Raw genomic sequence first — 57,671 nt, 5'->3', positions numbered from 1 at the left:
GTCCTCGACCCCGAGACCAGCGGCATCGGCATCCTGACCGAGCGCGACATCCTCAACTCCCTGGGCGCGGGGCACGACCCCGACCGCGAGACCGTCTCCGCCCACACGACCAACAACGTCGTCTTCTGCACCCCGGACGCCACCCTCCAGGAGGCCGCCGAGGCCATGGTGCACGGGGGCTTCCGGCACCTGATCGTCCTGGAGGACGGCGGCGCGGTGGGCATCGTGTCCGTCCGCGACGTCATCCGCTGCTGGGTCCCGGCCCGGCGTACGGTCCCCGCGTAGGGGCGGGCACGACGGCGGGCCGGCACCCCCTGGAGGGTGCCGGCCCGCCGTTCGCAGCGGCGAGCGGCCGCGTCAGCCGCGCAGGGCCTCGACGGCGGCCTGCAGCCGCTTGCCGAAGTCACCGTCCGCCTTGCGGAAGTTCTCGATCGCCCGCTCGGCGATGTCGTCGCGGGAGACCTTGGCGATGAAGCCGGACAGGTTCTCGATCAGCCGGCCCTTATCGTCCTCGGACATCAGCCGGTAGAGGTTGCCGGCCTGCACGAAGTCGTCGTCCTCGGCGTGCAGCGGCGCCGCGTGGTCACCGGTGACGCCGGTGACCGGCGTGCCCGCCCACAGCGGCCGGTCGGTCTGGTGCGGACCGCCGAAGGAGTTGGGCTCGTAGTTCTTCGCGCCCCCGTGGCGGCCGTCGTAGAGGAGGCCGTCGCGGGAGTGGGTGCGCGCCTGGGTGGCGTGCGGGCGGTTCACCGGCAGGTGGTCGGCGTTGATGCCGACCCGGTAGCGGTGCGCGTCGCCGTACGCGAAGAGCCGGCCCTGGAGCATCTTGTCCGGCGAGGGGCCGATGCCGGGCACGAAGTGCGCGGGGCTGAAGATGCTCTGCTCGACCTCGGCGAAGATGTTCTCCGGGTTGCGGTTGAGCTCCAGCTTGCCGATTTCGACCGGCGGGTAGTCCTCGTGCGGCCAGACCTTGGTCAGGTCGAACGGGTTGAAGCGGTACGTCGCCGCGTCCGCCGCGGGCATGATCTGTACCTGCACGGTCCAGGTCGGGAAGTCGCCGCGCTCGATGGACTCGCGCAGGTCGCGCTGGTGCGAGTCGGGGTCCTCGCCGGCGAGCCGGTTGGCCTCGGCCTGGGTGAGGTTCCTGATGCCCTGGTCGGTCTTGAAGTGGTACTTGACCCAGAAGACCTCGCCGGCCTCGTTGTTCCACTGGAAGGTGTGCGACCCGTAGCCGTTCATGTGACGGTACGAGGCCGGGATGCCGCGGTCGCCGAACAGCCAGGTCACCTGGTGGGTGGACTCGGGCGAGAGGCCCCAGAAGTCCCAGACGTTGTCCGCCTCCTGGGAACCCGTGTACGGGTCGCGCTTCTGGGTGTGGATGAAGTCGGGGAACTTGATGGCGTCCCGGATGAAGAAGACCGGCGTGTTGTTGCCGACGAGGTCGTAGTTGCCCTCTTCGGTGTAGAACTTCAGCGCCCAGCCGCGCGGGTCGCGGCGCGCGTCGGCGCCGCCGAGGCTGTCGGCCACCGTCGAGAAGCGCAGGAACGTCTCCGTCTGCTTGCCGACCTCGGACAGGAACTTCGCCCGGGTGTAGCGCGTGACGTCGGCCGTCACGGTGAAGGTGCCGTACGCGCCGGCGCCGCGGGCGTGCACGACGCGCTCCGGGATCCGCTCGCGGTTGAAGTGGGCGAGCTTCTCCAGCAGCAGCTGGTCCTGGACCAGCACCGGACCACCGACGCCGGCCGTCTCGCTGTTCTGATTGTCGGCGACCGGGGCACCGGCCTCCGTGGTGAGCGGTCCCTGCGTCACGTGCGCCTCCTGCGTCATGTCCTGACTCGTCCTGTCCTCGACTACGTCGGAATTGATCCTACGATAGACATTGTCCAAGTCAAGCAAGGATCCAAGTCCACACTGATTCGGGATCAAGGCCGCCTCGCTGTTAGGCTGGCGCTCATGAGTGACCTGCTCGAACGACTTCGCGGACGCGGCTGGCGCATGACGGCCCAGCGGCGCGTCGTGGCCGAGGTCCTGGACGGCGACCACGTCCACCTCACGGCCGACGAGGTCCACGCACGCGCAGTGGTCAAACTGCCCGAAATCTCCCGCGCGACCGTGTACAACACGCTGGGCGAGCTCGTCTCGCTCGGCGAGGTGCTGGAGGTCTCGACCGACCGGCGCGCCAAGCGGTACGACCCGAACGCCCACCGGCCGCACCAGCACCTGGTCTGCGCCCGCTGCGGCGCCATCCGCGACGTGCACCCCGCCGGCAACCCGCTGGCCGACCTCCCCGACTCGGAGCGCTTCGGCTTCGTGGTCTCCGACGTGGAGGTCACCTACCGCGGCCTCTGCCCCGGCTGCGCATCGGCCTGATCGGTCCCTCCGACGCCAGCATGCCCCCCGGTGATCCACCGGGGGGCATGCTCGTAGGCGGGTATGTCAGGTCACGAGGGCCGGGAGCGGGCGCCGGAACGGCACACCGCGAAGGACCGGCACACGACGCATGGCCGGGAACACGACGAAGGCCCGGATCCTGAGGATGCGGGCCTTCGTGCTAGTAGCGGGGACAGGATTTGAACCTGCGACCTCTGGGTTATGAGCCCAGCGAGCTACCGAGCTGCTCCACCCCGCGTCGGTGAACCCCACACTACGTCACGGTCGCCGAGCAGGGCAAATCCTTACGCGGTGAGCTCCTCGTCGAGGGCCTCGCGCAGCCGCTCGGCGCGCGCGGCCACCTCGGAGGGGCCGAGTTCCATGGCCCGGGCGCACCACTTGCGCCCCTCGTTCAGATCGCCGTGCCGGGCCGCCAGGAGCGCGAGACGGAGCGCGGCACGGCCGTGCCCGGCCACCGCGGCGCGGGTCCACCACAGGGCCGCCTCCGGCTCGCTGCCCTCGCGGGCCAGCAGCAGCCCCAGGTTGAACGCGCCGTTGCGGCTGCCCGCCTCGGCGGCCTCGCGGTACCAGCGGGCGGCGGCGCCCAGCTCGCCCCGGCCCGCGGCCAGCATGCCGACCCGGACCTGGGCGCGTCGGTGCCCCTGCTCGGCGGCGCGCTCGTACCACTCCTCGCTCTCGGTCTTCGCGGGCGGGCCCGCGCCCAGCCCGGGAGGCTCCGGGGGCGGCTGGAGGGACTCCAGCAGCGAGGCCAGGCGGAAGGCGGCCTCGGCGCTGCCGCCCCCCGCCGCACAGCGCAGGTGGCGCTCGGCGGCCCGCTCTTCGCCGTCCCTGACCAGTGCGATGCCGACCTGGAGGGCCGCGTCGGTGTGGCCCGCGGCCGCGGCCCGCTCGTACCACTTCAGGGCGGAGCGGTCCTCGTCGCGGCTGGCGAAGAGGATGCCGAGGTTGAACGCGGCGTCCACGCTGCCCGCCTCGGCGGCCTTGGAGAACCAGGGCTCGGCCCCGGCCGCGTCCCCGGCCTGGAGCAGCAGGATCGCCAGCGCGTTCGCGGCCTCGCGGTGGCCGGCGTACGCGGCCCGGCGGTACCACTGCTCGGCCTGCGGCACCCGGTCCTGTGCGGCGCAGAGCAGCCCGAGGTTGTACGCGCCGTTGTGGTCGCCCGCGTCCATGGCCGCGCGGTACCACCGCTCGGCCGTCTGGGTCTCCCCGCGGGCGGCGTGCAGGGCGCCCAGGGCGTTCGCCGCGTTCCCGTCGCCGTCCTCGGCGGCCCGCAGCCACCAGGTGGCCGCGCCCTCCTCGTCCCCGGCGTCGCGCAGCAGGAAGCCCAGGGCGCAGGCCGCCCGGGCCTCGCCCTGCTTGGCGGAGGACAGGTACCAGCGCCCGGCCTCCTTCAGCTCGCCCCGGGCCTCCAGCAGGCTGCCCAGGTGCAGGGCGGCCCGGCGGTGCCCGCGGGCCGCGGCCTGCCGGAACCACTGCTCGGCCTCGCCCGGGTGCTGCCCGGCGCTCTTGGCCGCACCCTTGGCGGGCTTCGCCCGCAGCCGCCTGGCCAGCCGGTACGCCGCCTCGCGGTGGCCCTGTTCGGCGGCGGCCCGCAGCCACTTCTCGGCGCCCTCGTCCCCGCGGTGCTCCAGCAGGTCGGCGAGCGCGTACGCGCCCAGGGCGTGCCCGGACTCGGCGGCCTGCCGCAGCCAGTACTCGGCCGCGGGCTCGTCACCGCGCTCGCGGTAGTGGCGACCCAGCGCGTGGGCGGCGGGGGCGGAGCCGGCGACAGCAGCCACGCGCCACCAGCCGGCGGCCTCGTCGGGGTAGCCGCGCTGGAGCAGCAGGACACCCAGGTTGTTGGCCGCGGCCCGGTCGCCCTCTGCGGTGGCACCACGGAGGTAGCGCTCGGCGCCGTCGAGGTCGCCGCGGCGCAGCAGCAGCGCGCCGAGCACGCTCATGGCGCCGGGGTCGCCGGCGTCGGCGGCGGGGCGGTAGCGGGCCTCCAGCTCCACGTCCTCGACCGCCTCGTTGACGGCGTCGGCCAGCGCGGAGTCGGGCCCGGCCGGCGCAGGGTCGGCCGGGGCGGGCGCGGGCGCGCCGGCGACCGCGCGCGCGGTGCCGTCGGCGGCGTCAGCCGCCGCGTCGGCGTCGGGCCGGTGGTCCGCCGTCCCCGTCACCTTCGCTTCGTCGGAATCCGCCCGCACAAACCGCCCTGTCTCCAGCAGAGTTGACCTGTCCCCCATAAATCCCATCGTCGCATCACCTGCAACCCGCGTACACCTGGTATGTCGCAGCCAGTGAGGTCACTACAGCGTTTTGTCGACATGCCCACAGAGAGATAAGTCAAACACGGACCCGCCCCAACTCCCCCCGCATGGGGGACACATACCGAAACCGGCATATGACGAAGGCCACTCGGTCCGCCGGCGGGCACGCTCGGAGGTACGACGAAGGCCCGGATCCTGAGGATCCGGGCCTTCGCGCTAGTAGCGGGGACAGGATTTGAACCTGCGACCTCTGGGTTATGAGCCCAGCGAGCTACCGAGCTGCTCCACCCCGCGTCGGTGAAACCACAGTATCACGACGCGGGACGGAGCCTTCCCGATCAACGGGGCGGCACGGCTACTGCTTGGGCTGGGGCGCCTTGGCCTCGGCCTCGGTCGCCCGCTTCAGCGCCGCCTCCAGCTCGTCCTGGGCCTTGCCGTACGCCGCCCAGTCGCCCGCCTTCAGCGCCTTGTCGGCGTCTTCGAGCGCCTTGCTCGCGTCGGCCAGGGCCTGCTTCACCGTCGGGTTCTGCGGGACCGTCGGCGGCTGGACCGTGCCGTCGGCCGGCGGCTTCGTGGTCGGGGGCTCCGCCCCGAAGACCACGTTCAGCGCCTTCTCCAGGGTGTCCTCGAAGGCCGTCTGCTCGCCGTAGGTCACCAGGACCTTCTTCAGCAGCGGGTACTTCAGCCCGCCGCCTCGGACGTACACCGGCTCGACGAAGAGCATCCCGCCGTCGAGCGGCACGGTGAGCAGGTTGCCGTACTCCACCTGCGAGTCGCCCCGGCTCAGGATGTTGATCTCCTGGGCGATCTCCGGCTTGGAGTTGAACCGCGACTGCACCAGCTTGGGTCCGTCGACCGGGTTGGCCGTGGGCAGCTTCAGCACCCTGATGCTGCCGTAGTCGGTCGTCGCCGGATCGGCGTTGACCGCCATGAACGCGGCCAGGTTGTCACGGCCGTTGGGCGTGAACGTGGTGGTGAGCGAGAAGTCCTGCGCGTTGCGGCCCGGCATCTTCATGGAGAGGTAGTACGGCGGGACCGCCGTGCCCTCCTTGGTGGTCGGGTCCTTCGGCACCGCCCACACCTCGCTGCCGCTGAGGAAGGTCTGCGGGTCCTTCACGTGGTAGCGGGTGAGCAGCTCGCGCTGGACCTTGAAGAGGTCCTGGGGGTAGCGCAGGTGCTGCATCAGGCTCTGCGGGATCTCCTTGCGGGCCTCGACCGTGCCGGGGAACGCCTTCATCCAGGTCTTGAGGACCGGGTCCTGCGTGTCCCACTGGTAGAGCTTGACCGTGCCGTCGTACGCGTCGACGGTGGCCTTCACCGAGTTGCGGATGTAGTTGACCCGGTTCTCCTGCGCGACGACCGCGCGCTGGGAGTTGGTCAGGGAGTCCGCGGTGGTGTCGCCGAGGGTGGTGCGGGAGGCGTACGGGTAGCCGTTGGTGGTGGTGTACGCGTCCACGATCCACTGGATGCGGCCGTCGATCACCGCCGGGTAGGCGGCGCCGTCGATCGTCAGCCAGGGGGCGACCGCCTCGACGCGCTCCTTGGGCGTGCGGTGGTACAGGATCCGCGAGCCCTCGCCGATGGCGCCCGAGTAGAGGATCTGCGGCTCGCTGAAGGTCAGCGCGTACGCGGCGCGGTTGAGCGGGTTGTCGAGGTTGACACCGCTCTTGCCCTCGTACCGGGTCTCGACCTCGCGCTTGTCGTCGGAGTAGTCGAGCTCCAGCTGCGGGCCGCCGACGATGGAGTACTGCTTGGTCTCCTCGCCGTAGTAGATCCGCTGCTCGTACGTGCCCAGCTCGCCCTTCGAGGGCAGGCCGGCCTCCGTGAAGACGGGCTTGCCGTCTGGGGTGACCTCGGTGCCCTTGGCCGCGACCGCGCCGTAGCCGTGGGTGTACCGGAAGTGGTCGTTGATCCAGTTGTTCTTCGGGATGCCCTGGAGGTTCAGCTCGCGCAGGCCGATCACGGTGTCCTGGCCCTTGTACCGGTCGACGGCGAGGGTGGACGGGAAGCCGTAGTAGCCCTTGTTCTGCTGGAGCTGCTGGAAGGCCGGCGAGACGATGTTCGGGTCGAGCAGGCGGATGCTGGCCGTGGTGTCGGCGTCCTGCCTGAGCTTGTTCTTGTCCGTGGTGTTCGCCGTGCCCGGGTACTCGGTGACCTGCGTCTGCTCGATCCCGTAGGCCTCCTGGGTGGCCTTGATGTTCTTCTGGACGTACGGCGATTCCTTGGCCTGCTCGTTCGGCTGGACCTGGAACTTCTGGACGATCGCCGGGTAGAGGCCGCCGATCAGGATGGCGGAGAGCACCATCAGCCCGAAGCCGATCACCGGCAGCTGCCAGGTGCGGCGCCACAGCGTCGCGAAGAACAGCGCGGCGCAGATCGCGGCGATGCAGAAGAGGATGGTCTTGGCCGGCAGGTAGGCGTTGGCGTCGACGTACCGGAGGCCGGTCCAGTTGTCGGCCGCCTTGAAGTCGCTGGACTTCACCGCGAGGCCGTACCGGTCGAGCCAGTACGCGACCGCCTTGAGCGAGACGAAGAGGCCGAGCAGCACCGACAGGTGGCCGGTGGCGGCGGCGGTGGCCCGGGCGCCGGGGCTGGTCAGACGCAGCCCGCCGTACAGGTAGTGCACCACGACGGCGGCGATCAGCGACAGCACGATGGCGGCGAAGCCGAAGCCGAGCAGGAAGCGGTACCAGGGCAGGTCGAACGCGTAGAAGGACACGTCGAGACCGAACTGCGGGTCCTTCTTCCCGAAGGGGACGCCGTTGACGTACATCAGCCAGGTGCGCCACTGGCCGGCGGCGGACGCGCCCGCGATCAGCCCGACGAGCGCGGCGATCCCGGTCAGCAGCCACTTCTTGTACGGGGCGATGCCCATGCGGTAGCGGTCGAGGCTCTGCTGCTCCAGCGACATCGCGCTCAGCGGCGGCCGCAGCCGGTGCGCCAGCCAGATGTTGAACCCGACGGCACCGGCCATCAGCAGGCCGAAGACGGCGAAGAGCCCGGTCTTCGTCCACAGGGTGGTGGTGAAGACGGAGGAGTAGTGCACGGACCTGAACCACAGCCAGTCGGTCCAGAAGCCCGCGAACATGATGAACGCCATGGCCAGGACGGCCAGGACGCCCAAGGTCATCAGCAGGGTCCGGGCACGCCGGGACGGGCGGCCGACTCTGATCCGTGGCCCGGACGGGCCTCCGCCGCGGTCCGGCATCTGGAAAGCCAAGGTGCGCACCTCGAAGTCGCTGTGTGTCTGTAGAGCGGGCACCCGATCGTAGAGCCCACTCGTGCAACTTACTGAGGCTTCGGTCAGTTCCCGGTATCGGGCGGAAAGGAGGCAGGATGTTGCCCATGTCCAACGTTTCCCCCTCCGGCACCCCGATGGCGGCCAGCCCGCTCACCCGTGCCGTCCTCGAAATCGACGAGTACGCGGCCGGCCTCGGCTGGGACCAGCCGACCCGGCTGTTCGCCCTCGTCGACACCGCGAAGCTGCGCGCCCAGGAACCGCAGCTGGCCGAGCAGCTCGGTCTCGACCGGACCGACAGCGGCGCCGCCACCCTGACCCCGGTCCTGCAGGACGAGCTGCCGGCCGGAACCGCCCTGGACGAGTTCCTGGGCACCATCGCCTGGCCGGACGCCGTCACGGGCTGCGCGCTGACGGTGGAGCGGCTGATGCTGCCGCCGTCCGCGGAGGCCGCCGTGCCGAAGGACCTGGACGAGAAGCGGCTGGCCGAGTGGGTGGCCCGGCATCCGGAGCGGCAGGAGGTCCGGATGACCGTGGCCGTGCTGCGCGACGGCGCCCGCGAGTCGGCCTTGCGGCTGCGCGAGAAGGACTCCGCCGGCGAGGTGCTGACCGGCGCGGACCTGGTGCCGGGCCTGGCCGAGGCGCTGGCCTCGACCTTCGAGGCGTAAGGCCCTCAGCGGGCGCGGGACGCGGTCAGGGCGTGCACTGCGGCAGCCCGGCCGTGTCCCCCTTGCCGATCTTCTTCAGGGCCTGCACCGCGTCGCCGATCGTGCCGACCTTGACCAGGGTCAGGCCGTCCGGGGTGTTCTTCGCGGCGGAGGAGCAGTTGTCCGCGGGCGTGAGGAAGTACCGCGCGCCCGCCTCGCGCGCGCCGATCGTCTTCATCTGGATGCCGCCGATCGGGCCGACCTTGCCGTCGTCGTCGATGGTGCCGGTGCCCGCGACGAAGTTGCCGCCCGTGAGGTTCTCCGGGGTGAGCTTGTCGACGATGCCCAGGGCGAACATCAGCCCCGCGCTCGGGCCGCCGACGTCGGCGAGCTTGATGTCGACGGTGAACGGGAAGGTGTGGTCGGTCCCGGCCCGGATGCCGACGATCGCGTGACCGTCGTCGGGGGCCTTCCCGGCGGTGATCACGACCTTCTCGCCGCCCTTGGGCTCGCGGTGGGCCTTCTCGGCGGCCGCGGCCTCCTTGGCGGGGATGACGTCGAAGACGACCTTCTCGCCCGGCTTGTGCCTGGTGACGAGGTCGGCGACGTCACCGGGGGCCTTCACCGGGGTGCCGTCGACGGACTTGACCACGTCGCCGGCGTGCAGCCTGCCCTCCGAGGGGCTGCCCTTCACCACGGAGGCCACCACGACGCGGGCGCCGACCGGGATGCCCAGCTCCTTGAGCGCGGCCACCTTGGCGCTCTCCTGGGACTGGCTGAACTCCTCGGCGTTCTCCTGCGTCGACTCCTCTTCCGTCTTGCCGTCGGGGTAGAGGTTCTCGTGCGGGACGACGATGTTGCCGCCGGAGAGCCAGCCGTACACGGCCTCGACCAGGTTCATGTCGTAGTCGGCGCCGGTGACGCGGACCGTCGTCATGTTGAGGTGCCCCGTGGTCGGGTACGTCTTGCGGCCGGAGATCTGCAGGACGGCCTCGCCGTGGGACTCGCCGAGCGTGTTCACCGTGGGGCCGGGGCTCATCTCCGAGTACGGGACCTTGATGAAGATCCCCGCACAGAGGAACGCGAACAGCACGAGGGTCGAGGCGAGCATCGTCGCGGTGCGGCGTGGCATGGAACGACAGTACGGGACGTGTCAGAAGGCGTCCGAACCGGAGTGCGCCTTGTCGGCCCGGTCCATCGCCTCGCGGAACCGGGCGTACCCCGCCAGCTCCGATATGTCGCCGGAGGTGCGGTCCCGGGCGGCCCAGCTCGCCCATATCGCAGCTCCGACGGCGGCGAACAGCGGAATCAGCAACCAGGCCAGCGACGCCATTCCGGGCCTCCCTCCCATGGACCGACACGCGGTGTGTGTTGTGGAATCCAACGCTGGTCCTCGGGGCGGGGTTACGCAAATCGACGGGGCGTCAGCAGGCGCCGACCCACTCCTCGGTGCCGTCGGAGAAGCGCTGGTGCTTCCAGATCGGGACCTCGTGCTTGAGGTCGTCGATCAGCTTCCGGCACGCCTCGAAGGCCTCGCCGCGGTGCGGGCAGGACACGGCGACGATCACCGCGAGATCGCCCACGGTCAGATCGCCCACCCGGTGGACGGCGGCCAGGGCCCGGACCGGGTACTCGGCCACGACGCGCTCGGCGATGCGGCGCATCTCCGCCTGAGCGCTCGGATGGCTGGAGTAGCCGAGGGAGTCGACGTCGGCCCCGCCGTCGTGGTTGCGCACCGTGCCGACGAAGAGGGTCGTGCCGCCCGTGGCGTCGTCGCCGACGGCCTTGAAGACCTCGTCGAGCGAGAGCGGGGTCTCACGGATCTCGAGCAGCCGGATCGGGTCCGCTGCGGCCTGCTCGCCGGGGTGGTCGAAGTGCGGTGCCATACCGTCCATCGTGCCCTACGGCCGGGAGATCGCCCAAGGGGCGATTCGACCGGTGCGCGGGGCCCGGGATATGGAGCCTCCTACAGGCCGGAGGACCGGCTCGGAAGCCGGGTCGGGCCAGGCCGGAGCCCGAGCCGGCGGCCGGGTCGGACCCGGTTCGCAGGCGCGGCGGCAGGCCGCCCGGCCGGGGCGGGAAGCCGCTGCCCGGGCCGGGCCGGGTGCGGGCGGTCAGATCCCGCGGCGCTTGCGGGCCCTGCGTACGACGGCGGCCGCGCCCAGCAGCGCGACGGTCGCGCCCGCGGCGCCCGCGGCGGTGGCGTCCTTGCGGCCGAGCCGGCGGCCGGCGACGGTGTGGCGCCCCGACACCTCCTGGAGCAGCTCGGCGAGGACCTCCTCGTTGGTCCACCGGGGGCGCCAGCCCGCGTCGTGCAGCCGGCTCACGCTCACCACCCAGGGGTGCATCGTGTACGCGAGGTCCCCGGCCGGGGACGGGGTGAGGCCGATGCGGTGCAGCCGGGCGGCGGCGCCCAGGGCCACGGCGGAGGGCAGCTCCATCCGGCGGATGCCGCTGAGCTCCTCGACCTCCTCCTGCTCCAGCCAGCCCTCGCAGCCCACCGCCAGCTCGCCCTCGACCTTCTCCAGGGCCGCGTACTCCAGGGCGCTGACCAGGTCCTCGACGTGGCAGAACTGCCAGGTGGGCCGGGATCCGGCGACCACCAGGAGCCGTGGGGACTCGAAGTAGCGGGTGAGTGCCGTGTCCGTGCCGCCGACCAGCACCGCGGGGCGGACCACCGAGACGTTCAGGCCCGGGTGGGCACGCGGGGCGCGGCGGCCCAGGCGCTCGATCTCCAGCAGGTCGCCGACGCCGGTGGCCTCCGCTGTGGCGCGCAGCTCGGCGTCCTCGGAGAGCGGGATGTCGTTGTCGGGCAGCGCGCCGTAGACCATCGCGGAGGTGCACAGCACGACCCGGCGCACCCCGGCCGCGGCGGAGGCGGTGAGCACGGTCTGGGTGCCGCGCACGTTGTACGCCGTACGGGCGGCCGGGTCGGTCTCCAGGTCGAGGTCCAGCGCGAGGTGGACGACGACGTCGGCGCCGCGGAGCTTGTCGGCGATGGCCGGGTCGCGGACGTCGAGGACGTGCCACTGGGCGGCGGCGCAGTCGCCCCGCCGCTCGTCGATCGCGACCACCTGCCTGACCTCGTCTGACTCGGCGAGGCGGCGCACGAGCGCGGCGCCCACGCCCGAGGCGGCGCCGGTCACGGCCACCACGGGACCGCGTGCGCCGCCGTTTCGCCTTGGGCGAACCTCGTCGTCGTGCGCTGCTCGGAGCTGTGGATCTGGGGAACTCACCGGGCGTCTCCAGCGGTTGTCTTCAGTACGGGCGCGTCGTGACGCGTACGTACCAGGTGATGTCCATCCTGCCGCAGCCCCGGAGCCGGCGGAGCACCGAGCCCGGAACCGGGTGTGGTGTCTACGCTGGTGGTGTTGTCGGACCATTGTTGTCGGACCATTGCCGTCGGTTCCCGCCGGCGGCCTGACGAGCCGAGGAAACCCGTGAGTGACACCCCATTCGGATTCGGCCTTCCGCCGGAGGAGCCGGAGAACGGCGACGAGGGCAAGAAGAAGGGCGGCCAGGGCGGCCCGAATCCGTTCGGGTTCGGCGGGGCCGGGCTGCCGGGCGGTGCGGACAACCCGTTCGCCGCGATGTTCGGGTCGGTGAACCCGGCCGATCTGGGGGCGGCCTTCCAGCAGCTCGGCCAGATGCTGAGCTACGAGGGCGGTCCCGTGAACTGGGACATGGCCAAGGACATCGCGCGCCAGACCGTCGCCCAGGGCACCTCGGACGGCGTGAAGGATTCCAGCGTGGGCCCCGCCGAGCGGGCGGCCGTCGAGGAGGCCGTGCGGCTGGCGGACCTGTGGCTGGACGGCGTGACCTCGCTGCCCTCGGGCGCGGGCACGGCCGTGGCCTGGAGCCGCGCCGAGTGGGTCGAGGCGACCCTGCCGGTGTGGAAGGAGCTCGTCGACCCGGTGGCCGAGCGCGTCGGCGCGGCCATGGGCAGCGTCCTGCCGGAGGAGATGCAGGCCATGGCGGGCCCGCTGCTCGGCATGATGCGTTCCATGGGCGGGGCCATGTTCGGCCAGCAGATCGGCCAGGCGGTGGGCACGCTGGCGGGCGAGGTCGTCGGTTCCACCGACATCGGGCTGCCGCTGGGCCCGGCCGGGCGGGCCGCGCTGCTGCCGCTCAACATCGGGACCTTCGGCAAGGACCTCGGGGTGCCGTCGGACGAGGTCCGGCTGTACCTGGCGCTGCGCGAGGCCGCCCACCAGCGCCTGTTCGCGCACGTGCCGTGGCTGCGCTCGCACCTGTTCGGCGCGGTCGAGGGGTACGCGCGCGGGATCAAGGTCGACACCTCGAAGCTGGAGGACGTGGTCGGCCAGCTCGACCCGGGCAACCCCGAGCAGCTGCAGGAGGCGCTCCAGGGCGGCATGTTCCAGCCGCAGGACACCCCCGAGCAGAAGGCCGCGCTGGCCCGCCTGGAGACGGCGCTCGCGCTGGTCGAGGGCTGGGTGGACGCCGTGGTCCACGAGGCGGCCAAGCCCCGCCTGACCTCGGCGGACGCGCTGCGCGAGACGCTGCGCCGGCGCCGCGCCTCGGGCGGTCCCGCGGAGCAGACCTTCGCCACCCTGATCGGTCTGGAGCTGCGCCCGCGGCGGCTGCGCGACGCGTCCCGCCTGTGGGCCTCCCTCACCGACGCGCGCGGGGTGGACGGCCGGGACGGGCTGTGGGAGCACCCGGACATGCTGCCGACCGCGACCGACCTGGACGACCCGGACGGCTTCGTCCACCGCGAGCAGCTGGACTTCTCCGAGATCGACAAGATGCTCGGCGAGGCCGCCGAGCGGCGCGGGGAGCAGGACGGCAAGGGCGAGGACGAGGGCGACGACGAGAAGTGAGCCTGCACGACGACGCGGTCCTCGTCCTGAAGGGGTACGAGGGCCAGCCCGAGCTGCGTGACGTCTACCTGGAGCACCTCGCGGCGCACCCGGACGGGGTCTACAAACCCTGCACCGCCGGTCACGTCACCGGCAGCGCCCTGGTGATCGACCCGGCCGGCGGCCGGGTGCTGCTGACCCTGCACAGGAAGCTGGGCATGTGGCTCCAGATGGGCGGCCACTGCGAGCCCGGGGACGCCACGCTGGCGGACGCGGCACTGCGCGAGGCCCGGGAGGAGTCCGGCATCGCGCACGGCCTGGCCCTGCTGCCGGGCGGCCCGGTGCGGCTGGACCGGCACCCGATCCCGGCGCCGTGCCACTGGCACCTGGACGTCCAGTACGCGGCGCTGGCGCCGGCCGAGGCGGTGGCGGAGATCAGCGACGAGTCGCTGGACCTGCGCTGGTTCCGGTACGACGAGGTGGCCGGGGTGGCCGACGAGTCGGTCGTACGGCTGCTGGAGGCGACGCGGGCCCGGCTCTGACGGCGCCCGTACCCGGTGCCCGTACGACGGGGGCGGTCCCACACCGTGGGTCCGCCCCCGTCGCGTACCGGCGGGTGCCGGCAGGGCGTGTCAGGCGCGGCTGCCGCCCATGGAGTTGCCGCGCAGGCCGAAGCCGAAGGCGCCGCCGCGCAGGTGCAGCGGGGGCATCAGCTCGCTGGGCTGGACCAGGACGTGCCCGTGGCCCTGGAACTGCATCTCCCAGCCCTCGCCCGTGGCGCCGCGGCGGCGCCAGACCGAGGAGGTGGAGGTGGGGGCCTGCATCTGGGTGCGCAGGGTGGTCGACCAGGCGATGACGGCGTCCGCGTCCGCGCAGATGTTGCTGTTCGGCGTGACCTCCAGGACCAGCGGCTCGCCCGAGGTGAGCAGGGCGACCTGGCCGCTGCCGGTGAGCTCCAGGTTGTAGGCGCCGGCCGAGGCCACGCCGACCGCGCTGTCGACGGCGACGATGCCCACGCCGAGGGTGGAGTCGAAGGCGAGGACCGAAGCGCTGTCGACGGTGATGCCGCCGCCGACGTCCATGACGTGGATGTGCTGGGCGAAGTTGGCCAGGTAGACCTGTCCGTTGCCCTTGCACTTCATCAGTTCCAGGCGCTCCTGCGTCATCCGCTCGACGTTGCGCCAGCTGCGGTTCCTGTACTGGCTCTGGAAGTCCACCTGGCCCTCGAAGGCGACCATGGCGCCCTGGCGGGCGAGGACGGATCCGGGGCCCTGGCCGATCTCGACCTTGAGCAGCTGGGAGTTCTGCAGGGTGTAGCGCCCGGTCGACTGGACCGGGACGTGTGCGAAGAGTGTGCTGTGCATGATGGCTCGGTGCTCCTCTCAGCCCCGGATCTTGAAACGGTCGCCGGTGTCCTCGCTGGGCTGGACGACCACGAAGCCCTGGCCCTTGAAGCCGATCTGGAGGGCCTCGCCGCTGCCCCGGCCGATCAGGGCGCTCGCCTTGACGGTGCGCTTGGCCTTGAGGTCGAGGCCGGTGGTCCAGGCGACGAGCGCGTCCGGGTCGACGTACGTCTCCCGCTCGGCGCAGTCGAGGACGGTGGGGATGCCGCGGCTGACGAGCGCGACCCAGCCGGTGCCGCGGACGACCAGGTTGGTCAGGCCGGAGCCGGAGAGCTTGGCGATGCCCTTGACCGGCTCGATGGCGAGCTGGAGGGAGGCGTCGCAGGCCAGGAGGGTGGCGCCGTTGACTGACAGGGCCTCGTTGTTGAGGTGCAGGACGACGACGTCCGCGCCGTAGTCGGCGAGGTAGAGGTCGCCGTCGCCGCGGCAGAGCATCAGCCGGCCGCCCTCTCCGGTGACCATCTCCTCGGCGGAGCGGCGCAGCGTCGCGGGGGCGGCGTCGAACTGGACGTAGCCGTTGTACGCGATCATCGAGCCGGCCTTGGCGATGAGGTCCTGGCCGGTGACCATCGTGACCTTGAGGGTCTTCGCGCTGTGGACGGCCATCCGGACCCCGGTGGGCACGGCGCTGTGGGCGTTGAGTGTGTACGTATCCATGGCCTGCCTCACGCCTCGAAGGGCTGGACGACGACGAAGTTGCCGGGGGCGCCCCGGAACTGGAGGTTGACCGCCTCCGACTGGGCGCTGGCGTAGCCGGAGCGGCGCAGGCGCAGCGCGGTGGTGGTGACGGCCTGGGCGCCCGCGGACCAGGCGATCACCGCGTTGCCGTCGACGTACGTGGCCTGGCCGACGGGGAGGACCACCGGGGTGCCGCGGGTCTTGACGACGACGGCGCCGGTGCCGGAGAAGGCCATGGCGAAGAAGCCGCCGCCGGGCAGGCCGGCGCCCTCGATGCGGCGCACCTCGGTGTCGAGGCTCTCGTCGAAGGCGAGGACGCCGTGGGCGCTGGTGTAGATCTGCTCGTTCTCCAGGCGGATCACGAAGACGCGGCTGGCCTCGTCGGCGAGGAAGACCTCGCCCTCGCCGGAACAGCGCATGAGGGACATGCCCTGGCCCGTGAGCTGTCCGGTGAGCTTGCCGAGCAGGCCCGAACCCTTGTGGGCGAAGTCGATGTCGCCCTGGTAGGCGACCATGCTGCCCTGCTTGGCGAGGATGGCGTGGCCCTTGGCGAGCGTGGCGCGGACCTGCTGGGGGTTCTGCTCGGTCCAGCGGTCCCCCGCAGCCGCCTCGGCGTACTTGGTGAGGACGACGCGCAGGCCGGCCTCCGGGGGTACGGGCGCCAGCTGCTGGCCGCCGCCGAAGGGCTGCTGGCCGGGGATGCCGGGCGGGGTGGTGCCGGGGAAGCCGGGCGGGGTGGTGCCGGGGAAGCCGGGCGGGGTGGTGCCGGGGTAGCCGGGCGGGGTGGTGGCTGCCGGTGCCGCGGGGGCCGCCGGGGCGAAGGGGGCCGGTACCGCGGCGGGGGGCGCGGGCGGCGCGCCGAAGGGGGCGGCCGGTGCGGCGGGCGCGGGCGGTGCCGCGGGGGTGAACGGGGCCGTGGGGGCCGGGGGCGCGGGCGGCGCGCCGAAGCCGGCCGTCTGCGGAGTGGGGGTGCCGAAGGCCGGGGCGGGGGCGGGGGCCGGGGCGGGTGCCGCCGGGGCGGGGGCCGGGGCGGGTGCCGCCGGGGCAGCGGGAGCCGGCGGCGGGGCGAAGCCGGGGGCGGGCGCGGGCGCCGCCGGCTGCGCCTCGGGCTCCTCGGCGACCTCGCCGCCGAAGTTCTGCAGCAGGGCCGCGAGGCCGCCGTCGAAGCCCTGGCCGACCGCCGCGAAGCGCCAGACGTCCTTGAGGTAGAAGTCGCCCAGCATGACGGCGCGCTCGGTGCTGAACTCCGCTCCCGTGAATGCGTACCTGACGACCTCTTCGCCGCCCGCGACGACCCGGATGTATCCGGGGCCGACCTGCGACATCTGTCCGGCGCCGTCGATGGTGGCGGTGAAGCTCAGTTTGTGGATCGAGGCGGGGATCCGGTCCAGCGTGACGCGGAATGACTCCGTGTCGCCGGACTGGGGGCCCAGCTGCTGGATGGCCTCCTCCGGGGACTTCGGCTGGTTGAAGAAGACGAAGTACCGGTCGTCCGACAGCCGCTCGTCGGCGTCGAGTCCGAAGCAGCTGATGTCGAACGTCAGCCCGGGGCCCGAGATCTGCACCCCGACATAGAGGTCCGTCCCCGCCGTGAGGTCACTGATCTTGGCCTTGTGGCCGCGTTGGAATTCCCTGGCCATGCGTACGACCGTCCCCCATCCCGAAATGTGAATGCGTTCAGCGAGTCAGGCTAACGGCAATCTTCGAGATCCAGCCAAGCCGGTACGCAGCCGGTACATTTCACGGCCCGTCACCGGGGGCGCGGGCCGGGCCACGGGGGCCGGGTGCCGGCTCAGGTCTCGCGGGGGGCCGGGAGATGCGGGAGGCGGTCGGCGGCGACCACGCCCTCCAGGTAGCCGCGGGCCCGCTCGGTACGGGGGTATGCCTCCAGCAGCCGCCAGAAGCGGGGGCCGTGGCCCGGGACCAGCAGGTGGGCCAGCTCGTGCAGCAGCACGTAGTCGACCACGTACTCGGGCATGCCCTGGAGGCGGTGGGACAGGCGGATGCTGCCCTCGGCGGGGGTGCAGGAGCCCCAGCGCGTGTTCTGGTTGGTGACCCAGCGGACCGAGGCGGGGCGGGCGCGGCCTTCGTAGTACTGCTCGGACAGGCGCGCGGCCCGCTCGGTCAGCTCTGCGTCGCCGAGCGTCCGCTTGCTCTCCTGTGCGGCCAGTTTGTCGAGCATCAGGCCGACCCAGCGCTGCTCCTCGGCCTCGGACATCCGGGCAGGGATGAGGACGACCGTGCGGTCGCCTTCCCGGTAGGCGGAGACGGTCCTGCGGCGGCGCGCGCTCCGGCGGACTTCGACGGCGCTGTGCGGTGGATCGGCGGACACGCCCAAGACCGTACCGGGTGGCCGTGGCCGAAGTCCTCCCCCTGCCGGGTTTGAACGATTAATAGCCTTAATTCCTGCTGCCTGTGGACAACTCCCGGCAGGGGGTTCCGGGGATGGGCATTCTCGCTGGTGTGCGGGACGGTCCCGGCATCCGCGGAAGTGAGGCATGTGATGTATCCGAAGGTGAAACCTGCATTGGCGCGCGCCTGGCGCGATCTTCAGACGGTGCAATTCGGAGTGACGCCCGCGCACGCGGTGGCGTTCGGTCCGCTGGACAACGCCGCGGGCGGGTTCCTGGACCTGCTCGACGGCACGCGGACGCTGCCGGCGCTCCGCGAGGGGGCCGCGGCGCTCGGGCTGCCCGAGGGCCACGCCGACCTGCTGGTGCGGCGCCTCGCCGGGGCGGGGCTGCTGGACGACTCGACCGCCGGCGGCCCACCCGCGCAGGCGATGCGGCACCGGATGGACATGGTCGAGCGGTTACGGCCGGACCTGGGCTCCCTGTCACTGGTGCGCCGGGAGCCGGGCGGCGCGCTGCGCGGGCTCGCGGCCCGGCGGGCCGTGCGGGTGCAGGTGCGGGGGCTGGGCCGGGTGGGCGCGCTGGTCGCGGCGGTGCTCGCGGGTGCCGGGGTGGGCCGGGTCGAGGGGGTGGACGGGGGCGTGGTGGAGCCGGGTGACGTGGCGCCCGGCGGTCTGCCGCCCGACTCGGTGGGGATGCGGCGGGACGACGCGGTGCGGCAGCTGGTGCGGGCCGCGGCTCCGGCGCCGCCGCCGAGGAGCGGGCCGGCGGGGAGTGCCGGGGGTGCGGAGCCGGGGCTGTCCCTGGTGGTGGTCGCGCCGCGGCAGGGGCTCGCCGTGTACGCGCCGGACCCGGCGGAGACGGCCGACTGGATCGGTTCCGGCACCCCGCACCTGTTCGCGGGGGTGCTGGAGGGGACGGGGGTGGTGGGGCCGCTGGTGCTGCCCGGGGAGACCGCCTGCTCGGGGTGCCTGGAGCGGGACCGGGTGGCGCGCGACCCGGCGTGGCCGCGGCTGGTGACGCAGTGGCGTTCGGGGCGGGGACGGGCGGGTCCCTCGTGCGACGTGGGGGTGGCCACCGCGGTGGCCGGGCTGGCCGCGGCCCACGCCCTGGCGTTCCTCGACGGCAGGCTGCCCGCGTCCGCCGGAGCGCGCTGGGAGGTCGCGGTGCCCGAGCTGGACTGGCGGCGGGATCCCGTGCCCGCGCACTCCGACTGCCCGTGCGGGGCGGCCCGGAGCGGAGAGGGGGAGCGCACCAGCGTCGGGCGAGAGCCGCAGGACACAATGGCCCGGTAACCGCCGTCCGCGGCGCGGCTGTGTGGGAACTGGAGGGGCGCATGTCTGATCTTCCCCGGAAGGCGGTCACCCGTACCGTCAAGCTGGCCGCGCTGCCCTTGGGCATCGCGGGGCGGGCCACCTGGGGCCTGGGCAAACGGCTCGGCGGGAAGTCCGCGGAGATCGTGGCGCGTGAGCTGCAACAGCGCACCGCCGAGCAGCTGTTCCGCGTTCTCGGGGAGCTGAAGGGCGGCGCGATGAAGTTCGGGCAGGCCCTGTCCGTCTTCGAGTCCGCGCTGCCGGAGGAGGTGGCCGGCCCGTACCGCGCGGCGCTGACCAAGCTCCAGGAGGCGGCCCCGCCGCTGCCGGCCGGGACGGTGCACCAGGTGCTGGCCGAGCGGCTGGGCGACAACTGGCGGGATCTGTTCTTGGAGTTCGAGGACAAGCCGTCCGCGGCGGCGTCGATCGGGCAGGTGCACCGGGCCGTGTGGCACGACGGGCGGGAGGTCGCGGTCAAGGTCCAGTACCCGGGCGCAGGCGAGGCCCTGCTGTCGGACCTCACGCAACTGGGCCGGTTCGCCCGGCTGCTGGGGCCGCTGATCCCCGGCATGGACCTCAAGCCGCTGATCACCGAGATGCGGGACCGGATCGAGGAGGAGCTGGACTACGAACTGGAGGCGGAAGCACAGCGGTCGCACGCCGACGTCTTCGCCGGTGACCCGGACGTGGTGGTGCCGGACGTGGTGCACCAGGGCGAACAGGTGCTGGTGACCGAGTGGATGGAGGGGATACCCCTCTCGGAGGTGATCTCCGACGGCACGCAGGAACAGCGGGACGCGGCCGGTCAGCTGCTGGCGCGCTTCCTGTTCTCGGGCCCGGCGCGGACGGGGCTGCTGCACGCCGATCCGCATCCGGGGAACTTCCGGCTGCTGGAGGGAGCCGACGGCGGCCTGCGGCTGGGCGTGCTGGACTTCGGCACCGTGGACCGGCTGCCGGGCGGACTGCCGGCGACCATCGGCCGCTCGCTGCGGATGGCGTTGGAGGGCGATGCCGAGGCGGTCTACGAGGAGTTGTGCGCCGAGGGGTTCGTGCGGAGTTCGATCGAGCTGGATCCGGACGCGGTGCTGGAGTACCTGGGCCCCATCATCGAGCCCGCGGAGGTGGACGAGTTCACCTTCACCCGGGGCTGGATACGCGGGCAGGCGGCGAGGATCGCCGATCCCCGCTCCCCCGCACACCAGTTGGGCAAGCAGCTCAACCTGCCGCCTGCCTACCTGCTGATCCACCGGGTGACGCTGAGCACCATCGGGGTGCTGTGCCAGCTGGGCGCGACGGTGCGGCTGCGGGAGGAACTGCAGGCCTGGCTGCCGGGATTCCTCGCGGAGGAACCGGCTCTCGGGGACTGAGCCGCCGACCCGGGCACCGCCCGGTCCGGGTCACCACCAGGAGGAGTCGAGTCTCCCCTCGATGGCCCGGATGTTGGCCCGGGCGCAGTCGTCGCAGAAGAACTGTCTGCTGCCGTTCTCCACGGAGCAGGTCCAGGTGACCGGGGGCCCCTCGGGGGCCTGTTTGCCACAGCGCGCGCACACGACGGCCCCGTTTGCGGGACCCGGCGGTGGGGGGTGGGGAGTGTGCTGGTCCACCTCCAGACGATATCGCCGGGACGTGTTGACGGGGCCCGCAACGCACCGTGGGGACCGGTCCGTTCGGACCGGTCCCCACGGGAGGCGGATCGAGCTGGGTCAGCCTTCGGGCCGCTGGGTCAGTGCATGACCGCCATGGCCAGCGCGCGGCGGGCGCGCATGGAGACGCGCTCGGCGCGCCGCTGCATGCGGCGGGCGGCGATCAGGCGCACGGCCTGACGTTCCGCCTCGACCTCACGCAGGCGTTCGTGCATATGGGCACGGGCCAGGGCTTCTGGGATGAGTTGCATTTCGCGGGTCCTGTTCTGGCGCGAGATGTGCGCGCCGGGGGTGTTGAAGTCGGTGGTGGCGGAGCCGGACGGCTGCTCGGAGGTGTGGGGGGTCATCGGGGCCTGCTTCGGGGGTTCGTGCGTGAGGGGACGGTCGATGGTGCCGATGCCGGTCATGCCGCGACCGGGTTCTTGCGCGGGCGGCCACGGGGCCGCTTGCGGGCGACGACCACACCCTGGACGAAGAGCTCTCCGCCCCAGACGCCCCAGGGCTCCCGGCGCTCCTTCGCGCCGGCGAGGCAGGCCTCGACCAGCGGGCAGGTGCGGCAGAGCGACTTGGCGTACTCGACGTCGGCCGGGGACTCGGCGAAGAAGACCTCCGGGTCGTAGGTACGGCACGGAACGGGCACGCCGAGGTTCTCGATGGCGTCGTCGAGCGCGGTGAGCGCGGTGAGCGGAGTCAAGGCGGAGTCCTCCGGGACTGCGGGCGGGGAGATCATCTGGGAGGGCGGTACGGACGGGGCGTGCGCTTCGAGTTGCACGGTGGTTTCGTTCCTCGTCTGTTGTGTTCGGCCTGTTGGCCGGGGTTCGGCTGGTACCGGGTGTTGCCAGTCCCGAGGCCCCTTCGCTCCGTCGTCCCCGTTCGGGGACAAACAGAAGGGCCGCGGATCCCGGGTGGGGTTCCGCGGCCCTGAAGGCGCCTGCCTGATCAGGAGATCAGGCTGGATCACTCCAGGGTTCGAGCCCACGGAAGGCCCACATCGTGTGGTGCTGCGTCGTCTTCAGGGATCCGGCACCGGCGGCCGCAAAGGCATAGGCATCTGCCTGCGCCACTGCTACTGCTGCCGGTGCCTGGGTCGGTCGCTCGCTCCGCTCATTGCGCTCACGGACCGGAAGGGTCGCGAGGGCGGCGGGACCGCCGACGAAGGCAGCGGACAGACCGGTGCCCTGAGCGGCGGGAATGAACGAGACGAGCTGGGTGGAGCCGAGCAGGCAGGAAGCGGCGACCGAGCGATCGGTCATTTTGGTGAAGGTCATGAAGCTGGTCACTGGTCTCGCCTCCTCTCGGCGTCTCGGGGACGGTGGCCCGGGGGCCTGTCCCATGCGTATTCGGATAAGTACAGCACGGAGCGGGGGCCTCAGAGAAGCCACCGTTTCCGTTGCTAAGAACCTATGGGGAGCTGCGGGGCATGTGCAAACTATTTTTCCGACGAGTTTCTACGCGTCGCCCGCGTCCGCCTCCCCGGGCTCCTGACCTGCGCAGATGGCCAGGACGTCGGCTCCGAACCGCTCAAGCTTGCGGCCACCCACTCCTGAGATCATCGCGAGCTCTCCCCCGTCCGAGGGCGCGGCCTCGGCGATCGCCATCAGGGTCTTGTCCGTGAAGACGCAGTACGCGGGCTGTCCCAGGCTCTTCGCCTGCTCCGCGCGCCAGTCCCGGAGGCGCTCGTAGAGCCCTTCGTCCATGTCGGAAGGGCAGTCCTCGCAGCGCATGAGCTTCATCTCACCCGCGTCGTTGAGCGTCTTGCCGCACACCCGGCACTGCACGGGACCGCGGTGCCGCCTGCGGGCGCCCCGCTCGATGCCGCCCGCCCCGCCGGTGCTGCGGGGACCCCCGCCCAGGGAGCCGGGGCGCAGGCCGTTCAGGAAGCGGCTGGGGCGGCGGGAGGCCCGGCCGCCCGGGGACCGGGCGAGCGCCCAGGACAGCGTGAGGTGGAGGCGGGCGCGGGTCACGCCCACGTAGAGCAGGCGCCGCTCCTCCTCGATCTGGTCGTCGTTCTTCGCGTATGTGATCGGCAGCATGCCGTCGGTGAGCCCGACCAGGAAGACGGCGTCCCACTCCAGGCCCTTGGCCGCGTGCAGCGAGGCGAGCGTGACGCCCTGCACGGTCGGGGCGTGCTGGGCGGCGGCCCGCTCGTCGAGCTCCACGACGAGGTCGGCCAGGGTGACCTCGCGCCGGGCTCGGGCGAAGTCCTCGGCGAGCCGGACCAGGGCGGCCAGCGACTCCCACTGGTCCCGGACGGCACCGGAGCCGGCGGGGGGCTGCGGGGTCCAGCCGTTCGCGCTGAGCACCGCGCGGACCTGCGCGGGGAGCTCGACCACGTCGTCAAGCAGCGGGTCGTTCGCCCCGAAGCGGGCGGCGCTGCGCAGCTCGGCGATGGCCCGGCGCACTTCCTGGCGCTCGAAGAAGCGTTCGGCGCCGCGGAGCTGATAGGGCACGCCCGCGTCGGCCAGGGCCTGCTCGTAGACCTCGGACTGGGCGTTGATCCGGAAGAGCACGGCGATCTCGCCGGCGGGCACGCCGCTCTTGATCAGGTCGCGGATCCGGCGGGCCACTCCCTCGGCCTCGGCCGGCTCGTCGGCGTATTCCGCATAGACGGGCTCGGGGCCTGGTTCGCGCTGGGAGACCAGCTCCAGCCGGTGGTCGGCGGCCCGTCCGCGGGCCTGCCCGAGCAGGCCGTTCGCCAGGTGCACCACCTGGGGGGTGGAGCGGTAGTCGCGGACCAGCTTGACCACGGTGGCCTGCGGGTGGCGGTTCCGGAAGTCGAGCAGGTGGTCGGGCGTGGCTCCGGTGAAGGAGTAGATGGTCTGGCTGGCGTCGCCGACCACGCAGAGGTCGTCGCGGTCGCCCAGCCAGAGTTCGAGGAGCCGCTGCTGGAGCGGACTGACGTCCTGGTACTCGTCGACCACGAAGTGCTGGTACTGGGCGCGGACGGTCTCCGCGATGTCGTGCCGGTCCTGGAGGATGCCGACCGTGAGGAGCAGCACGTCCTCGAAGTCGATCATGACGCGGTCGCGCTTGAGCTGTTCGTAGGCCGAGTAGATCTGGGCGATCTCCGCGGCGTCCCGGGGGGCCTCGCGGCCGGCCTTGTGGGCCGCGGCCGGGTAGTCGCCGGGGACGGTCTGGGTGACCTTGGCCCACTCGATCTCGCCCGTGACGTCCCGCAGCTCGTTCCGGTCGAGGCGGACGCGGCAGCGGGCCCCGGCCTCGGCGACCAGCTGGATCTTGCGCTCGACGAGCCGCGGCAGCTCCCCGCCGACGGCGCGCGGCCAGAAGTACTGGAGCTGGCGCAGGGCGGCCGAGTGGAACGTGCGGGCCTGGACACCGCCGGCGCCCAGCGCGCGCAGCCGGCCGCGCATCTCGCCGGCCGCGCGGTTGGTGAACGTCACGGCCAGCACGCTGGCGGGCTGGAGCACGCCGGACCGCACGCCGTACGCGATCCGGTGGGTGATGGCGCGGGTCTTGCCGGTGCCCGCACCGGCCAGCACGCACACCGGCCCCCTCAGCGTGGTCGCCACCTCGCGCTGCTCCGGGTCCAGGCCCAGGAGCACCGCGTCGGCCGACTCCGCTTCGGAGGGGAAGGAGGGGGAATGCGTTGCTGCTGTCACACAGCCATGCTGCCAGGTCCCGCGAGGCGGACGCGGCGGTTGTCCACAGGGGAGGGGGGTCGGTCGTACGAATATGACTGATGCCACCGGGCAGGCGCCGGGAATGACCCGGGGCCGCCGTACGTTCGAATGGTCGGACCGACGTGGCCTCCAGGCCCCGCCGGTCCGCTCGTGACCACGTCCCCAGAGGAGCGCACCCACCATGCAGGGTTCCGTGACGATGTACAGCACCACCTGGTGCGGCTACTGCCGCCGGCTGAAGAGCCAGCTGGACCGGGAAGGCATCGCCTACACCGAGATCAACATCGAGCAGGACCCGGAGTCGGCCGCCTTCGTCGAGAAGGCGAACGACGGCAACCAGACCGTCCCCACCGTCCTGGTGGTCTCCTCCACCGGCAGCGAGCGGGTCATGACGAACCCGAGCCTGGCCCAGGTGCAGCAGGCCCTCGCCGTCTGAGGCCCGCGCCGCGCGACGCCGAGCCCCCGCCGAGGCGGGGGCTCCGTGCGTTCCGGGCCCCGCCCCGCGCGGTCCGGGGCCGCCGGGTCAGCCCAGCGGCTTCGGCAGCGGTTCGCCGTACCAGAGCTCGACGAGCCGGGCGGCGATCGAGATCCCCGACAGGGGCACGACCTCTCCGGACTCGAAGGCCAGGCGCAGCTCCTCGCGGGAGAACCAGCGGGCCTCCTCGATCTCCTCGCCGTCCACGTTGATCTCGGAGCTGGTGGCCCGGGCCCGGAAGCCGAGCATCAGGCTGGACGGGAACGGCCAGGGCTGGCTGGCCACGTACTCCACCTCACCGACGGTGACTCCGGCCTCCTCCCACACCTCGCGGACCACAGACTGCTCGATGGACTCGCCCGGCTCCACGAAGCCGGCGAGGGTGGAGAAGCGGCCCTCCGGCCAGTGCACCTGGCGGCCCAGCAGCGCACGGTCCCGGTCGTCGGTGACCAGCATGATCACCGCGGGGTCGGTGCGCGGGTAGTGCTCGGCACCGCAGGCCGGGCAGCGCCGGACGTGCCCGGCCGCGGCCACCACGGTGCGCTCGCCGCAGCGCGAGCAGAAGCGGTGCAGCCGCTGCCAGTTCTCCAGCGCCACCGCGTGCACCATCAGCCCGGCGTCGCGCGGCGACAGCAGCAGCCCCGCCTCGCGCAGCCCCGCGGGGCGCGCGGACTGGTCCATCCGGCCCGGCAGCGAGTCCTTCTGGAGGGCGAAGTAGCTGACGCCGTCCTCGTCGGTGCCCAGGAAGTACCGGTGGGTCTCGGTGAGGGGTGCGTCGAAGGCCGGGGTCATCACGATCCCGGTGCCGCCGTCCGGGGTGTCGTCGATCAGCACCTGGCCGCCGGAGACCACGAAGACCCGCGTGGTCGGGTGGCTCCAGGCAGCCGCCAGCCAGGCCTCGTCCAGGCGGTGGTGGGCGGCCCGGTCGATGCCACTCGGCGCGGTCAGCGAGACGGGACGGCCCGCCGTCAGACCCAGGTTCTCGGTCGAGGTGCTCACAGGTGCTTCCAACTCCCCCGTTGTGTGGTGAACGGTGCGTGTGTGGTGCGGTGCGGCGCACGTGATCGTCGGTGGCGGCCGGCCGTGAGGGGCGGCCGGCCGGGGCGGGCTCGGACAGGGGCCGCCCTCCCCCGGTTACCGGTGGGCTGCGCCCCCGGTCCAGTTCTCCGCCAGGTCGCCCCAGAGGTACGCGCCGGCCTCCGCGCCCTTGAGCAGCAGGTCCAGCTCGATCTTCTCGTTGGGGGCGTGCCAGCCGTCGGACGGTACGGAGATCCCGAGGAACAGCACGGGCGCTCCCAGCACGTCCTGCAGGTCGGCGGCCGGGCCCGAGCCGCCCTCGCGGGTGTAGCGGATCTTCTCGCCGAAGGCCCGGCCCATGGCGCGGGTCACCGACTGCAGCGCCGGGTGGTCCAGCGGGGTCAGGCAGGGGCGGGTCGGGGCGCCGAAGACGATCTCGTGGCGGATGCCGGCCGGGATCCGGGCCGCGACCCAGTCCTTCACGGCCGCCTCGATCACGTACGGGTCCTGGCCCGAGACCAGGCGGAACGACAGCTTCAACTGCGCGCCCTTGGGGATGATCGTCTTGCCGCCGGGACCCTGGTAGCCGCCGCCGATGCCGTTGAGCTCGGCGGTCGGGCGGGCCCAGACCCGCTCCAGCGTCGAGTACCCGGCCTCGCCCAGGGTCCCGTGGGACTTGGCGGTGCGCAGCCACTCGGCCTCGTCGAAGGGCAGCTCGGCGATCAGCTCGCGCTCGGCGGGCGAGAGCTCGGCGATGCCGTCGTAGAAGCCGGGGATGGTGACGCGCTCGTCCTCGTCGTGCAGCGCGGCCACCAGGCGGGCGGCGACTGTGGCCGGGTTGGGCACGGCGCCGCCGAAGGAGCCGGAGTGGATGTCCTGCTCGGGGCCGAAGAGCTCGATCTCGCAGTCCGCGACGCCGCGCATGCCGGTGCACACGGTCGGGGTGGTCTCCGACCACATGCCTGTGTCGGAGACGATCACCACGTCCGCGGCCAGCCGGGCGGCGCGCTCCTCGACGAGGTCGCGGAAGTTCGGGGAGCCGGACTCCTCCTCGCCCTCCACCAGCAGCTTGAGGTTGACCGCAGGCGCCGTGCGGCCGGTGGCGGCGAGGTGCGCGCGGACGCCGAGGGTGTGGAAGAACACCTGTCCCTTGTCGTCGGCCGCGCCGCGCGCGTACATGCGGGCGCCGCCCCCGGCCGTCTCGACGATCACGGGCTCGAAGGGGTCGGTGTGCCAGCCGTCCTCGCGGGCCGCGGGCTGGACGTCGTGGTGGCCGTAGACCAGCACGGTCGGGGCCTCCGGGTCGCCGCTGGGCCACTCGGCGAACACCGCCGGGGCGCCGGGCGTGGGCCAGACCTCCGCGACCGGGAAGCCGGTCTCGCGGAGCTTGGCAACCAGCCAGTCGGCGCTGCGCCGCACGTCCCCGTCGTGGTCCGGCTGGGCCGAGACGGAGGGGATGCGCAGCCACTCGGCGAGGTCGTCGAGGAAGGCGGCGCGGTGCGTGTCGATGTACGTGCGGACGGCGCTGTCCGGGGTGAGGCTCATACCCCGAGCCTAGCCGCCCGTCCGGGGCCCCCTTCCCGCGCCCGATTTGCCTTGGAGGATCCGCTCAAGGCCGGCCCGGCCGGGCAGCCGGGAGGGGCGGATCACCCGGCCGCTGCGGACGTGCAGGAACGCGGCGGCGACCCGCTCGGGGTCGATGCCGTGGGCCTCCGCCCAGGCCAGGCGGTAGATGGCGAGCTGGAGGGGGTCGGCGTTCGTGCCGTGGCCGGTCTTCCAGTCGACGATCTCGAAGCCGCCGTCGTCCGTGCGGTAGACGGCGTCGATCCGGCCCCGGACCACCCGGCCCGCCAGGGTGACCTGGACGGGCACCTCCATGCGGTACGGGGTGCGGGCCGCGTACTCGCTCCGCTCGAAGCTGGCCTTGAGCAGCTCGAGGTCGCGCTCGTCGGCGATCTCCGCGTCGGTGCCGGGCAGGTCCTCGGGGTCGAGGAGGGGGAGCTCCAGCTCGTCGAAGCGGGACTCCACCCACGCGTGGAAGCGGGTGCCGCGGCGGGCCGCGGGCTGCGGAGGCTTGGGCATGGGGCGGGCGAGCTCGCGTACGAAGCCCTCCTCGTCGGCGGCGAGCCACTGGAGCTGCGACGCGGTGAGCGCCTGCGGGAGCGGTACGTCGCGCACGGCGGCCCGGGCCCGGCGCAGCTCTCCGGCGAGCGCCTCCAGATCCCGGTCCCACGACGCGGCGAGCCGTGCCTCCTCCGGAGTGAGCCGGGGCGCCTGCCGCGGGCTGCCGGTACGGGGGCCTGCCGCGCCCGCACGGGCACGCGCCGGCCATCCCCCGGCACGGGGCTCGGGCAGGCCGGAGCCGCTCGGGCTCCCGACGTACCCGGGCGCCGCGTCCGCCCCGAGGTCCTCACCGGCCCAGGGGTCGTCGAAGTCGCCCGCCGCCCCGCGGGGGGAAGCCGCCTCGTCCGTGCCGGCCGGGCGCCGGGCGGAAGCGTCGGCGGGGCGCCCCTGCGGGGCATCGCCCCACGGATCCTCGCCCGCCCCGGGGAACGGGTGGCCCGCGGAGCGGTCCGTGGGCAGGGCGGAGCCCGCCGCTCCGCCTCCGCCGGAGGCCGGGATCCAGGGGTCCTCGCCGGCCCAGGGGTCCTCATCGGCCCAGGGGTCCCCGTCGGGCCACGGGGCGTCGCGGTCGCCGGCCCCGTCGGCGGCCGGCGACCCGGCGGGCCGGGGCCCGGCAGCCCGTCCGGCCCACGCGCCCTCGCCCGCCCAGGGGTCCTCATCGGCCCCCGCGTGGCCGAAGGCGTCCGGGAGATCGGGGCCGGGGCCGGCGGCGGGCGCGTGGTGGCCGCTCTGCGGCACCCGTGCGTCGTCCCGGTCGGACAGGTCGGCCCGGGGATCCTCGCCCGCCCACAGCTCCTGGCGGTGATCGGCCTCCCCTGGAAACCGGTGGCCGGCCGGCCCGGCCCGGTCCCCGGTGGGATCCGGTTCCGCCGTGGCGCGCACGCCGGGGGCCGCCCCCGAGGCGGGTACGGCGCGGCCGGGCGCCGGCCCGTCCTGGGCGGCGTCCGCCGTCCCCTCCGACGGGGGCGGGGCGTCCGAGCCGTACCAGTCGTCCGGGAAGGGGTCATCGCAGTGCGGCGGCCAGAGGTACTCCTCGGCGTCCGCGGCGGGCGGGCCGGCGTGCCGGCCGGGGCCGGGGCCGGCCGGGCGGGTATCGGCGGGTCCCTCGCCCCGGGGCTCCTCGGAGGGCACTCCCGCCGGACGGTCCCAGGAGTCGTCCCAGAGTTCATCCCCTGGGACGGCGGCAGGGGCGCTCACGGCCGGGCGCACGCGGGATCCACGTCTGCCGGGACCCGTGCCACCAGCACCCGCATCCGGGCCGGAGGCCTCCAGGTGGGCCAGGACCAGATCGGCGGCCGCGCGGCGGCGGCGGAGGGAGTCGCGGTCCAGCGGGAGCGGCCAGGACCGGTCGTGGGCGGGGGTGTCGAGCGCGGGGTTCGACTCGTCCTCGCCCGGCCGCTCCGCCCAGACCTCGATCTCCCCGTGCCCCGTCGCGCAGTGCGCGTACAGCGCCTCCAGAAAGGCCGACGGGCCCCGCAGCCGCTTCTGGGAGGGCCCCCACCAGTGCCCCGAGGCCAGCAGCAGCGAGCGCGGCCGGGTGAAGGTGACGTAGCCGAGGCGCAGCTCCTCCAGCTCCGTGTGGTCCTTCATCTCGGCCTTGTAGGCCTTCATCGCGGCCGAGGTCCAGCCGCCCACGTCCGGCAGCGTCGCCGCGTCCCCGCGGAGCGCGTGCGGCAGCACCTGCGGCTGCGCCGTCCACGACTCGCGCGGCCGGTCCGACGGGAAGGCGCCGGTGACCAGCGACGGCACCGCCACCACGTCCCACTCCAGGCCCTTGGACTTGTGGGCGGTCAGCACCTTGACCGTGTTCTCGCCGCCGGGCAGCGAGTTGTCCAGGCCCTTCTCGTACTCGGCTGCGGTGCGCAGGAAGGACAGGAAGGCCAGCAGCGAGGTCTGGCCGTCGAGAGCGGCGAAACCGGCGGCCACGTCCAGGAAATTGGACAGGGTCTCGCGCCGGCGGGCGGCCAGCGCGTGCGGCGACGCGGACAGCTCCACGTCCAGGCCGGTGGCCGACAGCACGCGGTGCAGCACGTCCATCAGCGGGTCGGCGAGCCCGCGCCGCAGGTCGCGCAGCTCCGCCGCGAAGCGGGCGAAGCGCACCCGGGCGTCGGCCGAGAACGGCAGGCCGTCCTCCGCGCCCCCGTCGAGGAACGCGTCGAGCGCGTCGGCCAGCGAGATGATCTCCGAGGGGTCGACGCCCTCGACGGCCTCCGCCAGCCGGTCCGCCTCGGCCTCCCCCCGCTCGCGCGCCACCAGCAGCCGGGCACGCCGCCCGAGCAGTGCCAGGTCACGCGCGCCGATCCGCCAGCGCGGACCGATGAGCAGGCGGACGAGCGAGGCGTTGGCCCCCGGGTCCTGGAGCACCTCGCACATGGCGACCAGGTCGGCGACCTCGGGCAGGTGCAGCAGCCCGGACAGGCCGACGACCTCGACCGGCACGTCCCGCGCGACCAGCGCGCCCTGGATGGCCGGGAAGTCGGCGGCGGACCGGCACAGGACCGCGATCTCCCCCGGCGCGGTGCCGGTGCGCACCAGGTGCGCGAGGGAGTCCGCGAGCCAGTCCAGTTCCTCGGCGTGCGTGCGCAGCAGCGCACACCGTGCGAAGCCGTCCCGCTCGGCGCCCGGGGCGGGGCGAAGTGCCTCGACGCCCTCGTGCATCGCGCGCAGCGGGGCGGCCAGGCCGTTGGCGAGGTCGAGCAGGCGGCCGCCGCTGCGGCGGTTCTCGCTGAGCGAGTACCGGGTGGCCGGGCTGCCGTCGGCGTACGGGAAGTGCTCGGGGAAGTCGTCCAGGTTCGCCACGGAGGCCCCGCGCCAGCCGTAGATCGCCTGGCAGGGGTCGCCGACGGCGGTGACGGCATGTCCCGTGCCCCCTCCGAACAGCCCGGACAACAACAACCGCTGCGCGACCGAGGTGTCCTGGTACTCGTCCAGCAGCACGATCCGGAACTCCTCGCGCAGCAGCGCGCCCACCTCGGGCCGGGTGGTGGCGAGCCGTGCGGAGAGGGCTATCTGGTCGCTGAAGTCGAGCAGGTCGCGGGACCGCTTGGCCGCGCGGTACCGCTCGGTCAGCTCCAGCAGCTCCAGCCGGGCCGCGGCGGCCGCCGGGACCTTGCGCAGCTCCTCGTTCCCGAGCTTCACCCCGGCGAGGCCGGCGAGCAGCCCGGTGTCGTACGCGCGCAGCCGGTCGGGCTCCACCAGGTGCTCGGACAGCTCCGAGTCGAGCGCCAGCACGTCCCCGACCAGGTCGGGCAGGGAGCGGGTGAGCGCCGGGTACGGCCCGGGCGCCTCCCGCAGCACGCGGGCGGCCAACTGGAACCGCGTCGCATCGGCCAGCAGCCGCGCACTGGGCTCCAGCCCGATGCGCATCCCGTGATCGGTCAGCAGCTGCCCGGCGAAGGCGTGGTACGTGGAGATCCGCGGCTCCCCGGCCACCCCGTCCGGATCCCCGGGCAAGGGATCGGGGTCGGTCACCCCGGCCCTCACGAGCGCGGCGCGCACCCGCTCGGCGAGCTCGCCGGCGGCCTTGTTGGTGAAGGTCAGCCCGAGCACCTGCTCGGGCGCGACCTGCCCGGTGCCCACCAGCCACACCACACGCGCGGCCATGACCGTGGTCTTGCCCGACCCGGCTCCGGCCACGATGACCTGCGGGGCGGGCGGCGCGGTGATGCAGGCCGTCTGCTCCGGAGTGAAGGGAATGCCGAGGAGCTCTTTGAGCTGCTCGGGATCGGTGATGCGTGCGGACACGAGAAAAGAGGCTAGCCGGGTCCACCGACATCCCGGACGTTCCGTTCCCCACACCCCTCCGCTACCGCGGGAGGTGCCCGCCCCGTGCCTCACCGCACCAAGGCCAACTCCCCCTTGGCAGGGCCTGGTGGGTCGTGTGGTGTGTGGGGAAGGTGCTTGACGGGGCGTGGCAGGCTGGTCTCCCCCAGCTACCGCTGGGAGGTACCCCCAGTGGCAGGCCCGGGCCTGGGGTGGCCGAAGGCCAGGGCGAAGCCCCAAAGCCCCAGGGGTGGGCCTGCCGCTGGGCCTGCAGGCCATGCCCCGTCAAGCACCGAGGGGACCCACACACCACACGACCCACCCCCGAAGCTCCGGCGGCCCAGCAGGACACAGCTGCGCCCGGAAGCTCCGGCGAACGGAACAGCCGGCAGCGCCGGTGGACCCACCACCAGAAGCTTCGGCCGCCCCACCCCCGGAAGCTCCGGCGCCCCAAGCCCCCGCCCCGAACCCCCCAGCACCGAACCCCCGGCACCCAGCCCCCTCACTCCACCACGTGCCGCCCCTCCGGCCGGGCACTGCAAGAGCTGCGGAACGAGCAGTACGTGCAGTGCCGCCCGGTAGCCGGAGTGAACCGCTCGTCGAGCACCCGCCCCGCGGCCCCCGCCAGCAGTTCGCCGACCCACTCGCCGGCCAGCGGCTCCTGGGCCTGCACCTTCGGGGCGTCTTCGCCGCCGTCCTTCTTGGCCGCGCCCTGGCGGAGCTGCACCAGTTCGGCGCCGCCGGCGGCGGGCCGTACCCCGGCGAAGGCCTCGTCGACCGCGCCCTCGCGGACCGCCAGCTGGTACACGGCGAGCTGCGGATGCCGGGCGACCTCGTCCCGGGTCGGGGCGTTCTTGCCGGTCTTGAAGTCGACGACGTACGCGCGCCCCTCCGGATCGGACTCGACGCGGTCCATGGAGCCCTTGATCCGGACCTGGTACTCGCCGGCTTCCAGCGTGACGTCGAACTCGTGCTCCGTGGCGACGGCGGTGCGCCCGCCGCGGTCGGAGACGTGCCAGCGCAGGAAGCGCTCCAGCGCGGCGCGGGCGTTCTCCTTCTCCTGGCGCGACTTCCAGGGCGCGTCGAAGGCGAGGGCGTCCCAGACCGAGTCCAGCCGTTCCATCAGCACGGCCAGGTCGGCCGGGGTACGGCCGGAGGCGACCTCGTCGGCCAGTACGTGGACCACGTTGCCGAACCCCTGGGCCGCCGTTGCGGGGGCGTCGGCCTTGACCTCGCGGCCGAGGAACCACTGGAGGGAGCAGGTGTTGGCGAGCTGGTCCAGGGCACTGCCGGAGAGCGACACCGGGCGGTCGCGGTCGCGCAGCGGGACGCTGGTGCGCGTCGGCTCGTACAGGCCCCACCAGCGGTGCGGGTGGGCTGCCGGGACCAGCGGCTGGCCGTCGTCGTCGGCGAGCGCGGCGAGCCTGGCCAGCCGCTGGGCTGCGGCCTCGCGGAGGGCGGGTGAGGCGTCGGGGTCGACGGTGGTGGCGCGGAGTTCCGCCACGAGCGCGGACACCGCGAGGGGACGGCGGGGGCGGCCGGTGACGTCCTTGGGCTCGACGCCGAGTTCGGTGAGGAAGCGGGAGGGCTGGTCGCCGTCGTCCGCGGGCGCCTTGACGGCGGTGACGACCAGCCGGTCGCGGGCGCGGGTGGCGGCGACGTAGAAGAGACGGCGCTCCTCGGCGAGCAGCGCACCGGGGGTGAGGGGTTCGGCGAGGCCGTCGAGGCCGATGCGGTCGGCCTCCAGGAGGGAGCCGCGGCGGCGCAGGTCCGGCCAGAGGCCTTCCTGGACCCCGGCGACCACCACGAGACCCCATTCGAGGCCTTTGGAACGGTGGGCGGTCATCAGGCGGACGGCGTCGGGGCGGGCGGCGCGGCCGCCGAGGGTGTCGGCGGCGATGTCCTGGGCCTCGACCTCTTCGAGGAAGTTGAGCGCGCCGCGGCCGCCCGTGCGCTCCTCGGCGCGGGCGGCGGTCTCGAAGAGCGCGCACACGGCGTCGAGGTCGCGGTCGGCGTTGCGGCCGCCGGGGCCGCCGCGGCGCGCGGAGCGTTCGAGGCGGGTGGGCCAGGTGGTGCCGTTCCAGAGCTCCCAGAGGGCCTCTTCGGCGGTGCCACCGCCTTCGAGGAGCTCGCGGGTCTTGCGGAGCAGCATGCCGAGGGTCTGGGCCCCGCGGGCGTACGCGGGGTCGTGGGCGGTCAGCCGCTCGGGCTCGGCGAGGGCACGGGCCAGGAGTACGTCGCTGGGCGCGGGTACGCGGATGCCGGCGGCGCGCTCTTCGTCACGCAGGGCGCGGCCGAGGCGGCGGAGGTCGGCGGCGTCCATCCCGGCGAGGGGCGAGGTGAGCAGGCTGAGGGCCGCCTCGACCCCGACCCACCCTTCCGCGTGCGCGGCGGTGCCGGCTTCGCTGCCGGTACCGGCTGCACCGGTGCCGCTCCCCGTCTCGCCCCCGGGCGCGCCGCCCGTACCGTCCCCGGAGCTGCGCACCGGGTCACTGTCCCGCCCGCCCGCCCCGGCGTCCGGAGCAGGCTCCAGGGCCCCGGCCCCGACACCCGCCGCCTCCGGCGCGGGAACGGCCGGAGCCTCCGGCCCACCGACGCGGACGGACACGACGCCGGAGCCGGCGGACGCAGCCGGGTACGCCGAGGCGCCACCGGCACCCACCCCGGCGCTACGCGCCGGGTCCCTGTCCCGCCCGCCCGCCCCAGGATCCGGAGCGAGCTCGGGGTCGGTACCGGGCGCGGCCGAGCCGGCGACGGCCGGGTCGCTGGCAGAAGCGGTCGGCTCGGCGGCAGGCGCGGCAGGATCGGCAGCGGGCACGACCGGCGGGGTACCGGGCGCCGACGGCGCGTCGGCCGCCGACACGGCCGGCCCCTGCTCGGCAGCCTGGACCGTGCCGACACTCCGGGGCTCGGCCGCAGCGGCCGCGGCCGCGTGCTGCGGCTCGCTGCGGTCGTCCGCGGCCGCCACGGCCGGCGACTCGTCGGCGGTCGACGACGCGTCGCCAGCCAGGACCGCGTCAGCACCCGACGCCGGAACCGCCCGCTCCGCCCCCGCCTCAGCCGCCCCCGCCCAGGCCGGCGCCATACCCGGCTGCCCCGGCGGCGTTGCCGGGGCAGCCGGCGGGCGGGTCGCCGCCGTGGCCGTTACCCGGAGGGCCGTCAGGAGGGGGGTCACCGCCGGTTCGTGGCGGAGGGGGGCGTCCGTCGCCGGGGTTTCGACCGGGACGCCCGCCGACGTCAGGGCGCGGCGCATGGCGGGGAGGCGGCCGCCCGCGCGGACCAGGACGGCCATGTCCTGCCACGGCACGCCGTCCTCCAGGTGGGCCCGGCGCAGCAGGTCGGCGATGTTGTCCAGTTCCGCGCCCGGCGACGGGTACGTGAAGACCTCCACCGAGCCGCCCGGCCGCACCGCCTCCAGCGCCCGGTGGGCCTGCACCGCGGCGGCCGGCAGCCGCGGGACCGGCATGCGCCGGGTGAGCAGCCGGGTGGCCTCCAGCAGCGCCGCCCGGGAGCGCCGCGAGGTGCCCAGGACCCGGACCTCGGCGCCCGGGAAGTCCTCCCGGAAGCCGAGGATGCCGTTCAGGTCCGCGCCGCGGAAGGCGTAGATCGACTGGTCGGGATCGCCGAAGGCGACCAGGCCCCGCCCGCCGCCCAGCGCCTTCAGCAGCCGGATCTGCGACGGGTCGGTGTCCTGGTACTCGTCCACGAAGACGGCGTCCCAGCGCCCCCAGAGGCCCGCCTCCGCACGCTCGGCCAGCAGCACCGCGCGGTGCACCAGCTCGGCGTAGTCCAGGGACCCCTGGGCGTCCAGTACGTCGAGGTACTCGTCCAGGAAGCGGGCCGCGGCGGCCCAGTCCGGCCGCCCGAGCCGGGCCGCGAAGGCGCCCAGCGCCTCCGGCGACAGGCCCAGCTCCCGGCTGCGGGCGAGCACGGCCCGTACCTCGTCCGCGAAGCCGCGCGTGGTGAGCGCCGCCCGAAGGTCGGAGGGCCAGGAGATGGAGCCCAGCTCCTTCTGGCCGGCCAGCAGCTCGCGCACGGTCAGGTCCTGCTCGGGACCCGACAGCAGGCGCAGCGGCTCCGCGAACAGGTCGGCGTCCTGGTGGGCCCGGACCAGCGCGTAACAGAAGGAGTGGAAGGTGGTGGCCTGCGGCGCCCGCGCGCCGCCCAGCCGGAGCGCCACGCGGTCGCGGAGCTCGACGGCGGCCTTGCGGCTGAAGGTCAGCACCAGGATCCGCGCCGGGTCCGTGCCCTCCTCCACGCGCGCCGCGACGGCCTCGACCAGCGTGGTCGACTTGCCGGTGCCCGGCCCGGCCAGCACCAGCAGCGGTCCGCCCCTGTGATCAACCACCGCACGCTGCGCTGCGTCCAGAACAGGTGTATCCACGTGTTCCGGCCCGGTGCGCACCAGCCGGTACGCGTCGGGAGTCCGCGTACGTCGGCTGGAAGGGGAGGAGCTCACGTGGGTCGCCGGTCCTGGTTCGGGGTGTTCGGGGTGGTGCGAGCGCGCGCGCTCGAAGAGAAGACGCTACGCCAATCGGGCGGCGAAGTGCATCGCGCTCACACCGGTCCGCTCATCCCCCGTACGGACGTACGAGCACCCGCGCGGGCGCCCCATGGCGGAAGCTGTCACTTGTGAGCATCCCGCGCCGGGCCCCCTGCCTGCCCGTCCCACCGCGCCCGTCTCATGTCGAGCCGCGGCACGTGCCCCTCGGCGCCCCGGCCCGCCTCCCGCAGCGGGGTGCCCTCGTCCCGGTAGTGCGCCAGCGCCCGCAGCTCGCTCCCGGGAAGCAGCCTGCCGTCGGCCCGCACGACCCGCCACCAGGGCACCGCGGAGCCGTACAGTGCCATGACACGGCCCACCTGGCGCGGGCCGCCCTCCTCCAGCCACTCGGCGACATCGCCGTAGGTCATCACCCGGCCGGGCGGAATCCGCTCGGCCAGGTCCAGCACCCGCTCCGCGTACTCCGGGTACTCGGGCAGGTCTCCGTCAGACAGCTCCGCGCTCATCCGGCCCATGGTGCCGCAGGACACCGACAGCCGGGTCGGCGAGGGCGCGAGCGGGCCTCCGGAGCCGGACCACGGTCCTCCGGATGCCCGGCGCGCACCCTGATGCCCGCCCGGTCAGCCGGTCCGTGCCACCATCTTCCGGGCGGTGACTGGTGATACGAGAACAAGAAGAGATCCAAGAAGAGATCCGTAAAGAGTCGCGAGAAGACGCGTCGGACGGCACACCGAGGGAGCAGGGCGTGAGCGCGCAGGGCCCCGACGAGGGGTTCGTCGACCCGCTTGAGGGTGACGAGCCGCTGCTCGCCGCGCGCGTCCACCGCCCCTCGGACCTGGTGCGGCTGCTGGTCGGCATGCTCGGGATCGTCGTGGTGCTGGCGATCGCCGCCTTCGCGCACGGCACGACCGTGGGCCTGGAGTCGGACATCCGCGAGGGCACCGGCCAGGCGCCCGACCTGCTGATCAAGATCGCGGGGCTGGTGTCCAGCATCGCGGTGCTGCTGGTGCCGGTGGCCTTCGCCATCGAGCGGCTGATCAAGCGCGACGGGCTGCGGATCGCCGACGGCGTGCTCGCGGCCGTGCTCGCGCACGGCGTCACGCTGGCCACCGACCTGTGGGTGGCGCAGGCCGCGTCCGACACCATCAAGGACGCGCTCACGATGCCGCAGGGCGCCGGCGGGACCTTCACCGACCCCGTGCACGGCTACCTCGCGCCGGTCATCGCCTACATGACGGCCGTCGGGATGACCCGGCGGCCGCGCTGGCGCGTGGCGCTGTGGGTGGTGCTGCTGCTCGACGCGCTGGCGATGCTGGTCGGCGGGTACACCACCCCCTTCTCGATCATCCTGACCGTGCTGATCGGCTGGACCGTGGCGTACGGCACGCTCTACGCCGTCGGCTCGCCGAACGTCCGCCCCACCGGCCAGACGCTCCTCGCCGGACTGCGCCGCGTCGGCTTCCAGCCGGTGCGCGCCATGCGGGCGGAGGAGGAGCCGGAGCTCCCGGAGCACAACGACCGGGGCCGGCGGTACCTCGTCACGCTGGAGGACGGCGGGCCGCTCGACGTGACCGTCGTGGACCGCGAGCAGCAGGCTCAGGGCTTCTTCTACCGGGTCTGGCGGCGGCTGACGCTCCGCGGGATCACCACCCGCCGCAGCCTCCAGTCGCTGCGGCAGGCGCTGGAGCAGGAGGCGCTGCTGGCGTACGCGGCCATCGCGGCCGGGGCGAACGCGCCCAAGCTCATCGCCACCTCCGAGCTGGGTCCCGACGCGGTCATGCTCGTGTACGAGCACATCGGCGGCCGGTCGCTGGACGCGCTGCCGGACGAGGAGATCTCGGACGAGCTGATCCGCAACGCCTGGCAGCAGGTGCGCGCGCTCCAGTCGCGCCGCATCGCGCACCGCAGACTGGCGGGCGACGCGCTGCTGGTGGATCGTTCCGGCAGCATCGTGCTGACCGACCTGCGCGGCGGTGAGATCGCGGCGGGCGACCTGGTGCTGCGGATGGACATCGCGCAGCTGCTGACCACGCTCGGCCTGCGCGTCGGGGCGGAGCGCTCGGTGGCGGCCGCGGTGGCGGTGCTCGGCGGCGACGCGGTGGCCGACTGTCTGCCGCTGCTCCAGCCGATCGCCCTGACCCGCTCGACGCGGGCGACGCTGCGGCGGCTGGGCCGGGAGCGGGCGCAGCGCGAGCGCGAGGCGGTGCTGGCGGCCTCGAAGGCGGCCAAGGAGGCCAAGGAGCGCGAGCACGAGGCGGCGAAGGCCGGGGCCGGGGACCGGGTGGAGGCCGCCGCCGGCGCCGGCGGGGAGCGGAGCAAGGTCGGTGCGAAGGTCTCCGCGGCCAAGGCCGACAAGGCCGAGAAGAAGGCCGAGAAGCGCGCGCTGGACGTGGCGCTGGACGAGGCCCGCGAGGAGGACCTGCTCAGCCAGATCCGCGGGCAGGTGCTGCTGATCCGTCCGCAGGCGCCGGTGGAGCCGGCCCGGCTGGAGCGGATCAGGCCGCGCACGCTGGTGAGCTTCATCGCGGGCGCGTTCGCCGCGTACTTCCTGCTCTCGCAGCTGACGCACATCAACCCGGCCAAGACCGTGGCGGACGCGCAGTGGGGCTGGGTGGCGGTGGCGCTGGCGTTCTCCGCGCTCAGCTATCTGGCGGCGGCGATGAGCCTGCTGGGCTTCGTGCCCGAGCGGGTGCCGTTCCTGAAGACCGTGCTCGCGCAGGTGGCGGGGTCGTTCGTGAAGCTGGTGGCGCCCGCGGCCGTGGGCGGCGTGGCCCTGAACACGCGCTTCCTCCAGCGGTCCGGCGTGCGGCCGGGCCTGGCGGTGGCGAGCGTGGGCGCGTCGCAGTTGTTCGGTCTGGGCAGCCACATCCTGCTGCTGCTGGCCTTCGGCTACCTGACCGGCACCGAGAAGACCCCGGAGATGACTCCGTCCCGCACCGTGATCGCCGGCCTGCTGACGGTCGCGGTGCTGGTGCTGGTGGTCACGGCGGTGCCGTTCCTGCGGAAGTTCGTGGTGACGCGGGTACGGGCGCTGTTCGCGGGCGTGGTCCCGCGCATGCTGGACGTGCTCCAGCGGCCGCAGAAGCTCTTCACCGGCATCGGCGGCATGCTGCTGCTGACCGGCTGCTTCGTGATGTGCCTGGACGCCTCGCTGCGGGCGTTCGGGGGCGCGGAGTCGGTCAGCTACGCGAGCATCGCGGTGGTCTTCCTGGCCGGCAACGCGCTGGGCTCGGCCGCCCCGACCCCGGGCGGCCTGGGCGCGGTGGAGACGACCCTGACCCTCGGGCTGGTCGCGGTGGGCGTGGACAAGGAGATCGCCCTCTCCTCGGTCCTGCTGTTCCGCCTGATGACCTTCTGGCTGCCGGTGCTGCCGGGGTGGCTGTCGTTCAACTACCTGACGCGTAAAGAGGCCCTCTAGCCACCGGGGGCGGGTGCCGTGCCGGTTCGAGTGGAAGCCCTGCCGGTTCCGCTGGGCCGCCGGGGCTTCGGGTGACGGTCGCCGGAGCTTCGGGTGGTGGGTCGTGTGGTGTGTGGGTCCCCTCGGTGCTTGACGGGGCATGGCCTGCAGGCCTCCCCCAGCTACCGCTGGGAGGTACCCCCAGCGGCAGGCCCACACCTGGGGCAAGGGCTTCGCCCTGGCCTTCGGCCACCCCAGGCCCGGGCCTGCCTCCGGACCAGCCTGCCACGACGCCTCAAGCACCTCCCCCACACACCACACGACCCACCAGGCCCTGCCAAGGAAGCGGCGGGCGGGAGTGGAGTGCCCCGGGCCGGTGCAGGGGTGGCAGGCCAGGCGGCGGTTGCCGGGGGGGCCGGGCGTGGCCTCAGAAGATCAGGAGCAGGGTGGCCAGGAGGGCCAGGGACGCGGCCAGTTCCAGGGCGCCGACCAGGGGGACCTTGATCCGGTGACCCGGCAGAGCCGCCGCTCGGGCCAGGTAGAGGGCGAAGGGCAGGGCCAGCCAGGGCGAGAGGCAGGCCGCGGCGGCCAGGGCGACAGCGTGGTACACGACCGAGGCGCGGTGGTACGTACGGGAGTTCCGCTCCCGGATCATCGTCTTCACGTACGGCACCGTGCCCGCGAAGTACAGCAGGCAGGCCAGTGCCGCCCGCCACCCGTCGGGCGCCACGGCACCCCCGCCCAGCCGCAGCGCGACCAGCAGCATCCCGCAGGCCGGCACCACCGCGGCCAGGCCGTTTACCAGGGCCCGCTCCCGGTTCCGCCAGGCGTGGTACGTGTTCACCGCGACGAACGGCGCCGCGGCGAGGGCGGCTGCGAGGAGCCACGGGTACGCCACCGCGAGCGGCACCGCGCAGACCGCGAAGGCGCCGCCGAAGACCAGGCCCGGCAGGGCGTGCCGGCCGGCGGCCCGGGGGTTGCGGGAGTTCCGGCGCAGCCGCAGCCACTGCTGGCCGTGGTACACGGCGACGTACCCCAGCAGCCAGGCGGCGAACAGCGCGAGGTGCGCAGGGCCGGGGTGCGGGGAGAGGAACGTGCCCGCCGCGAAGGGCACGGCGAGCATCGCCCAGGCCCCGTGCTGGTCCGGCAGCCACCGCCGCTTCCCACCGCCACGCCCCGCCACCACCGCACGCCCTTTCCGGCAATCGTCCCGAATTGGAATTCCAGCGCGTAATTTCCGCGCCCGACCCGCGAGTTGGGTCCAACCCAGCATGCACCCCTGCGGTCCTCCGAATTCCGGAAAGAGGTCACCACCCATCGGGACCTTCGTCCCCGGGGTGGCCCGATTTCTGCGGCGTAACGTCGAAAAGGGCCGTTTCCTCGGCCTCACCGGGCACCGCCCGGGCATCGCTGGAGGACCGTGTGTTGCAGGAGAACCAGGGGCATCAGGGCGGGCATCAGGGCGCCGCGGAATCGCTGATCAGGGCGGGCAGTTTCTTTTCCCGCGCCGAGATCTCCGACGACCTCCGCACCGTCCACAAGACGGGTGGCAGGGCCGCCGAGGCCTTCTACCGGGACCGCTGGAGCCACGACAAGGTCGTGTATTCCACGCACGGGGTGAACTGCACGGGTTCCTGCCGGTGGAAGGTGTACGTCAAGGACGGGATCATCACCTGGGAGACCCAGGCCACCGACTACCCGTCCGTGGGCCCGGACCGCCCGGAGTACGAGCCGCGCGGCTGCCCCCGCGGCGCTTCCTTCTCCTGGTACTCCTACTCCCCGACGCGCGTGCGCTACCCGTACGTGCGGGGCGTCCTGCTGGAGATGTACCGCGAGGCGAAGGCGCGCCTGGAGGACCCCGTGCTGGCCTGGGCCGACATCCAGGCCGACCCCGAGCGGCGCCGCAGGTACCAGCAGGCGCGCGGCAAGGGCGGCCTGGTACGGGCGAACTGGGACGAGGCCGTCGAGATCATCTCGGCCGCGCACGTCCACACCATCAAGGAGCACGGCCCCGACCGCGTCGCCGGCTTCTCCCCGATCCCCGCCATGTCGATGGCCTCGCACGCCGCCGGCGCCCGCTTCCACTCGCTCATCGGCGCGCCGATGCTGAGCTTCTACGACTGGTACGCGGACCTGCCGGTCGCCTCCCCGCAGGTGTTCGGCGACCAGACCGACGTACCCGAGTCCGGCGACTGGTGGGACGCGGCCTACCTGATGATGTGGGGCTCCAACGTCCCCGTCACCCGCACCCCCGACGCCCACTGGATGGCCGAGGCCCGCTACCGCGGCCAGAAGGTCGTCACCGTCTCCCCCGACTACGCGGACAACACCAAGTTCGCCGACGAGTGGATGCACCCGCACCCGGGCACCGACGGGGCGCTCGCGATGGCGATGGGGCACGTCATCCTCAAGGAGTTCTTCGTCGACCGGCAGACGCCGTTCTTCACCGACTACGTGCGGAAGTACACCGACCTGCCGTTCCTCGTCTCGCTCCGGGAGACCGAACACGGCCTGGTCCCGGGCAAGTTCGTCACCGCCGCCGACCTCGGGCACGAGACCGGCAACGCGCAGTGGAAGACGGTGCTCGTCGACGACGTCACGGGCGAGCCGGTCGTGCCGAACGGCACCCTCGGCCACCGCTGGGGCAAGAGCGAGGAACCCGAGTGGAACCTCGACCTCGGCGACACCGTCCCCCGCCTGAGCCTGATCGGCGAGAACGGCACCGCCGAGGTCGTCCTCCCCCGCTTCGAGGACGACGCGGCCGGCACCGTCGTCCGCGGCGTCCCCGTGCGCCGCCTGGCCGGCCGCCTGGTCACCACCGTGTACGACCTGATGCTCGCCCAGTACGGCGTAGCCCGCCCGGGCCTGCCGGGCGACTGGCCGGCCTCGTACGAGGACGCGAGCGCGCCCGGCACCCCCGCCTGGCAGGAGACGCTGACCTCGGTCCCGGCGGCCCAGGCGGCCCGGGTGGCCCGGGAGTTCGCGGAGACGGCCGAGCAGTCCCAGGGCCGCTGCATGATCCTGATGGGCGCCGGCACCAACCACTGGTTCCACTCCGAGACCATCTACCGCGCCTTCCTCGCCCTGCTCACCCTGACCGGCTGCCAGGGCCGCAACGGCGGAGGCTGGGGCCACTACGTGGGCCAGGAGAAGTGCCGCCCGGTCACCGGCTGGGCCAGCCTCGCCGCCGCCTCCGACTGGTCGCGCCCCCCGCGGCAGATGATCGGCGCCGCCTGGTTCTACCTGCACACCGACCAGTGGCGGTACGACACCCTGCCCGCCGAGGCCCTGGCCTCACCGCTGGGCGACGGCCGCTTCGCGGGGATGACCGGTGCGGACTGCCTGGCCGCCTCGGCCCGCATGGGCTGGATGCCCTCGTACCCGACCTTCGACCGCAACCCGCTGGAGCTGGGCGCCTCACCGGACCCCGTGGCCGACACGGTGCGGGAGCTGGAGGAGGGCACCCTCGGCTTCGCCGGCGAGGACCCGGACGCCCCGCGCAACTGGCCGCGCGTGCTCAACGTGTGGCGGGCCAACCTGCTCGGCTCCAGCTCCAAGGGCAACGAGTACTTCCTCAAGCACCTGCTGGGCACCCACTCCAACCTCCCCGAGGACGGGCCCCGCTGCTCGCCCAGGGACGTGGCCTGGCACGAGGCGGACGTGGAGGGCAAGCTCGACCTGCTGATGACCATGGACTTCCGGATGACGTCCACGACGCTGCTGTCGGACGTGGTCCTCCCGGCGGCCACCTGGTACGAGAAGCACGACCTGTCCTCCACGGACATGCACCCCTTCCTGCACGCCTTCACCCCCGCCGTGGACCCGCCCTGGCAGGCGCGCTCCGACTACGACGCCTTCCTCGGCCTCGCCCGCCGGTTCGGCGAACTGGCCGCCGGGCACCTGGGCGTACGCAAGGACCTGGTCGCCACCGCCCTCCAGCACGACACCCCGGGCGGCGAGATGGCCCAGCCCGGCGGGGTGGCCCTGGACTGGTCGAAGGGCGAGTGCGCGCCCGTACCCGGCCGGACCATGTACAACCTGACGGTCGTCGAGCGGGACTACGGAGCGGTGGGCGAGAAGTTCGCCGCACTCGGCCCCCTGGTCGACACCCTCGGCGTCACCACCAAGGCGATCACCTTCGACGTGGGCGAAGAGGTCGGCTACCTGGGCGCGAAGAACGGCACGGTGCGCGGCGGCGTCGCGGACGGCCGACCGCGCCTGGACACCGCGCAGCGGGCCTGCGAGGCGATCCTCTCCCTCTCGGGCACCAGCAACGGCCGGCTGGCCACGCAGGGCTTCGAGACGCTGGAGAAGAAGGTCGGCACGCACATGGCCCACCTGGCCGCGGAGGCCGAGGGCAAGCGCATCACCTTCGCCGACACCCAGGCCCGTCCGGTCCCGGTGATCACCTCGCCGGAGTGGTCGGGCTCGGAGTCCGGCGGCCGCCGGTACACGGCCTTCACGGTCAACACCGAGCACCTCAAGCCCTGGCACACCCTCACCGGCCGCCAGCACTTCTTCCTGGACCACGACTGGCTGCACGAGGTGGGCGAGTCGCTGCCGGTGTACAAGCCGCCGCTGAACATGCACCGGCTGTACGGCGAGCCCGAACTCGGGCAGGTCGACGAGAAGACGGTCGCCGTCCGCTACCTGACCCCGCACAACAAGTGGGCCATCCACAGCCAGTACCAGGACAACCTCTACATGATGACCCTGGGCCGCGGCGGGCAGACGGTGTGGATGTCCCCGCAGGACGCCGAGGCCATCGGGGTGCGGGACAACGACTGGATCGAGGCGGTCAACCGCAACGGTGTGGTCACCGCCCGGGCGATCGTCTCCCACAAGATGCCGCCCGGCACGGTCTACATGAACCACGCGCAGGAGCGCACGGTCGGCGTCCCGAAGACCGAGAAGACCGGCCGCCGCGGCGGCATCCACAACTCCCTCACCCGCGTGATGCTCAAGCCCACGCACCTCGTGGGCGGTTACGCCCAGCTGACCTGGGCCTTCAACTACCTCGGCCCGACCGGCAACCAGCGCGACGAGGTGACGGTCATCCGCCGCCGCTCGCAGAAGGTGGAGTTCTGATCCTGATGCGCGTCATGGCACAGATCGCGATGGTCATGAACCTCGACAAGTGCATCGGCTGCCACACCTGCTCGGTCACCTGCAAGCAGGCGTGGACCAACCGGCAGGGCACCGAGTACGTCTGGTTCAACAACGTCGAGACCCTCCCCGGCCAGGGCTACCCCCGCCGGTGGGAGGACCAGGAGCGCTGGAAGGGCGGCTGGGAGCGCACCCGGTCGGGCAGGCTGCGACTGAGAGCGGGCGGCCGCCTCGCCAAGCTGGGCAAGATCTTCGCCAATCCGGACCTGCCGGAGATCGGCGACTACTACCAGCCCTGGACGTACGAGTACAAGAACCTCACCGAGGCCCCGGCCGGCGACGACCTGCCGGTGGCCCGCCCGGTGTCGCAGGTCACCGGCGAGCCGCTCGACACCATCGAGTGGGGACCGAACTGGGACGACAACCTCGGCGGGGGCCCGGAACACGCCCCGAGGGACCCGGTCGTGGAGAAGCTCCGCGGCGAGGTGGGCGAGAAGATCCGCTTCGAGTTCGAGCAGAGCTTCATGTTCTACCTGCCGCGGATCTGCGAGCACTGCCTGAACCCGGCGTGCGTCTCCTCCTGCCCGTCGGGCGCGATGTACAAGCGCGAGGAGGACGGCATCGTCCTGGTCGACCAGGACCGCTGCCGCGGCTGGCGGATGTGCGTCACCGGCTGCCCGTACAAGAAGGTCTACTTCAACCACGCCACCGGCAAGGCCGAGAAGTGCACCTTCTGCTTCCCGCGCATCGAGGTCGGCATGCCGACCGTCTGCTCCGAGACCTGCGTCGGCCGGATGCGCTACCTCGGCGTGATGCTCTACGACGCCGACAAGGTCGCCGAGGCCGCGGCCGTGGAGGACGAGCACGACCTCTACCCGGCCCAGGTCGAGTGCTTCCTCGACCCGCACGACCCCGCCGTGGCCGAGGCCGCCCGGGCCGCCGGGCTCACCGAGGAGTGGCTCGACGCCGCCCGCCGCTCGCCCGTGTACGACCTGATCGCGACCTACCAGGTGGCGCTGCCCCTGCACCCGGAGTACCGGACCATGCCGATGGTCTGGTACGTGCCCCCGCTCTCCCCGGTCGTCGAGGCGGTGGCCGCCACCGGCCGCGACGGCGAGGACGCGGGGAACCTCTTCGGCGCGATCGACGCCCTGCGCATCCCCGTGGAGTACCTGGCGGAGGTGCTGACCGCGGGCGACACCCACCCGGTCGAGGCCGTGCTGCGCCGGATGGCCGCGATGCGCGCGTACATGCGGCGGATCAACCTCGGCGAGGAGCGGGACGAGACCGTCGCGAAGGCGGTGGGCCTGACCGGGGCCGAGATGGAGGACATGTTCCGGCTGCTGGCCGTCGCCAAGCAGGAGGACCGGTTCGTGGTCCCGACCGCAGCCCGCCCCGACGCCGACGCGCTCGCCGGCGCCCATCCCCTGGAGGCCGGGTGTCCCGTCGGGGAGTCCGGCACTCCACGTGTGATGCTCAACCTCAGCCCCACCCGGAGGCGTTGATGTCCACCCCGTCCTCGGAGACCCTGACCCCCGATGCGCTCGTACGACTCGTCGCCGGCCACTGCCTGCGGTATCCCGACTCCGACCTGTACGGCGCGTTCCCCGCGCTCCGTGCGGCCCTCGCCGGGGCGCCCGCCGAACCGGCCCGGCTGATCGGCGCGTTCCTCGACCACGCGGAGGCCACCGAGCCGCTGCGGATGTGCGCGGAGTACACCTCGACCTTCGACACCCGCAACCGCCGCTGCCTCTACCTGACCTGGTGGAGCGACGGAGACACCCGGCGGCGCGGGCTGTCGCTGGTGCGGATCAAGCGGACCTACCGCGACCACGGGCTGGAGTTCACGGGCGAGGAGCTGCCCGACTTCCTGCCGGTGGCCCTGGAGTTCGCCGCCCGGCGCCCGGAGGCGGGCACCGCGCTGCTCCAGGAGCACCGGGCCGGCCTGGAGCTGCTGCGCCTGGCGCTGTCCGCCGCGGACACCCCGTACACCCGGCTGCTCGAAGCGGTCTGCGCCACCCTGCCCGGCCCCTCCCCCGAGACCAGGGCCGAGGCGAAGGCCCTGGCGAGGAACGGGCCGCCGCAGGAGCTGGTGGGCGCGGGGACGCCGCTGGAGCCGTTCGGGCCCGGCATCGACCGGCCCTTCGACGCGCCCCTGGACCTGCCGTGGCCCGTCTCCGCCATGCCCGCCGCTCCGGAGAGGACGAGCGCATGACCGACCTGCTGCTGTGGGGCGTGCTCCCGTACGTCTCCGTCGCGCTGCTGATCGCGGGTACGGTCTGGCGCGCCCGCTACGACCAGTTCGGCTGGACCACCCACTCGTCGCAGCTGCACGAGTCCCGGCTGCTGCGGATCGGCTCGCCGCTGTTCCACTTCGGCATGCTGTTCGTGGTGCTCGGGCACGTGGTGGGCCTGCTGATCCCCCAGAGCTGGACGGACGCGGTGGGGCTGAGCGACCACGCGTACCACCTGCTGGCGATATCCACCGGCACGGTCGCGGGCGTGGCCGCCGCCGCGGGCATCGGGATCCTGGTCTTCCGGCGGTTCCGGGTGCCGGCCGTGCGCCGGGCCACGCTGAAGAGCGACCACCTGATGTACACGTTCCTGCTCGGGGCGATGGTGCTCGGCCTGACGGCCACCGTGCTCAACTCCACCGGCGCGACGGACGGGTACAACTACCGGGAGGGCATCTCCCCCTGGTTCCGCAGCCTGTTCGCCTTCCAGCCGGACCACCACCTGATGGCGGGTGCACCGCTGGCCTTCAAGCTGCACATCCTGTTCGGCTTCACGCTGTTCGCGCTGATCCCGTACTCGCGGCTGGTGCACATGTTCAGCGTCCCGGTGAAGTACCTGTTCCGGCCGTACGTCGTCTACCGCCGCCGGAAGCCCGGGCAGCCGGCGAACCGCGAGGCCAGGCGGGGCTGGGAGCGGGTCTCGTGACCCGGAACGCGCGGCGGATCGTGCGGCGGCCCCGGCACGCCGTCGCCGAGCGCCCCTTCATCGTGATCTGGGAGGCCACCCGGGGCCTGCCCGCTGGCCTGCCTGCACTGCCGGGCCGAGGCGCAGACCCGGCGCGACCCGCGGGAACGGGACGGGGCGGCCGCCCGCCGGGCGGTGGCGGGCGTACGGGTTCTCCCGGGACGTCCTGGCGGAGGACCTTCCCCCAGCTACCGCCGGGGGTGCCCCCAGCGCGTACCGGCCGGGCAGCTTCCCGTACCAGGAGGAACTGGCCGAAAGCATGAGCAATCAGGGCACCCTCCGCCCGTAGGGTCGCAGGGGGGAACACACCAGGAGCAGAGCATGCGTTCAGTGATCGTCGTCGGTGGTGGAATCAGCGGTCTGGCCGCGGCCTGGCAGCTGCGCGGGCAGGCGGACGTGACCGTCCTGGAGAGCGCCTCCAGGGTGGGCGGAAAGCTGCGCACCGGCACGATCGCGGGCATCGCGGTCGACGAGGGCGCCGAGTCCCTGATGGCGCTGCGGCCGGAGGCCGTCGAACTGGCGGCGGCGGTGGGCCTGGGCGACGCCTTGTGCGACCCCGCCCAGGCACCGACCACGATCTGGACCCACGGAGCGCTGCGCCCGCTGCCCGCCGGGCACGTGATGGGCGTACCGACCGACCCCGAGGCCCTGGCCGCCACCGGGCTGCTCTCCCCGGAGGGCGTGGCCCGGGCCGCGGCCGAGGAGACCCTGCCGGCCGGGCCGCTGACGGAGGACGTCTCGGTGGCCCACCACCTCGCCGCACGCTTCGGCCGGGAGGTGGTGGACCGGATGGTCGAGCCCCTGCTGGGCGGGGTGTACGCGGGCCGTGCCGACCGGCTCTCGCTGCGGGCCGCCATGCCACGCGTGGCCGCCCTCGCGGAGCAGGGCGAGGCGCTGGTGCCGGCCCTGCGCCGGATGCGGGCCGCGGGCGCGCCGCGCTCGGCCCCGGTCGCCGTCCAGGGCGTGGCCGGCGGCACCGGGCGCTTCCCGGCGGCGGTCGCGGCGGCCTGCGGGGCGCGGATCCTCACCGGTACGACGGCCCGCTCGCTCGCCCTGACACCGGCGGGGCGGTGGCGCGTCCAGGCGGTCACCGACGACGGCCCGCTGACGATGGAGGCGGACGGCATCGTGCTGGCCCTGCCGGCGTTCGCCGCGGCCGAGCTCCTGCGCCCGCACTCGCCACAGGCCGAGGCGGAGCTCTCCGCGATCCCGCACGCCTCGACCGCCGTCATCACCATGGCCTTCTCCCGGGCCCAGGCGCACTTCCTGCCGACGGGCAACGGCTTCCTGGTGCCGCCCGTGGACGGCCGCACCCTCAAGGCCGCCTCGTTCCTCTCCAACAAGTGGGCGTGGCTGGCCCGGGCGGCGCCGGACGTGTTCGTGCTGCGCGCCTCCGTCGGCCGGATCGGCGAGGAGGGGCTGTTCGACCTCCCGGACCGGGTGCTGGTGCGGCGGGCGATCGCGGAGCTGCACCGGGCGGTGGGCCCGACGGGCGAGCCGGTGGCCACCCGCGTCACGCGTTGGGACCGGGGCCTGCCCCAGTACGGCGTCGGCCACCGGGAACGCGTGGCCCGCATCCGCGAGGCCGCCGGCAAGCTGCCCGCGCTGACCCTCTCCGGCGCCGCGTACGAGGGCGTGGGCGTGGCAGCCTGCGTGGCGACGGGCCGCCAGGCCGCCCGCGACCTCCTGAACACCGCCTGAACACCGCCGGACCACCGTCCGCCCACCGGCCCCGCGGCCGGGGCGCCGGCACCCGGGGCGCCCGGGCCGGGGGCACTCGCATGGGTCACTCGTCGGGCGGAGCGGGCGGGGGGCGCGCAGGATGTGGCTTATGCCGACTTCCGCCCGCCTTCGCACCGCCGCGATCGCCGCCGCCGCGGCACTCCTGCCACTGGCCGGCTGCTCCGACGACAGTGGTGGCGCCAAGGACCTGAAGTGGGAGAGCTGTCCCGCCCCCTCCCCCGCAGAGGGCGGCGGTGAGGCACCGGGCAAGGACTGGGAGTGCTCGGCGCTCGACGTGCCGCTGGACTACGACGACCCGGACGGCGAGACCATCGAGCTGGCCGTCATCCGCTCCAAGGCCACCAACCCCTCCAAGCGGATCGGCTCCCTGGTCTTCAACTTCGGCGGGCCCGGCGGTTCGGGCGTGGCCGTCCTGCCCGGCGCGGCCAAGGACTTCCAGCGCCTGCGGGAGCGGTACGACCTGGTGAGCTTCGACCCGCGCGGCGTCGGCCGGAGCGCGGCGGTGCGCTGCGAGGACGACCGGCAACTGGACGAGTACTACGCCTCGGACGCCACCCCGGTGGGCCCGGCCGCCGAGCAGCAGTTCGTCGACGGCATCAAGACGTACGCGAACGCCTGCGAGCGCAACTCCGGCAGCGTCCTGCCGCACGTGGGGACCCTCGACGCGGCGCGTGACATGGACCGGCTGCGGGCGGCCCTCGGCGACGACAAGCTGCACTACTTCGGCATCTCGTACGGGACCGAGCTGGGCGGGGTGTACGCCCACCTGTTCCCGGAGAAAATCGGGCGGGCGGTGTTCGACGCGGTCGTCGACCCGACCAAGGACGCGGAGCAGAGCTCGCTCGGGCAGGCCAAGGGCTTCCAGCTGGCCCTCGACAACTTCGCCCAGGACTGCGTGGACCGGGGCGACGAGTGCCGGCTCCAGGGCAGCACCGCCAAGGAGATCGAGGACAACATCGTCAAGCTCCAGCAGTCCCTGGCCGTCAAACCCATCCCCGGCATCGGCGACCGGCAGCTGACCGAGACGCAGGCGACCGGCGGCATCGCCCAGGCCCTCTACTCGAAGGAGTACTGGCCGCTGCTCGAACAAGGCCTCGACGAGGCGGAGGGCGGGCAGGGACAGCTGCTCCTGGCCCTCTCCGACGCGATGAACGGCCGCAACCAGGACGGCACCTACAGCAACATCGGCGCGGCCAACACGGCCATCAACTGCGCCGATTCCAAGGACCGGTACACGATCGAGCAGACCAGGGCGAAGCTGCCCGAGTTCCACGCGGCCTCCGCCGTGTTCGGCGACTACCTGGGCTGGGCCATGATGGCCTGCAGCTCCTGGCCGGTCGCCGGAGCCTGGCAGACGCCCGACGTGAGCGCCCCCGGCTCCGCCCCGATCCTGGTCATCGGCAACACCGGCGACCCGGCGACACCGTACGAGGGCGCCCGGCGGATGGCGCAGGAGCTCGGGCCGGGCGTGGGCGTGGAGCTGACGTACGACGGCGAGGGGCACGGCGCCTACAACAGCGGCGACCGCTGTGTGCAGGGGGCCGTGGACCGCTACCTGCTGAACGGGAAGGTCCCGAAGTCGAACACCACCTGCCCGGCCGCCTGACCTCGCGGCGAGACGCGGAGGGGCCCGTACCGCTGCGCACAGCGGTACGGGCCCCTCCGTGAGAGCCGCCGTCACCGGGCCCGGTCAGTGAGCCCGGCCGGCAGACCCGGTCAGTAGATCGGCTTCTCCGGCTCGATCTGGTTGACCCAGCCGATCACGCCGCCGCCGACGTGCACCGCGTCCCCGAAGCCCGCGGACTTCAGCACCGCGAGGACCTCCGCACTGCGGACACCCGTCTTGCAGTGCAGGACGATCTTCCGATCCTGCGGCAGGTCCTGGAGGGCGTTGCCCATCAGGAACTCGCCCTTGGGGATCAGCTTCGCGCCCGGGATCGAGACGATCTCGTACTCGTTCTGCTCGCGGACGTCGATGATCTCGATCTTCTCTTCCGCGTCGATCCACTCCTTGAGCTGCTTGGGAGTGATCGTGGAGCCGAGCGCCGCCTCCTGGGCCTCCTCGGACACGACGCCGCAGAAGGCCTCGTAGTCGATGAGCTCGGTGACGGTCGCGTTCGGGCCGCAGACCGCGCAGTCGGGGTCCTTGCGGACCTTGACCTGGCGGTACTGCATCTCCAGGGCGTCGTAGATCATCAGGCGGCCGACGAGGGGCTCGCCCGTGCCCGTCAGGACCTTGATCGCCTCGGTGACCTGGATGGAGCCGATGGACGCGCAGAGCACGCCCAGCACGCCGCCCTCGGCGCAGGAGGGGACCATGCCCGGCGGCGGGGGCTCCGGGTAGAGGCAGCGGTAGCAGGGGCCGTGCTCGGACCAGAACACCGAGGCCTGGCCGTCGAAGCGGTAGATGGAGCCCCAGACGTACGGCTTGTTCAGCAGCACGCACGCGTCGTTGACGAGGTAGCGCGTGGCGAAGTTGTCCGTGCCGTCGACGATCAGGTCGTACTGGCTGAAGATGTCCATCACGTTCTCGGCCTCAAGCCGCTCTTCGTGAAGGACCACGTTCACGTACGGGTTGATGCCGAGCACCGAGTCCCGCGCCGACGCGGCCTTGGAACGGCCGATGTCCGCCTGGCTGTGGATGATCTGGCGCTGCAGGTTCGACTCGTCGACCTCGTCGAACTCGACGATGCCCAGCGTGCCGACGCCGGCCGCGGCCAGGTACATGAGTGCGGGCGAGCCGAGGCCCCCCGCACCCACGCAGAGCACCTTGGCGTTCTTCAGGCGCTTCTGGCCGTCCATCCCGACGTCCGGGATGATCAGGTGGCGGGAGTACCGACGGACCTCGTCAACGGTGAGCTCAGCGGCTGGCTCGACCAGGGGTGGCAGCGACACGGGGACTCCGTAGATCGGTAAGTCTGAAACGGTTGTTCTCCCCGTAACACTGCCACGCCCTTCTTCATTCCGAGACACCCTGTCCGATACGCGAGACGATTTCGTCCCAGTACGCGGGCATCGCGGCCCAGGGGTCGGCCGTGCCGTGCCGGTCGGAGCGGTCGGTGAACCAGATCGTGCCGGCCCCCTGCCAGCGCGCGATGCGCATGGCCTCCTCCAGGTGGGTGCGGGGGACGCCGTGCACGAGGTGGCAGAACCGCTCCGGCGGGTACTCGGCCGTCCACTCGGCCACCTGTGACCAGCGGTAGTCCGCCCACCGCCCGGAGAACGTGACCAGCTGGTCCGCGGCCTCCGCGTACCCGGCGTACGGATGGGTGCCGTGCCCGAAGACGATCCGGAGCCCCTCGCCCAGCGTACGGAGGGTCTCCGCGACCCGGCGCACGGCGGGCAGCTCGGCCCGGCCCGCGGGGGTCCGCCCGAGGTAGAACCCGTCGACCTGGTACCAGTCGCGGAAGGCGTGGGCGTCGGAGACCAGCTCCCCGAAGGAGCGCGTCCCGTCCCGCATCGCGAGATGGCCGATCACGGTGCCGCCCGCGTCCCTGAGCCGGGCCACGGCCTCCAGGCAGTGCGGGTCGGGCCGGCTGCCGGGGCCGTCCGAGACGTTGAGGACGGCCCAGTGCAGCGGCGTGCCGGGCCGGCTGAGCTCGGCCCACTCCACGGGGGCCACGAGCGGGTGCGCGTACCCGGGGATGCCGAATCCGAGCCGGCCCGCCCCGGTGGGGGCGAGGCGGGCGCCCGGGGTCGTCAGATGCGACACGCGGCCTCCATCCAGATGTCGGCCAGCGACTCCTCCAGGTTGATCCGGGGGCGCCAGCCGAGGCGGTCGCGGGCGGTGCGCACGTCGGCCTGCTGCCAGGCGCCGCAGCCGTCCGGGTAGGGGAACGAGCCGCTGGGCGGTCCGGCCGCCAGCTGGTCCGCGGAGGACTCCGAGCGCTGGGCGCCGATGGTGGCCAGGCCCATGGGCCTGGCGTGCGGGGGCCCGTCGATCTCGTGCAGCGCGCCGCCGTACCCGGCGACCCGGGCGAGTACGGCGGCCGCGTCGCGGAGCCGGACGGCACGACCGGTGCCGATGTTGACGACCCCCTGCGCGGCGGAGAGGGAGGCGGCGTGGACGGCGCGGGCCACGTCGCGCACGTCGACGAAGTCGCGCTGGACCCCGAGGCCGCCGAGCTTCAGCTCGCCGTCGCCGGACTGCATGGCCCGGCGCATGGCCTCGGCGAGGCGTCCCAGGGGCGAGCCGGCGGGTGTGCCGGGCCCGACGGGCGAGAACACGCGGAGCACGACCGCGTCGAGCCCGGAGCCGAGGACGAGCTCGGTGGCGGCGAGTTTGCTGACCCCGTAGGGGCCGCCGGGTCTGGGGACGGCGTCCTCGGCGGTGGAGGAGCCGGGCTGGCTGGGCCCGTACTCGGCGGCGCAGCCGAGCTGGACGAGCCGGGCGCCGCAGCCGCTGCGGCGCAGCGACTCGCAGATGGTGGCGACGGCCACGGTGTTGTGGCGGGTCAGCTCGCGGGCCCCGCCGCGCGTGGTGCCGGCGCAGTTGATCACGACGCCGGGGTGGACGGCGTCGAGGAACCGGGTGAGCGCGCCGGGGCTGCCCGTGGCGAGGTCGAACCGTACGTCGGCGTCGTCGCCGCGGCCGAGCGCGGTGAGCTGGACGGCGGGGTCGGCGAGCAGCCGGTCGGCCACGTAGCGGCCGAGGTATCCGTTGGCTCCGATCAGCAGCACCCTCATCGCGCGCCTCCTGTGTGCCGACGGGGCGTGGCGGGTGATTGGGGGGTCATCTCTCGTTCTCCTTCGGGGGTGTTGCGGTGGATTCGTGCGGGGTGGAGCGGCGGCGTCGGCTCCGCCGCTCCCTGCGGGGTGCTCCGTCGGCCGCGCCCCACGAGGGGTGCGGTGCCGCCGCTGCCGCCCCGCGGACGTCTGCGGGTACCGCGCGGCCGGGACGGGCGGGGTGGTGCGGGTCTGCTTGCGGGCCCGCGCCGGACCGGCCCGGCAGCCCTCCCGGCCGTGGCGGGCGGCGGGCAGCGGCGCTGCCGGTGCGCTGCCGTACGGGGCTGCTCGTCCGCGGGCGGTACGGGTGCCCGGCGCCGGGCGTCCCGGTGCCCGGGGCCGGTACGTAGGCCGGCCCGGGGCGGGCCGTCCGCGCACCCGGCGCTCCGGCCCGGAGGGGCGCGGTGGCCGGGACGGGGGACGGGGGACGCGGCGGACACCGGGGACGCCTAGCGGAGGGCGTGCGCCGAGGCGCGGGAGAGGGCGGCGGCCGCGTGACCCAGCAGGGCGAGCAGCGCGGCGCCCAGCAGGCCGGTCGTGGCGGCGTACGGAACCGGCTGGCCGAGGGCCGCGGCACCCAGCAGTACCGCCTCGGCGGCACACACGGCACCGAGGGCGTTGCGCGCGGCGGCCGGGGAGCCGTGCACGGCGAGCAGCCGGGCCAGGAACAGCAGCACCCCGAGGCACGTGCCGGCGGCGAGCGCGCCTCCGGTGAGGGCCAGCAGTCCGGCGAGGGCCACGGCGAACACCGCGCACACACCGAGCAGCAGCGGGCGCATCCCGGCGGCGAACTCCTCCAGCAGCCGGCTGACGGCGAGTCTGCGCCGGGCCCGCGTCGCGAACAGCCCGGCACACCAGGTGGCCGGTGCGGCGGCGAGCGCGAGGGCGGTCAGCGTCCCGGCGGCGGCACCGGGCGGCGCGCCCTCCGTACCCACCGCGTCGGCGCAGGCCACCCCGGCCGTCAGTGCGGCGGCCCAGAGCCAGGCGGTGGCTCCGGTCCGGCCGGTGACGCGCAGCGGCCCGGCCCGCAGGCAGCACACCAGGGCGACCAGCGCGAGGGCCCCGCCCGCGGCGACGGCCGCGGTGCCTTCGGCCAGCACCCGGGTGCCCACCGCCAGGGCGCCCGGGAGCAGGGAGAGCCCGTACCCGAGCGCCCGGCGCCCGGCGGTCGGGGCGGCCGGATCCACGGCCGCCGGGCCCGCGTGGGCGGCCGACGGCCCGTCGTGGCCCCGCGCACCCTGGCCCGGGGCGGTCCCCGCGGCGCCCGGGCGGCCCTGCCCGGCCCCGCGTGGCACCCGGGCGTACAGCTCCTCGGCCAGCGAGAACACGTCCCGGTGCCGGAAGCGCGCCGCGGTGCGGTCGGTGACCCCGTGGGCCTCAAGGCCCGCGGCGATCTCCAGCGGATCGACCGCCCGCTCGCACAGCTCCCGGTGACGGTGCAGCAGCACCTTGACGGGGTCGGCCCCGCCGCGCCGTCGCACCGCGGCGCCGGCGCCACGGCCCGACGCCGTCCCCGTCGCCGTGCCCGTCGCCGTCCCCGGGTTGACGCTGCCGTTGACCAGCCCGTTGACCGGACCGTTGACGCCCTGCGCACCGTCCTGCACGGGAATTCCGGGCCGGGTGTCCCGCCCCGTCGCCAGGATCTCCTCGGCCCTCGTCGGGTAGGCCTCCGGACGCTGCCCGCTCATGCCGTCGCCTCCGGGGTGCGGGTCCGGCCCGCCACGCCGGCGGTCCACCGGCCCGGTACGCACGCCTCCGCGGGCAGCCCGAACGGCACTTCCCCGTCGTCCGGGCGGGCCGGTGCGTGCGAGATCAGTTCCAGGTACAGGGCGCGGAAGGCGGCCACGTTCTGCTCCACCGTGAAGAGTTCGAGCGCGCGGGCGCGGGCGGCGGCGCCCAGCCGCGCGGCCCTCTCGGGGTCCCGCAGCAGCGCCAGGCAGGCATCGGCGAGGGCGCGCGGGTTGCGGGGCGGCACGACGAGTCCGGTGCCGCCGATGACCTCGCAGACGGCCCCGGCATCGGTGGACACGGTGGCCCGCCCGCAGAACATCGCCTCGACCAGGCTGATCGGAAAGCCCTCGACCACCGAGGACAGCACCACCACCCGCCCCGAGGCGTAGGCGTCGGCCGGCTGCGGCGCGGCCGGTCCGCCGATCTCCTCGAAGCTGACCGGGCTCTCGCCCACGGTCACCGCGTCGGCGGCCTCGTCCGGGAAGAGCTGGGCGGCCAGCGCGCGGCAGTGCGCGAGATACGAGACGGCCTCGGGCGTGCGCGAGGGGGCCGCGAACAGCCGCAGCCGCGCCTCGGGTTCGGCCTTCCGCACCTCTCCGAAGGCGTGCAGGAGCGCGATCACGTCCTTGGCCGGCTCGACCCGGCCGACCCACACCAGCGTGAGCGGGTCGCCCTGGTCGGCGGCCTCGCCGACGGCGGCGAATCGGTCCGCCTCCATCCCCGGGTACACGGTGCGCACGCGGGCGCGGTCGGCGCCGCACCGCTCCTGCCAGCGCCGGGCGTGCGTGTTGCCGGGGGTGAGCAGGTCGCCGGCCCGGTAGACCTCGGCGGCCAGCCGTCCGTGGAAGGCGGCCAGGAGCGCGCGCACTGCGGCGCTCAGCGGCGCCCCCGCGCGGTCGAGGTAGTGCGCGCGCAGCGGGACGCCGTACTCGGTGACCAGCAGCGGGATGCCGAAGAAGCGTTTGGCCAGGAGTCCGGGCAGGGCGGCGACGCCGCCGGCCGCCGCGTGGCACACGTCGACGCCGCCGAGGTCCTCGTACCAGTCGAGGGAGAGGGGGCGCAGCGCCCGCTCCAGTTCGTCCGCGAAGTCGAGGAGGTCGGAGACCTGGGCCGTCTGGAGGGTGCGGTTCGCCCCGGGGGCCCGGCAGGCGGACTCCAGGGCGCGGACCGCGGTCTCGGAGCGCAGCGCCGCGTGGAGGCCGCCCTCCTCGCGGGCGAGTTCGGCCAGCCCGTACAGGCCCTGGGCGAAGGCTTCCGGGCGTCCGGTGCACACGCCGGCCACGAGGTCCCTGAAGTGCCCGGCGAACCGGCGGCGTTCGCGGCGGCCGTGGCTGCGGCCGTCGTCGTCGGGGGCCCACAGCGGGGCGGTGCGTACGTGCGTGACGTGGGGCGGCAGCGGGACGTGTCCCCCGCGCTCCTGCTCGGCGCTGCGGCTCAGCGCGTAGATCTCGAACTCGTGCTGCGGGAGTCCGCGTACGAGCCGGTCGCACCAGAGTCTCGACTCACCCGTCGCATACGGATAACCACCCTCCGTGAGCAGTCCGATCCGCACGAGTGCACCCCCGATCTCCCGTATGAGGCGGCCGCCTTGGGTCGGGCGACCCGCCGCGGGATGAACTCAAGCGGATGCACCGGTGGGGGGGGGGGGGGGGGGGGGGGGGGGGGGGGGGGGGGGGGGGGGGGGGTGGTTGGGGGGGGGGGGGGGGGGCGGGCGGGGGGGGGGGGGGGAGGGGCGGG

At 73.6% G+C, this 57,671-nt stretch carries 42 protein-coding genes and 2 tRNA genes (1 of these 44 running past the window's edge); 15 read left to right on the top strand and 29 right to left on the bottom strand.

What is annotated here, in order from left to right; translation table 11 throughout:
* Window positions 1-285, top strand: the 3' portion of a protein-coding gene (locus ACIF6F_RS12905) for a cyclic nucleotide-binding/CBS domain-containing protein (protein ID WP_399945212.1). The gene continues 108 nt to the left of window position 1, outside the view; the window shows 285 of its 393 coding nt (coding positions 109-393); the start codon falls outside the window, past its left edge; the stop codon is at window positions 283-285.
* A gap of 72 nt (window positions 286-357) precedes the next feature.
* On the opposite strand, the gene ACIF6F_RS12900 is transcribed toward ACIF6F_RS12905, so the two are convergent.
* Window positions 358-1,827: a catalase gene (locus ACIF6F_RS12900; RefSeq protein WP_399945209.1), complete on the bottom strand. Its 1,470-nt coding sequence runs from the start codon at window positions 1,825-1,827 to the stop codon at window positions 358-360.
* A 126-nt stretch (window positions 1,828-1,953) separates the two neighbouring features.
* Here ACIF6F_RS12900 and ACIF6F_RS12895 point away from each other — a divergent pair, with 126 nt between their 5' ends.
* Entirely contained in the window at window positions 1,954-2,370 is a 417-nt protein-coding gene (locus ACIF6F_RS12895; RefSeq protein WP_399945206.1) for a Fur family transcriptional regulator, read from the top strand.
* A 185-nt stretch (window positions 2,371-2,555) separates the two neighbouring features.
* Here ACIF6F_RS12895 and ACIF6F_RS12890 read toward each other — a convergent pair.
* The 4 genes from ACIF6F_RS12890 to ACIF6F_RS12875 form a co-directional block, all read right to left on the bottom strand.
* A tRNA-Met gene (locus tag ACIF6F_RS12890) sits at window positions 2,556-2,629 on the bottom strand.
* Between the two features lie 46 nt (window positions 2,630-2,675).
* The gene (locus ACIF6F_RS12885) at window positions 2,676-4,625 is read right to left on the bottom strand and encodes a sel1 repeat family protein (protein WP_399945203.1); all 1,950 of its coding nucleotides are present in this window, start codon (window positions 4,623-4,625) and stop codon (window positions 2,676-2,678) included.
* A 235-nt stretch (window positions 4,626-4,860) separates the two neighbouring features.
* Window positions 4,861-4,934, bottom strand: a tRNA-Met gene (locus tag ACIF6F_RS12880).
* Window positions 4,935-4,995: 61 nt separating this feature from the next.
* On the bottom strand, window positions 4,996-7,848 hold the full coding sequence (locus tag ACIF6F_RS12875; RefSeq protein ID WP_399945565.1) for a UPF0182 family protein: 2,853 nt from the start codon (window positions 7,846-7,848) through the stop codon (window positions 4,996-4,998).
* 128 nt (window positions 7,849-7,976) lie between these two features.
* On the opposite strand from ACIF6F_RS12875, the gene ACIF6F_RS12870 reads away from it, so the two are divergent.
* Window positions 7,977-8,546: a PPA1309 family protein gene (locus ACIF6F_RS12870; protein ID WP_399945200.1), complete on the top strand. Its 570-nt coding sequence runs from the start codon at window positions 7,977-7,979 to the stop codon at window positions 8,544-8,546.
* 25 nt (window positions 8,547-8,571) lie between these two features.
* On the opposite strand, the gene ACIF6F_RS12865 is transcribed toward ACIF6F_RS12870, so the two are convergent.
* From ACIF6F_RS12865 to ACIF6F_RS12850, 4 genes are all read right to left on the bottom strand, one after another.
* On the bottom strand, window positions 8,572-9,657 hold the full coding sequence (locus ACIF6F_RS12865; RefSeq protein ID WP_399945199.1) for a PDZ domain-containing protein: 1,086 nt from the start codon (window positions 9,655-9,657) through the stop codon (window positions 8,572-8,574).
* A gap of 21 nt (window positions 9,658-9,678) precedes the next feature.
* Window positions 9,679-9,858, bottom strand: coding sequence for a hypothetical protein (locus ACIF6F_RS12860; RefSeq protein WP_399945196.1), 180 nt, complete (start codon window positions 9,856-9,858; stop codon window positions 9,679-9,681).
* Between the two features lie 91 nt (window positions 9,859-9,949).
* Window positions 9,950-10,411: a molybdenum cofactor biosynthesis protein MoaE gene (locus ACIF6F_RS12855; RefSeq protein WP_399945193.1), complete on the bottom strand. Its 462-nt coding sequence runs from the start codon at window positions 10,409-10,411 to the stop codon at window positions 9,950-9,952.
* A 228-nt stretch (window positions 10,412-10,639) separates the two neighbouring features.
* Complete coding sequence (locus ACIF6F_RS12850; protein WP_399945191.1) at window positions 10,640-11,761, bottom strand: SDR family oxidoreductase; 1,122 nt, start codon at window positions 11,759-11,761, stop codon at window positions 10,640-10,642.
* Window positions 11,762-11,965: 204 nt separating this feature from the next.
* Here ACIF6F_RS12850 and ACIF6F_RS12845 point away from each other — a divergent pair, with 204 nt between their 5' ends.
* Together ACIF6F_RS12845 and ACIF6F_RS12840 are read left to right on the top strand one after the other, a co-directional pair.
* On the top strand, window positions 11,966-13,366 hold the full coding sequence (locus ACIF6F_RS12845) for a zinc-dependent metalloprotease (RefSeq protein ID WP_399945188.1): 1,401 nt from the start codon (window positions 11,966-11,968) through the stop codon (window positions 13,364-13,366).
* Window positions 13,363-13,887: an NUDIX hydrolase gene (locus tag ACIF6F_RS12840; protein ID WP_399945185.1), complete on the top strand. Its 525-nt coding sequence runs from the start codon at window positions 13,363-13,365 to the stop codon at window positions 13,885-13,887. Before ACIF6F_RS12845 ends, ACIF6F_RS12840 begins: the two co-directional genes overlap by 4 nt.
* Window positions 13,888-13,977: 90 nt before the next feature.
* On the opposite strand, the gene ACIF6F_RS12835 is transcribed toward ACIF6F_RS12840, so the two are convergent.
* The 4 genes from ACIF6F_RS12835 to ACIF6F_RS12820 form a co-directional block, all read right to left on the bottom strand.
* A complete protein-coding gene (locus tag ACIF6F_RS12835; RefSeq protein WP_399945182.1) occupies window positions 13,978-14,709 on the bottom strand; it encodes an AIM24 family protein in 732 nt (243 codons plus the stop codon).
* Window positions 14,710-14,727: 18 nt separating this feature from the next.
* Window positions 14,728-15,405, bottom strand: coding sequence for an AIM24 family protein (locus ACIF6F_RS12830; protein WP_399945179.1), 678 nt, complete (start codon window positions 15,403-15,405; stop codon window positions 14,728-14,730).
* Window positions 15,406-15,413: 8 nt separating this feature from the next.
* Window positions 15,414-17,066: a TerD family protein gene (locus ACIF6F_RS12825; protein WP_399945177.1), complete on the bottom strand. Its 1,653-nt coding sequence runs from the start codon at window positions 17,064-17,066 to the stop codon at window positions 15,414-15,416.
* Window positions 17,067-17,218: 152 nt separating this feature from the next.
* Window positions 17,219-17,926 carry a M48 family metallopeptidase gene (locus tag ACIF6F_RS12820; RefSeq protein WP_399945175.1) on the bottom strand — a complete coding sequence of 236 codons (708 nt, stop codon included), beginning with the start codon at window positions 17,924-17,926 and terminating at the stop codon, window positions 17,219-17,221.
* Window positions 17,927-17,929: 3 nt separating this feature from the next.
* On the opposite strand from ACIF6F_RS12820, the gene ACIF6F_RS12815 reads away from it, so the two are divergent.
* On the top strand, window positions 17,930-19,072 hold the full coding sequence (locus ACIF6F_RS12815; protein WP_399945174.1) for a TOMM precursor leader peptide-binding protein: 1,143 nt from the start codon (window positions 17,930-17,932) through the stop codon (window positions 19,070-19,072).
* A gap of 41 nt (window positions 19,073-19,113) precedes the next feature.
* Complete coding sequence (locus tag ACIF6F_RS12810; RefSeq protein ID WP_399945171.1) at window positions 19,114-20,457, top strand: ABC1 kinase family protein; 1,344 nt, start codon at window positions 19,114-19,116, stop codon at window positions 20,455-20,457.
* Between the two features lie 30 nt (window positions 20,458-20,487).
* On the opposite strand, the gene ACIF6F_RS12805 is transcribed toward ACIF6F_RS12810, so the two are convergent.
* From ACIF6F_RS12805 to ACIF6F_RS12785, 5 genes are all read right to left on the bottom strand, one after another.
* Window positions 20,488-20,694, bottom strand: a complete 207-nt coding sequence (locus ACIF6F_RS12805) for a hypothetical protein (RefSeq protein WP_399945169.1) — start codon at window positions 20,692-20,694, stop codon at window positions 20,488-20,490.
* A gap of 119 nt (window positions 20,695-20,813) precedes the next feature.
* Window positions 20,814-21,140, bottom strand: coding sequence for a hypothetical protein (locus ACIF6F_RS12800; RefSeq protein ID WP_399945167.1), 327 nt, complete (start codon window positions 21,138-21,140; stop codon window positions 20,814-20,816).
* A complete protein-coding gene (locus ACIF6F_RS12795) occupies window positions 21,137-21,505 on the bottom strand; it encodes a WhiB family transcriptional regulator (RefSeq protein ID WP_399945165.1) in 369 nt (122 codons plus the stop codon). The genes ACIF6F_RS12800 and ACIF6F_RS12795 overlap by 4 nt, the downstream gene beginning before the upstream one ends.
* A 175-nt stretch (window positions 21,506-21,680) precedes the next feature.
* The gene (locus ACIF6F_RS12790) at window positions 21,681-22,013 is read right to left on the bottom strand and encodes a hypothetical protein (RefSeq protein WP_399945163.1); all 333 of its coding nucleotides are present in this window, start codon (window positions 22,011-22,013) and stop codon (window positions 21,681-21,683) included.
* A gap of 168 nt (window positions 22,014-22,181) precedes the next feature.
* Window positions 22,182-24,296, bottom strand: coding sequence for an ATP-dependent DNA helicase UvrD2 (locus ACIF6F_RS12785; protein WP_399945562.1), 2,115 nt, complete (start codon window positions 24,294-24,296; stop codon window positions 22,182-22,184).
* 259 nt (window positions 24,297-24,555) lie between these two features.
* Between ACIF6F_RS12785 and ACIF6F_RS12780 the strand changes: the two genes are divergently transcribed.
* Entirely contained in the window at window positions 24,556-24,810 is a 255-nt protein-coding gene (locus ACIF6F_RS12780) for a mycoredoxin (protein ID WP_399945160.1), read from the top strand.
* A gap of 87 nt (window positions 24,811-24,897) precedes the next feature.
* Here ACIF6F_RS12780 and nudC read toward each other — a convergent pair whose 3' ends face one another.
* The 5 genes from nudC to ACIF6F_RS12755 form a co-directional block, all read right to left on the bottom strand.
* Window positions 24,898-25,860, bottom strand: coding sequence for an NAD(+) diphosphatase (gene nudC, locus ACIF6F_RS12775; protein ID WP_399945157.1), 963 nt, complete (start codon window positions 25,858-25,860; stop codon window positions 24,898-24,900).
* 123 nt (window positions 25,861-25,983) lie between these two features.
* Window positions 25,984-27,411 (bottom strand): dipeptidase, encoded by a 1,428-nt coding sequence (locus ACIF6F_RS12770; RefSeq protein WP_399945154.1) that lies wholly within the window; start codon window positions 27,409-27,411, stop codon window positions 25,984-25,986.
* Window positions 27,412-27,420: 9 nt separating this feature from the next.
* Window positions 27,421-31,734 (bottom strand): UvrD-helicase domain-containing protein, encoded by a 4,314-nt coding sequence (locus ACIF6F_RS12765; RefSeq protein ID WP_399945153.1) that lies wholly within the window; start codon window positions 31,732-31,734, stop codon window positions 27,421-27,423.
* A gap of 520 nt (window positions 31,735-32,254) precedes the next feature.
* A complete protein-coding gene (locus tag ACIF6F_RS12760) occupies window positions 32,255-36,211 on the bottom strand; it encodes a UvrD-helicase domain-containing protein (RefSeq protein WP_399945150.1) in 3,957 nt (1,318 codons plus the stop codon).
* A gap of 167 nt (window positions 36,212-36,378) precedes the next feature.
* Window positions 36,379-36,768, bottom strand: a complete 390-nt coding sequence (locus ACIF6F_RS12755) for an MGMT family protein (RefSeq protein ID WP_399945148.1) — start codon at window positions 36,766-36,768, stop codon at window positions 36,379-36,381.
* A 143-nt stretch (window positions 36,769-36,911) separates the two neighbouring features.
* Here ACIF6F_RS12755 and ACIF6F_RS12750 point away from each other — a divergent pair, with 143 nt between their 5' ends.
* Window positions 36,912-39,671, top strand: coding sequence for a lysylphosphatidylglycerol synthase domain-containing protein (locus ACIF6F_RS12750; protein ID WP_399945145.1), 2,760 nt, complete (start codon window positions 36,912-36,914; stop codon window positions 39,669-39,671).
* Between the two features lie 406 nt (window positions 39,672-40,077).
* Here the strand turns inward: ACIF6F_RS12750 and ACIF6F_RS12745 are convergent, their stop codons facing one another.
* Window positions 40,078-40,836 (bottom strand): YwiC-like family protein, encoded by a 759-nt coding sequence (locus ACIF6F_RS12745; protein WP_399945142.1) that lies wholly within the window; start codon window positions 40,834-40,836, stop codon window positions 40,078-40,080.
* A gap of 239 nt (window positions 40,837-41,075) precedes the next feature.
* Here ACIF6F_RS12745 and ACIF6F_RS12740 point away from each other — a divergent pair, with 239 nt between their 5' ends.
* The 6 genes from ACIF6F_RS12740 to ACIF6F_RS12715 all read left to right on the top strand — a co-directional run bounded on the left by ACIF6F_RS12740 (window position 41,076) and on the right by ACIF6F_RS12715 (window position 51,084).
* On the top strand, window positions 41,076-44,738 hold the full coding sequence (locus tag ACIF6F_RS12740; protein ID WP_399945140.1) for a nitrate reductase subunit alpha: 3,663 nt from the start codon (window positions 41,076-41,078) through the stop codon (window positions 44,736-44,738).
* Window positions 44,739-44,743: 5 nt separating this feature from the next.
* Window positions 44,744-46,261 (top strand): nitrate reductase subunit beta, encoded by a 1,518-nt coding sequence (narH, locus tag ACIF6F_RS12735; RefSeq protein ID WP_399945137.1) that lies wholly within the window; start codon window positions 44,744-44,746, stop codon window positions 46,259-46,261.
* Window positions 46,261-46,971, top strand: coding sequence for a nitrate reductase molybdenum cofactor assembly chaperone (gene narJ / locus ACIF6F_RS12730; protein WP_399945134.1), 711 nt, complete (start codon window positions 46,261-46,263; stop codon window positions 46,969-46,971). Before narH ends, narJ begins: the two co-directional genes overlap by 1 nt.
* Window positions 46,968-47,696, top strand: a complete 729-nt coding sequence (gene narI / locus ACIF6F_RS12725) for a respiratory nitrate reductase subunit gamma (RefSeq protein ID WP_399945132.1) — start codon at window positions 46,968-46,970, stop codon at window positions 47,694-47,696. Before narJ ends, narI begins: the two co-directional genes overlap by 4 nt.
* A gap of 360 nt (window positions 47,697-48,056) precedes the next feature.
* Window positions 48,057-49,436: a protoporphyrinogen oxidase gene (gene hemG, locus ACIF6F_RS12720; protein ID WP_399945129.1), complete on the top strand. Its 1,380-nt coding sequence runs from the start codon at window positions 48,057-48,059 to the stop codon at window positions 49,434-49,436.
* A 130-nt stretch (window positions 49,437-49,566) separates the two neighbouring features.
* A complete protein-coding gene (locus tag ACIF6F_RS12715; protein WP_399945126.1) occupies window positions 49,567-51,084 on the top strand; it encodes an alpha/beta hydrolase in 1,518 nt (505 codons plus the stop codon).
* Window positions 51,085-51,194: 110 nt separating this feature from the next.
* Here the strand turns inward: ACIF6F_RS12715 and moeZ are convergent, their stop codons facing one another.
* The 5 genes from moeZ to pelF all read right to left on the bottom strand — a co-directional run bounded on the left by moeZ (window position 51,195) and on the right by pelF (window position 57,486).
* A complete protein-coding gene (gene moeZ / locus ACIF6F_RS12710) occupies window positions 51,195-52,373 on the bottom strand; it encodes an adenylyltransferase/sulfurtransferase MoeZ (RefSeq protein ID WP_399945124.1) in 1,179 nt (392 codons plus the stop codon).
* 64 nt (window positions 52,374-52,437) lie between these two features.
* Window positions 52,438-53,190 (bottom strand): spherulation-specific family 4 protein, encoded by a 753-nt coding sequence (locus tag ACIF6F_RS12705; RefSeq protein ID WP_399945122.1) that lies wholly within the window; start codon window positions 53,188-53,190, stop codon window positions 52,438-52,440.
* Entirely contained in the window at window positions 53,178-54,164 is a 987-nt protein-coding gene (locus ACIF6F_RS12700; protein WP_399945120.1) for an NAD-dependent epimerase/dehydratase, read from the bottom strand. The genes ACIF6F_RS12705 and ACIF6F_RS12700 overlap by 13 nt, the downstream gene beginning before the upstream one ends.
* A 488-nt stretch (window positions 54,165-54,652) precedes the next feature.
* The gene (locus tag ACIF6F_RS12695; protein WP_399945117.1) at window positions 54,653-55,891 is read right to left on the bottom strand and encodes a hypothetical protein; all 1,239 of its coding nucleotides are present in this window, start codon (window positions 55,889-55,891) and stop codon (window positions 54,653-54,655) included.
* Window positions 55,888-57,486 (bottom strand): GT4 family glycosyltransferase PelF, encoded by a 1,599-nt coding sequence (pelF, locus tag ACIF6F_RS12690; RefSeq protein ID WP_399945115.1) that lies wholly within the window; start codon window positions 57,484-57,486, stop codon window positions 55,888-55,890. Before pelF ends, ACIF6F_RS12695 begins: the two co-directional genes overlap by 4 nt.
* Window positions 57,487-57,671 lie beyond the last annotated feature (185 nt).

Source organism: Streptomyces sp. NPDC086023 (genome assembly GCF_044540325.1).
Taxonomy (GTDB): domain Bacteria; phylum Actinomycetota; class Actinomycetes; order Streptomycetales; family Streptomycetaceae; genus Streptomyces.
The sequence above is the reverse complement of the archived record's forward strand: the minus strand, read 5'-3'. Positions and strand labels throughout refer to the sequence as shown.

Excerpts from the sequence above, each read along its gene's own strand:
- ACIF6F_RS12770 (WP_399945154.1), bottom strand. The coding sequence starts at position 27,411 with ATGAGCCTCACCCCGGACAGCGCCGTCCGCACGTACATCGACACGCAC.
- ACIF6F_RS12715 (WP_399945126.1), top strand. The coding sequence starts at position 49,567 with ATGCCGACTTCCGCCCGCCTTCGCACCGCCGCGATCGCCGCCGCCGCG.
- narI (WP_399945132.1), top strand. The coding sequence starts at position 46,968 with ATGACCGACCTGCTGCTGTGGGGCGTGCTCCCGTACGTCTCCGTCGCG.
- ACIF6F_RS12825 (WP_399945177.1), bottom strand. The coding sequence starts at position 17,066 with ATGGCCAGGGAATTCCAACGCGGCCACAAGGCCAAGATCAGTGACCTC.
- ACIF6F_RS12780 (WP_399945160.1), top strand. The coding sequence starts at position 24,556 with ATGCAGGGTTCCGTGACGATGTACAGCACCACCTGGTGCGGCTACTGC.
- ACIF6F_RS12835 (WP_399945182.1), bottom strand. The coding sequence starts at position 14,709 with ATGCACAGCACACTCTTCGCACACGTCCCGGTCCAGTCGACCGGGCGC.
- ACIF6F_RS12830 (WP_399945179.1), bottom strand. The coding sequence starts at position 15,405 with ATGGATACGTACACACTCAACGCCCACAGCGCCGTGCCCACCGGGGTC.
- ACIF6F_RS12885 (WP_399945203.1), bottom strand. The coding sequence starts at position 4,625 with ATGGGATTTATGGGGGACAGGTCAACTCTGCTGGAGACAGGGCGGTTT.
- ACIF6F_RS12820 (WP_399945175.1), bottom strand. The coding sequence starts at position 17,926 with ATGCCTCACTTCCGCGGATGCCGGGACCGTCCCGCACACCAGCGAGAA.
- narH (WP_399945137.1), top strand. The coding sequence starts at position 44,744 with ATGCGCGTCATGGCACAGATCGCGATGGTCATGAACCTCGACAAGTGC.
- ACIF6F_RS12895 (WP_399945206.1), top strand. The coding sequence starts at position 1,954 with ATGAGTGACCTGCTCGAACGACTTCGCGGACGCGGCTGGCGCATGACG.
- hemG (WP_399945129.1), top strand. The coding sequence starts at position 48,057 with ATGCGTTCAGTGATCGTCGTCGGTGGTGGAATCAGCGGTCTGGCCGCG.
- ACIF6F_RS12755 (WP_399945148.1), bottom strand. The coding sequence starts at position 36,768 with ATGGGCCGGATGAGCGCGGAGCTGTCTGACGGAGACCTGCCCGAGTAC.
- ACIF6F_RS12815 (WP_399945174.1), top strand. The coding sequence starts at position 17,930 with ATGTATCCGAAGGTGAAACCTGCATTGGCGCGCGCCTGGCGCGATCTT.
- narJ (WP_399945134.1), top strand. The coding sequence starts at position 46,261 with ATGTCCACCCCGTCCTCGGAGACCCTGACCCCCGATGCGCTCGTACGA.
- ACIF6F_RS12900 (WP_399945209.1), bottom strand. The coding sequence starts at position 1,827 with ATGACGCAGGAGGCGCACGTGACGCAGGGACCGCTCACCACGGAGGCC.
- ACIF6F_RS12875 (WP_399945565.1), bottom strand. The coding sequence starts at position 7,848 with ATGCCGGACCGCGGCGGAGGCCCGTCCGGGCCACGGATCAGAGTCGGC.
- ACIF6F_RS12870 (WP_399945200.1), top strand. The coding sequence starts at position 7,977 with ATGTTGCCCATGTCCAACGTTTCCCCCTCCGGCACCCCGATGGCGGCC.
- ACIF6F_RS12700 (WP_399945120.1), bottom strand. The coding sequence starts at position 54,164 with ATGAGGGTGCTGCTGATCGGAGCCAACGGATACCTCGGCCGCTACGTG.
- ACIF6F_RS12695 (WP_399945117.1), bottom strand. The coding sequence starts at position 55,891 with ATGAGCGGGCAGCGTCCGGAGGCCTACCCGACGAGGGCCGAGGAGATC.
- ACIF6F_RS12800 (WP_399945167.1), bottom strand. The coding sequence starts at position 21,140 with ATGACCGGCATCGGCACCATCGACCGTCCCCTCACGCACGAACCCCCG.
- ACIF6F_RS12860 (WP_399945196.1), bottom strand. The coding sequence starts at position 9,858 with ATGGCGTCGCTGGCCTGGTTGCTGATTCCGCTGTTCGCCGCCGTCGGA.
- ACIF6F_RS12865 (WP_399945199.1), bottom strand. The coding sequence starts at position 9,657 with ATGCCACGCCGCACCGCGACGATGCTCGCCTCGACCCTCGTGCTGTTC.
- ACIF6F_RS12810 (WP_399945171.1), top strand. The coding sequence starts at position 19,114 with ATGTCTGATCTTCCCCGGAAGGCGGTCACCCGTACCGTCAAGCTGGCC.
- ACIF6F_RS12855 (WP_399945193.1), bottom strand. The coding sequence starts at position 10,411 with ATGGCACCGCACTTCGACCACCCCGGCGAGCAGGCCGCAGCGGACCCG.